At 34.1% G+C, this 57,671-nt stretch carries 54 protein-coding genes, 1 other RNA gene and 1 pseudogene; 9 read left to right on the top strand and 47 right to left on the bottom strand.

What is annotated here, in order from left to right; all coding sequences use genetic code 11:
* Positions 1-63 precede the first annotated feature (63 nt).
* The 4 genes and pseudogenes from AC2UOP_RS06600 to AC2UOP_RS06585 form a co-directional block, all read right to left on the bottom strand.
* A pseudogene (locus tag AC2UOP_RS06600) lies at positions 64-399 on the bottom strand (IS30 family transposase); the annotation flags it as partial.
* The gene (locus AC2UOP_RS06595) at positions 305-538 is read right to left on the bottom strand and encodes a helix-turn-helix domain-containing protein (protein WP_484833073.1); all 234 of its coding nucleotides are present in this window, start codon (positions 536-538) and stop codon (positions 305-307) included. The gene AC2UOP_RS06595 and the pseudogene AC2UOP_RS06600, both read right to left, overlap by 95 nt.
* Positions 539-757: 219 nt before the next feature.
* Complete coding sequence (uvrC, locus tag AC2UOP_RS06590; RefSeq protein WP_484833072.1) at positions 758-2,593, bottom strand: excinuclease ABC subunit UvrC; 1,836 nt, start codon at positions 2,591-2,593, stop codon at positions 758-760.
* Positions 2,593-4,365 carry an aminopeptidase P family protein gene (locus tag AC2UOP_RS06585; protein WP_484833071.1) on the bottom strand — a complete coding sequence of 591 codons (1,773 nt, stop codon included), beginning with the start codon at positions 4,363-4,365 and terminating at the stop codon, positions 2,593-2,595. The genes uvrC and AC2UOP_RS06585 overlap by 1 nt, the downstream gene beginning before the upstream one ends.
* A gap of 152 nt (positions 4,366-4,517) precedes the next feature.
* Between AC2UOP_RS06585 and AC2UOP_RS06580 the strand changes: the two genes are divergently transcribed.
* A complete protein-coding gene (locus AC2UOP_RS06580) occupies positions 4,518-5,390 on the top strand; it encodes a DegV family protein (RefSeq protein ID WP_484833070.1) in 873 nt (290 codons plus the stop codon).
* A gap of 120 nt (positions 5,391-5,510) precedes the next feature.
* Here AC2UOP_RS06580 and AC2UOP_RS06575 read toward each other — a convergent pair whose 3' ends face one another.
* Entirely contained in the window at positions 5,511-6,989 is a 1,479-nt protein-coding gene (locus AC2UOP_RS06575; protein ID WP_484833069.1) for a DUF1846 domain-containing protein, read from the bottom strand.
* A gap of 172 nt (positions 6,990-7,161) precedes the next feature.
* Entirely contained in the window at positions 7,162-9,393 is a 2,232-nt protein-coding gene (locus AC2UOP_RS06570; RefSeq protein WP_484833068.1) for an S-layer homology domain-containing protein, read from the bottom strand.
* Between the two features lie 193 nt (positions 9,394-9,586).
* Between AC2UOP_RS06570 and AC2UOP_RS06565 the strand changes: the two genes are divergently transcribed.
* Entirely contained in the window at positions 9,587-10,189 is a 603-nt protein-coding gene (locus AC2UOP_RS06565) for an S-layer homology domain-containing protein (RefSeq protein ID WP_484833067.1), read from the top strand.
* A 130-nt stretch (positions 10,190-10,319) separates the two neighbouring features.
* Here AC2UOP_RS06565 and AC2UOP_RS06560 read toward each other — a convergent pair whose 3' ends face one another.
* From AC2UOP_RS06560 to nagA, 4 genes are read right to left on the bottom strand one after another with little or no spacing between them, the layout of a single operon-like run.
* Complete coding sequence (locus AC2UOP_RS06560; RefSeq protein ID WP_484833066.1) at positions 10,320-11,081, bottom strand: formate/nitrite transporter family protein; 762 nt, start codon at positions 11,079-11,081, stop codon at positions 10,320-10,322.
* A gap of 52 nt (positions 11,082-11,133) precedes the next feature.
* Positions 11,134-11,391: an HPr family phosphocarrier protein gene (locus AC2UOP_RS06555; protein WP_085839405.1), complete on the bottom strand. Its 258-nt coding sequence runs from the start codon at positions 11,389-11,391 to the stop codon at positions 11,134-11,136.
* A 10-nt stretch (positions 11,392-11,401) separates the two neighbouring features.
* Positions 11,402-13,024, bottom strand: a complete 1,623-nt coding sequence (gene ptsP, locus AC2UOP_RS06550; protein WP_484833065.1) for a phosphoenolpyruvate--protein phosphotransferase — start codon at positions 13,022-13,024, stop codon at positions 11,402-11,404.
* Positions 13,011-14,138 carry an N-acetylglucosamine-6-phosphate deacetylase gene (nagA, locus tag AC2UOP_RS06545; RefSeq protein ID WP_484833064.1) on the bottom strand — a complete coding sequence of 376 codons (1,128 nt, stop codon included), beginning with the start codon at positions 14,136-14,138 and terminating at the stop codon, positions 13,011-13,013. Before nagA ends, ptsP begins: the two co-directional genes overlap by 14 nt.
* 178 nt (positions 14,139-14,316) lie before the next feature.
* Here nagA and nagE point away from each other — a divergent pair, with 178 nt between their 5' ends.
* Positions 14,317-15,792 (top strand): N-acetylglucosamine-specific PTS transporter subunit IIBC, encoded by a 1,476-nt coding sequence (nagE, locus tag AC2UOP_RS06540; RefSeq protein WP_484833063.1) that lies wholly within the window; start codon positions 14,317-14,319, stop codon positions 15,790-15,792.
* A gap of 122 nt (positions 15,793-15,914) precedes the next feature.
* Here the strand turns inward: nagE and AC2UOP_RS06535 are convergent, their stop codons facing one another.
* From AC2UOP_RS06535 to AC2UOP_RS06520, 4 genes are read right to left on the bottom strand one after another with little or no spacing between them, the layout of a single operon-like run.
* Positions 15,915-16,943, bottom strand: coding sequence for a zinc-binding metallopeptidase family protein (locus AC2UOP_RS06535; RefSeq protein WP_484833062.1), 1,029 nt, complete (start codon positions 16,941-16,943; stop codon positions 15,915-15,917).
* Positions 16,927-17,145, bottom strand: coding sequence for a heavy-metal-associated domain-containing protein (locus AC2UOP_RS06530; RefSeq protein ID WP_106018647.1), 219 nt, complete (start codon positions 17,143-17,145; stop codon positions 16,927-16,929). Before AC2UOP_RS06530 ends, AC2UOP_RS06535 begins: the two co-directional genes overlap by 17 nt.
* Positions 17,145-18,032: a fructose bisphosphate aldolase gene (locus tag AC2UOP_RS06525; RefSeq protein WP_484833061.1), complete on the bottom strand. Its 888-nt coding sequence runs from the start codon at positions 18,030-18,032 to the stop codon at positions 17,145-17,147. Before AC2UOP_RS06525 ends, AC2UOP_RS06530 begins: the two co-directional genes overlap by 1 nt.
* A gap of 23 nt (positions 18,033-18,055) precedes the next feature.
* A complete protein-coding gene (locus AC2UOP_RS06520; RefSeq protein ID WP_484833060.1) occupies positions 18,056-20,203 on the bottom strand; it encodes a heavy metal translocating P-type ATPase in 2,148 nt (715 codons plus the stop codon).
* A gap of 64 nt (positions 20,204-20,267) precedes the next feature.
* Between AC2UOP_RS06520 and AC2UOP_RS06515 the strand changes: the two genes are divergently transcribed.
* Together AC2UOP_RS06515 and yfcE are read left to right on the top strand one after the other, a co-directional pair.
* The gene (locus AC2UOP_RS06515) at positions 20,268-20,774 is read left to right on the top strand and encodes a nitroreductase family protein (RefSeq protein ID WP_484833059.1); all 507 of its coding nucleotides are present in this window, start codon (positions 20,268-20,270) and stop codon (positions 20,772-20,774) included.
* Positions 20,774-21,322 (top strand): phosphodiesterase, encoded by a 549-nt coding sequence (gene yfcE / locus AC2UOP_RS06510; protein WP_484833058.1) that lies wholly within the window; start codon positions 20,774-20,776, stop codon positions 21,320-21,322. The genes AC2UOP_RS06515 and yfcE overlap by 1 nt, the downstream gene beginning before the upstream one ends.
* A 25-nt stretch (positions 21,323-21,347) precedes the next feature.
* Here yfcE and AC2UOP_RS06505 read toward each other — a convergent pair whose 3' ends face one another.
* The 10 genes from AC2UOP_RS06505 to AC2UOP_RS06460 form a co-directional block, all read right to left on the bottom strand.
* Positions 21,348-21,731, bottom strand: a complete 384-nt coding sequence (locus AC2UOP_RS06505) for a hypothetical protein (RefSeq protein WP_129587541.1) — start codon at positions 21,729-21,731, stop codon at positions 21,348-21,350.
* Positions 21,732-22,487, bottom strand: coding sequence for a YdjY domain-containing protein (locus tag AC2UOP_RS06500; RefSeq protein WP_484833057.1), 756 nt, complete (start codon positions 22,485-22,487; stop codon positions 21,732-21,734).
* 188 nt (positions 22,488-22,675) lie between these two features.
* A complete protein-coding gene (locus AC2UOP_RS06495; RefSeq protein ID WP_484833056.1) occupies positions 22,676-23,281 on the bottom strand; it encodes a hypothetical protein in 606 nt (201 codons plus the stop codon).
* A gap of 8 nt (positions 23,282-23,289) precedes the next feature.
* On the bottom strand, positions 23,290-23,508 hold the full coding sequence (locus AC2UOP_RS06490) for a YtxH domain-containing protein (RefSeq protein WP_085839394.1): 219 nt from the start codon (positions 23,506-23,508) through the stop codon (positions 23,290-23,292).
* Positions 23,509-23,516: 8 nt separating this feature from the next.
* A complete protein-coding gene (locus AC2UOP_RS06485) occupies positions 23,517-23,966 on the bottom strand; it encodes a YtxH domain-containing protein (RefSeq protein WP_070600319.1) in 450 nt (149 codons plus the stop codon).
* A 102-nt stretch (positions 23,967-24,068) separates the two neighbouring features.
* Positions 24,069-25,592 carry an ABC transporter ATP-binding protein gene (locus AC2UOP_RS06480; RefSeq protein WP_484833055.1) on the bottom strand — a complete coding sequence of 508 codons (1,524 nt, stop codon included), beginning with the start codon at positions 25,590-25,592 and terminating at the stop codon, positions 24,069-24,071.
* A gap of 20 nt (positions 25,593-25,612) precedes the next feature.
* Positions 25,613-26,092: a hypothetical protein gene (locus tag AC2UOP_RS06475; RefSeq protein ID WP_484833054.1), complete on the bottom strand. Its 480-nt coding sequence runs from the start codon at positions 26,090-26,092 to the stop codon at positions 25,613-25,615.
* Positions 26,092-27,852 carry an ABC transporter ATP-binding protein gene (locus tag AC2UOP_RS06470; RefSeq protein ID WP_484833053.1) on the bottom strand — a complete coding sequence of 587 codons (1,761 nt, stop codon included), beginning with the start codon at positions 27,850-27,852 and terminating at the stop codon, positions 26,092-26,094. The genes AC2UOP_RS06475 and AC2UOP_RS06470 overlap by 1 nt, the downstream gene beginning before the upstream one ends.
* Before the next feature lie 120 nt (positions 27,853-27,972).
* Positions 27,973-28,773: a histidinol-phosphatase HisJ family protein gene (locus AC2UOP_RS06465; protein ID WP_480020894.1), complete on the bottom strand. Its 801-nt coding sequence runs from the start codon at positions 28,771-28,773 to the stop codon at positions 27,973-27,975.
* 9 nt (positions 28,774-28,782) lie between these two features.
* On the bottom strand, positions 28,783-29,586 hold the full coding sequence (locus AC2UOP_RS06460; protein WP_070600329.1) for an NAD(+)/NADH kinase: 804 nt from the start codon (positions 29,584-29,586) through the stop codon (positions 28,783-28,785).
* 112 nt (positions 29,587-29,698) lie between these two features.
* Between AC2UOP_RS06460 and AC2UOP_RS06455 the strand changes: the two genes are divergently transcribed.
* Both AC2UOP_RS06455 and ssrS read left to right on the top strand, forming a co-directional pair.
* Entirely contained in the window at positions 29,699-30,595 is an 897-nt protein-coding gene (locus tag AC2UOP_RS06455; RefSeq protein ID WP_484833052.1) for an RluA family pseudouridine synthase, read from the top strand.
* Between the two features lie 42 nt (positions 30,596-30,637).
* Positions 30,638-30,814, top strand: a non-coding RNA gene (ssrS, locus tag AC2UOP_RS06450) — 6S RNA.
* Between the two features lie 87 nt (positions 30,815-30,901).
* Here the strand turns inward: ssrS and AC2UOP_RS06445 are convergent.
* From AC2UOP_RS06445 to AC2UOP_RS06395, 11 genes are all read right to left on the bottom strand, one after another.
* Positions 30,902-32,044 (bottom strand): double-cubane-cluster-containing anaerobic reductase, encoded by a 1,143-nt coding sequence (locus AC2UOP_RS06445; RefSeq protein ID WP_484833076.1) that lies wholly within the window; start codon positions 32,042-32,044, stop codon positions 30,902-30,904.
* A gap of 40 nt (positions 32,045-32,084) precedes the next feature.
* Positions 32,085-33,437 carry a Na+/H+ antiporter NhaC family protein gene (locus AC2UOP_RS06440; protein ID WP_484833051.1) on the bottom strand — a complete coding sequence of 451 codons (1,353 nt, stop codon included), beginning with the start codon at positions 33,435-33,437 and terminating at the stop codon, positions 32,085-32,087.
* A gap of 19 nt (positions 33,438-33,456) precedes the next feature.
* Complete coding sequence (locus AC2UOP_RS06435; protein WP_019213860.1) at positions 33,457-34,104, bottom strand: corrinoid protein; 648 nt, start codon at positions 34,102-34,104, stop codon at positions 33,457-33,459.
* Positions 34,105-34,113: 9 nt separating this feature from the next.
* Positions 34,114-35,832 carry an ASKHA domain-containing protein gene (locus AC2UOP_RS06430; RefSeq protein WP_484833050.1) on the bottom strand — a complete coding sequence of 573 codons (1,719 nt, stop codon included), beginning with the start codon at positions 35,830-35,832 and terminating at the stop codon, positions 34,114-34,116.
* The gene (locus tag AC2UOP_RS06425) at positions 35,825-36,826 is read right to left on the bottom strand and encodes a uroporphyrinogen decarboxylase family protein (protein ID WP_484833049.1); all 1,002 of its coding nucleotides are present in this window, start codon (positions 36,824-36,826) and stop codon (positions 35,825-35,827) included. The genes AC2UOP_RS06430 and AC2UOP_RS06425 overlap by 8 nt, the downstream gene beginning before the upstream one ends.
* Positions 36,819-37,640: a hypothetical protein gene (locus AC2UOP_RS06420; protein ID WP_484833048.1), complete on the bottom strand. Its 822-nt coding sequence runs from the start codon at positions 37,638-37,640 to the stop codon at positions 36,819-36,821. The genes AC2UOP_RS06425 and AC2UOP_RS06420 overlap by 8 nt, the downstream gene beginning before the upstream one ends.
* 162 nt (positions 37,641-37,802) lie before the next feature.
* Complete coding sequence (locus AC2UOP_RS06415; protein ID WP_484833047.1) at positions 37,803-38,870, bottom strand: uroporphyrinogen decarboxylase family protein; 1,068 nt, start codon at positions 38,868-38,870, stop codon at positions 37,803-37,805.
* An 11-nt stretch (positions 38,871-38,881) separates the two neighbouring features.
* Positions 38,882-40,066 (bottom strand): CapA family protein, encoded by a 1,185-nt coding sequence (locus AC2UOP_RS06410; protein ID WP_484833046.1) that lies wholly within the window; start codon positions 40,064-40,066, stop codon positions 38,882-38,884.
* Positions 40,067-40,627 (bottom strand): DUF5317 family protein, encoded by a 561-nt coding sequence (locus tag AC2UOP_RS06405; protein WP_484833045.1) that lies wholly within the window; start codon positions 40,625-40,627, stop codon positions 40,067-40,069.
* A gap of 1 nt (position 40,628) precedes the next feature.
* Positions 40,629-41,153, bottom strand: coding sequence for a hypothetical protein (locus tag AC2UOP_RS06400; protein WP_484833044.1), 525 nt, complete (start codon positions 41,151-41,153; stop codon positions 40,629-40,631).
* A 161-nt stretch (positions 41,154-41,314) separates the two neighbouring features.
* Positions 41,315-42,208 (bottom strand): YitT family protein, encoded by an 894-nt coding sequence (locus tag AC2UOP_RS06395; protein WP_484833043.1) that lies wholly within the window; start codon positions 42,206-42,208, stop codon positions 41,315-41,317.
* Between the two features lie 199 nt (positions 42,209-42,407).
* Between AC2UOP_RS06395 and rbr the strand changes: the two genes are divergently transcribed.
* Positions 42,408-42,989 carry a rubrerythrin gene (rbr, locus tag AC2UOP_RS06390; RefSeq protein ID WP_484833042.1) on the top strand — a complete coding sequence of 194 codons (582 nt, stop codon included), beginning with the start codon at positions 42,408-42,410 and terminating at the stop codon, positions 42,987-42,989.
* A 76-nt stretch (positions 42,990-43,065) separates the two neighbouring features.
* On the opposite strand, the gene AC2UOP_RS06385 is transcribed toward rbr, so the two are convergent.
* The 7 genes from AC2UOP_RS06385 to AC2UOP_RS06355 all read right to left on the bottom strand — a co-directional run bounded on the left by AC2UOP_RS06385 (position 43,066) and on the right by AC2UOP_RS06355 (position 50,375).
* On the bottom strand, positions 43,066-44,406 hold the full coding sequence (locus AC2UOP_RS06385) for an MATE family efflux transporter (protein WP_484833041.1): 1,341 nt from the start codon (positions 44,404-44,406) through the stop codon (positions 43,066-43,068).
* A gap of 199 nt (positions 44,407-44,605) precedes the next feature.
* On the bottom strand, positions 44,606-45,013 hold the full coding sequence (locus AC2UOP_RS06380) for a pyridoxamine 5'-phosphate oxidase family protein (protein WP_249242310.1): 408 nt from the start codon (positions 45,011-45,013) through the stop codon (positions 44,606-44,608).
* Positions 45,014-45,064: 51 nt separating this feature from the next.
* Positions 45,065-45,514 (bottom strand): PPC domain-containing DNA-binding protein, encoded by a 450-nt coding sequence (locus AC2UOP_RS06375; RefSeq protein WP_484833040.1) that lies wholly within the window; start codon positions 45,512-45,514, stop codon positions 45,065-45,067.
* A gap of 18 nt (positions 45,515-45,532) precedes the next feature.
* Positions 45,533-47,734 (bottom strand): DUF3160 domain-containing protein, encoded by a 2,202-nt coding sequence (locus tag AC2UOP_RS06370; RefSeq protein ID WP_484833039.1) that lies wholly within the window; start codon positions 47,732-47,734, stop codon positions 45,533-45,535.
* On the bottom strand, positions 47,731-48,369 hold the full coding sequence (locus AC2UOP_RS06365; RefSeq protein WP_484833038.1) for a hypothetical protein: 639 nt from the start codon (positions 48,367-48,369) through the stop codon (positions 47,731-47,733). The genes AC2UOP_RS06370 and AC2UOP_RS06365 overlap by 4 nt, the downstream gene beginning before the upstream one ends.
* Positions 48,369-48,866, bottom strand: coding sequence for a prolyl-tRNA synthetase associated domain-containing protein (locus AC2UOP_RS06360; protein ID WP_484833037.1), 498 nt, complete (start codon positions 48,864-48,866; stop codon positions 48,369-48,371). The genes AC2UOP_RS06365 and AC2UOP_RS06360 overlap by 1 nt, the downstream gene beginning before the upstream one ends.
* A 123-nt stretch (positions 48,867-48,989) precedes the next feature.
* Positions 48,990-50,375 (bottom strand): DUF438 domain-containing protein, encoded by a 1,386-nt coding sequence (locus tag AC2UOP_RS06355; protein WP_484833036.1) that lies wholly within the window; start codon positions 50,373-50,375, stop codon positions 48,990-48,992.
* Between the two features lie 118 nt (positions 50,376-50,493).
* Between AC2UOP_RS06355 and AC2UOP_RS06350 the strand changes: the two genes are divergently transcribed.
* Positions 50,494-51,816: a DUF2254 domain-containing protein gene (locus AC2UOP_RS06350; protein WP_484833035.1), complete on the top strand. Its 1,323-nt coding sequence runs from the start codon at positions 50,494-50,496 to the stop codon at positions 51,814-51,816.
* A gap of 77 nt (positions 51,817-51,893) precedes the next feature.
* Here the strand turns inward: AC2UOP_RS06350 and AC2UOP_RS06345 are convergent, their stop codons facing one another.
* From AC2UOP_RS06345 to AC2UOP_RS06325, 5 genes are all read right to left on the bottom strand, one after another.
* Positions 51,894-54,422 (bottom strand): InlB B-repeat-containing protein, encoded by a 2,529-nt coding sequence (locus tag AC2UOP_RS06345; RefSeq protein ID WP_484833034.1) that lies wholly within the window; start codon positions 54,420-54,422, stop codon positions 51,894-51,896.
* A 273-nt stretch (positions 54,423-54,695) separates the two neighbouring features.
* Positions 54,696-55,583: a HipA domain-containing protein gene (locus AC2UOP_RS06340; protein ID WP_484833033.1), complete on the bottom strand. Its 888-nt coding sequence runs from the start codon at positions 55,581-55,583 to the stop codon at positions 54,696-54,698.
* Positions 55,580-55,792, bottom strand: coding sequence for a hypothetical protein (locus tag AC2UOP_RS06335; protein ID WP_019213880.1), 213 nt, complete (start codon positions 55,790-55,792; stop codon positions 55,580-55,582). The genes AC2UOP_RS06340 and AC2UOP_RS06335 overlap by 4 nt, the downstream gene beginning before the upstream one ends.
* A gap of 191 nt (positions 55,793-55,983) precedes the next feature.
* Positions 55,984-56,280 carry a DUF3784 domain-containing protein gene (locus tag AC2UOP_RS06330; protein ID WP_106018619.1) on the bottom strand — a complete coding sequence of 99 codons (297 nt, stop codon included), beginning with the start codon at positions 56,278-56,280 and terminating at the stop codon, positions 55,984-55,986.
* A gap of 448 nt (positions 56,281-56,728) precedes the next feature.
* On the bottom strand, positions 56,729-57,671 hold a 943-nt coding region (locus AC2UOP_RS06325), incomplete at its 5' end, for an HAD-IC family P-type ATPase (protein WP_484833032.1).

Here is a 57,671-nt window from a genome sequence, read left to right as displayed (position 1 = left end):
ATTTGTCAAGTGCTTTATATAAACAGTTAAATAGAATTTAAATTTGCATGATAATTTGTCAAATCAAGTGCAACATTCACATAAATACTCATCAAATAACTCTTGAGGCGTTTTGTAGTTAATGCATTTTCTTGGCCTGTTATTAAGAAGTTTAAGGACGTCTTGAACTTCTTTTTCGTTTGTCTTGGATAAATCCATATGTTTAGGATAAAACTCTCTTAATAAACCGTTAGAATTTTCGTTTGTTCCTTTTTGCCAAGCACAATATGGATCTGCAAAGTACATTCTAGTATTTAATTCTTCTTCAATTCGTTTCCAACCAGCAAATTCTTTTCCTCGATCGCAGGTTATTGTTTTTACAGCTCCTTTTGGCAAATCTTTTAGTAATTCTATGATGGCAGCTGTTTCTTTTTAATTCTCTAGAGATAGTTGATACGTTTCTATCCAAAATTTTAGCCATTTCTCTTAGACTCATATTCATTTCTTTAAATTTTGCTATACAAGCGCGCTCTTCTATGGTAAGATGTATATAGTTCATATTTATTACTCCTTAATGTATGATTGGACACCTACATTATATCATGAGTAGTAAATATGAACTCTTTTTATTTATTTTATTAAGTGTTGCACTTGTTATTATAAATTATCGCATAAAAAATAATTACTACAATAAGACTCTTACAAGATTTTTAATTTTTTAACTCTTCATTTTTATTTTAAGCGATACTTCAATAATAAAAAAAGATACTTAAATTAACTAAGTATCTTTTCTAAAAAATTCATATATATCTTTTGCGTTTGTCTTTGATATGCCTTTTATTGATTCTAGTTTTTCAAGGCTAGCTCTTCTTATTGCGTCAATATCGTCGAAGGCTTCGTATAGTATCTTTTTCTTTTTTGGGCCGATGCCAACTATCTCATCAAGTATCGACTGATTGATATTTTTCTCTCTTAAGGACCTATGATATGTGATGGCAAATCTGTGTGCCTCGTCTTGTATCCTTGTGAGTATTTTAAAAAGTTCTGAGCTTTTATCAATTTTTATTATCTCACCCATATAAGCGAGTGAATCGGTTCTGTGATGGTCGTCCTTTTTTAAACCAACGACTGGTATCTCTATACCAAGGCTATCCAGAACCATCTGCGCGCTTGATGCTTGACCAAGGCCGCCGTCTATAAGTATGACGTCTGGCAGCGCGGCGAATGAGCCTTCTTTATCCTTCATACTCCTTAAAAATCTTCTCTCAAGTACTTCTCTTAACGAGCCGTAATCGTCTGGGCCGATTATGGTCTTTATTCTAAAGCGTCTATACTCATTTCTTTGCATATCGCCGTTCTCGTAGACAACCATGGATGCGACTGAATTTTGTCCCATGGTATTGGATATGTCGTAGCACTCAAGCCTATTTGGCACGTTTTCAAGCCACAAAAGGTCCTTAAAGCGCTGCATCGCCATGTCTTTTAAAGCTTTCTTCCTTATATATCTATCTGCATGTTTCTCAACCATGTCGATGGCGTTTTTCTTCGCCATAAGCACCAAGGCTCTCTTCTCGCCTCTTTGCGGCACATGTATCTCAACTTTGTGATTTGCTATTTTTGATAGTGCTTCTATCATTTCGTCCTTGTCAGGAAAATCTATCTCCGAAATGATTTCATTTGGCATATCGATGTTAGCTGAATAATGCTGCGAGATAAAGGCTTTGAATATGTCTTTTATATTGGTTTTCTTTTCATTTTCGAATAAATAATAGTTTCGCTCAACGATTTTACCGTCACGAATGATAAATAATTCTAGTATAACATCTGAAATTCCTTCCGCATAAGCAAGTACGTCTCTATTGATGGCGTCTGGCGAAGTAATTTTTTGCTCCTTATGTATGTCATTAAAAGCATTGACCACGTTTAAGTATTCGGCTGCCTTCTCAAACTCAAGATTTTTAACCGCTTCATCGAGCTTCGATTTATATTTTTCCAGGATAGATTTATCTTTATTTTGTAAAATTTTCATCGCTCTATCAACAAGTTCAGCGTACTCTTCTTCAGTGACATCAGCTTTGCAAGGCGCAATGCACTTGCCGATGAAATAATTTAGACAAGGCCTTATCTTTCCTTTGACTTTTTCAATATTTAAATTGCAATCTCTTAATTTTAACTCTCTATTGATAATATCTATCGCGATGTTGACGCTAGCTGCGTTTGGATACTGACCAAAGTATTTTGCTCCGTCTTTTCTAAGTAAACGAGTTTTTAATATGCGCGGATATTTTTCATTAGTCGTTACCTTTATGTAAGGATAGCTTTTGTCATCACGCAAAACTATATTGTACTTAGGCACGTAACGTTTAATAAGGTTGGACTCTAAAATTAGAGCCTCAACCTCATTATCAACAATTATATATTCAAACTCGGCAATGTTTTTTACCATAGCCTTAACTTTTTCGGAGTGATTAGCGCTGCTTCTAAAGTAGCTTCTCACTCTATTAGATAAATTTTTCGCCTTGCCTACATAAATTATCTCGCCCTTGTCATTTTTCATAATGTAAATGCCAGGGTTTTTAGGCAGCTTTTTTATCTCTTCTTCAAAGTTAAACATTAAATTTCACTTGTTGCCTTTTTTAGCCAAGCTTTTTCATCTTCATTTAAAAGCGGGCTTATTTTTTCATAAACAGCTTTATGATAATCGTTTAGCCATGATATTTCTTCAGCTGTTAACATATTTTTATCTATAGCGTCCTTATCGATAGGAGCGTATGTTAGTGGCTCAAGTCTAAAGAATTCGCCGTATTTACTTGTTCCTGCGTCTTCAACATAAACTAAAACTTCAGTTCTAACACCATATTTACCGTCTTCATAAACGCCTGGCTCAACACTGAAAATCATATTCTTAACTAGATCTATGTCATTGTATCTTGATGAAATATTGTGTGGTCCTTCATGAACATTTAGTAAATATCCAACACCGTGACCAGTTCCATGAAGATAATCCATTTGGTGCTTGTAAAGATCAAGTCTTGCTAAAAGGTCTAAGGATGATCCCTTAGTGCCTCTCTTAAATACAACGCTCATAAGTCTGATGAAGCCTTTTAATACAAGAGTAAAGCCTTTTCTTTCTTCGTCTGTAAGTTCGCCCATAGCCATAGTTCTAGTAACATCTGTTGTACCAAACTTATACTGTCCGCCGCTGTCAACTAGTAAAAGTCCTTTATTATCAAGCTTTTTATTAGTTTCTTCACTTGACATATAGTGAACTATGGCAGCATTATCAGCATAACCGCAGATAGTCTCAAAGCTTTCTTCCAAGAAATCTTCCGACATTGCTCTAAAATCATGAAGTTTATTTTGAACAGTAAGTTCGTCAAGAGTTTTTTTGTCAGATTCTTTAAGCCACTTCATAAATCTCGCAAGTGCCACGCCATCAGTGATGTGCGCCTTCTTTACATTTTTAATTTCAGTATCATTTTTAACTGCTTTAAACTTAGTAGTGATGTTTATATCACCTATAACATAGTTATCATCTTCAATAAGCTTGAACATGTATCTATTAATCTTGTTTTCGTCTAGATAAATAGTTTTGTCTTTAATCTTTCTTAAATCATCTTCAAATGCTTCATATTTTTTAACTTCAACGCCTTGTGCATTAAGCGCCTTGATTATATCATCATCAATCTTGTCAAGATCTGTATAGATGGCTGCCTTATCAAAATCAACGTAAGCGTATGAAATTAATACTGGTGAGTCTTGTATATCATTTGCTCTTATGTTATATAGCCAGCAAATGTCATCAAGTGAAGCTATGATGCTAAGGTCAGCACCTTCTTCTTTTAATTTGGCTCTTACTCTTGATAATTTATCCTTAGTGCTCTCGCCTGCTTCTTCACTAGATAATATAAAGGCTTTGTCCTTTTTAAGTGCAGGTCTATCAGTCCAAATTTCTGAGATTAGATCAACATCGTCAACAAATTTAACATCTCTGCCATCAACAAGGTCCTCTATCCTTTCAAACATTGCTTCAGAGAAAGTTTTTCCGTTAAAACCAATCACTTCCCCTTCTTTAACGTTATCTCTTAAGTATTCCATAAATGTTGGAACACCTGGTTTGCCCCATTTATATAATTCATAGGAAGTGCCCTTTAATTGATTTTCAGCTTGAACGTGATATCTTCCGTCTGCCCAAAGCATTGCCTTATCCATAGTTATGATGACATTGCCTTGTGAGCCAGTAAAACCTGATATAAAGACTCTATCCTTGTAATGATCGGATAAATATTCGTTCATGTGTGGATCCGCAGTAGCAACTATATACATAGTTATACCATTTTTCTTCATTAATTCTCTTAAACTTTTAACTCTAGCGTCAATTGACATAATAAAACCTCCCTTATGAATGTATTATACCACAAAAATATATTTTTTTGTACTCTTTGTATTAGTCTTAGCTAATTATTACGAAAATGATAATATTTTAGCTTGTCTTTAATTATTATATATGATATAATTAACAAATGAGAGAGGTAAAAATGACAAAAATTATAATTGATAGTGCGAGTGATTTCACTCAAGAAGAAATTAAAGAATTTAATCTAGAACCCCTTTATGTAAGTGTTATTGATACTGATGACATAGAAAGTATTTATCGTGACGGACTTGATATAAAAACGTCGGAAATATATAAAAACATGAGAAATGGCAAGATTTACAAAACTAGTCAGATTAATCTTAACCAGTACTTAGAGGGTTTTGAGAAAGTATGCAAAGAAGGCGAAGACTTCATATACATCTGTCTTTCATATGGCTTAACTACTGCTTGGGACTCATCTTGCATGGCTATACAAATGCTAAAAGAAAAGTATCCAAATATTAAGATGGTATCTATAAATTCTAAAGCCATGACTATAGGTGAGCAGCTTATCGTTAGAGAGATTATCAAGATGAATAATGAAGGTAAATCGATTGAAGAGCTTGAAGAGAGAGCAAAGTTCTTAGCTGGCAAAGTTAACCACTTATTTACTGTTGAAAATCTTGAGTATCTATATAGAGGCGGAAGGATTTCAAAAGCAATAAAAGCTGTTGGTCAAGTCTTAAATATCAAGCCTTTACTTGCAAATGATGAGAACGGCGCTTTGATATTAAAAGATAAAGTTCGTGGCGAAGCAAAAGTTTATAAGAAAATACTAAATCTTTATTTTGACGATGTAAGCCGCAATCCTGATATACTTAAGCATACCATCATTGGTCATACAGATAACTTAGCAAACGCTCAAAAACTTTATGAAATGATTAACGAAGAATTTGATGCGAAAGATATTGCTATAAGAGAGATCGGTACTGCCATAGGCGCACACGTTGGACCGGGCTGTTTAGCGATCGCCTACATTGATGAAACAAAATAATATTTTAAGGTCAAGCTATAAAAGTTTGACCTTTTTTATGCAATTCAATACTATTTACATAGAAAAACTCCTAATCAAATGATCAGGAGTTTTTTAAAAAATTATATTAATTAATTTTTATTAAAATTTTGTATCGATATAGTCGCTTGTTAAGTCAATATTTAATTTTCTGAATAATTCTATATCAGTTAAATTTAACATAGCTGTTGAGTGAGCTCTTAAATTTCTTATCTTAGAAAGATTGTCTATACAAAGCTTAGCGCTTGGATTAAACATCTTTGATGTTGCAAGACAAATTAAAACCTCTTCAACATTTAGTAGTGGGCTCTCTTCTTTTTCGATTATGCCCTTAACTTCAATGATTGGCTCAAGTATAGCCTTGTCAATCAAGTGCAATTCATCAGGAAGCTTTGATATATACTTAAGAAGATTAAGTACAGCAGCTGCAGCTGAGTCCATAAGCTCGCCGTCTCTACCAGTTATGATAGTATCTTCATATTCGATAGCAGTTACATTTGAGTTAGTGATGCCTTTTTTAAGAAGCTCTCCCTTTTTATTTCTAGCAGCAACCAAAGATTTTCTGTCCTCTACCTTAAGATTTAATTCTTCCATAAGAGTCTTGATTCTTTGGGCTTCGTCCTTCTTTTGATTTGTCATCTTATAAGTAAGAAGCGCCTTTAGATATCTTCTGATAATTTCTTGTCTTGATGCCTCTTTAACGACTTCTTCGTCAATGATGCCGGACTTAATTCTGTTTACGCCCATATCAGTTGGTGACTTGTAAAACTCTTCGCCCATAATTCTATCAAGAATTTTCTTTAATATAGGAAAGGCTTGTACGTCTCTGTTATAATTTACAGAAATTTCTCCATAAGCTTGCAAATGGTATGGATCGATTTGGTTAACATCACTTAAATCAGCAGTCGCAGCCTCATAAGCAAGATTTAGCTCGTGCTTTAGTGGAAGATTCCAAACTGGGAAAGTTTCGAATTTTGCATAACCAGCTTTAACGCCGCGTTTATATTCATGATAAAGTTGAGATAAACATGTAGTCATCTTGCCGCTGCCTGGACCTGGTCCAGTAACAACTATGATAGGCATAGTAGTCTCAATGTATGGGTGCTTACCAAAGCCATCTTCAGAAAGAATTTTGTCAACATCATTAGGGAAGCCTTCAGTTTTGTCATGAAGATAAACCCTCATGCCTCTTGCTTCCATGTACTCTTTAAATTTATCAACATTTTCATCTTTCTTGTAACGATTGATAACAACGCTGTTAATCTTAATACCCTTTGCCTTTAATCTCTCGATAAGTCTAATTGCTTCTCTCTCGTAAGTCAATCCAGTATTGTTATTAAGCTTATTTGATATGATGTCTTGAGCGTGTATAGTTATGATGACTTCCATCCTGTCTTTTAATTTTTCAAGTAAAACAGTTTTTACGTCTTCATCATAACCTGGCAAAACTCTTTGCGCATGCTTATCGCCAATTAATTTACCGCCAAACTCCATATAAAGCTTCTCAAACTTTCCAACCCTCTTTAAAATATAGTCACTTTGTTCCTTTATATATAGTTCATTTGAAAAACCTAGTTTCATGTTTTCACCTCGTTAAGATTATAACACACGAGAAAAATTATTACAATTATTTTTTTGCTTATAGAGAAAAATTTTTTAATAGATTTGCATTTAATGAAAAATGTTTTAAACGCAAAAAAATCTTAGGACAAATTGCCCTAAGATTTTTTGTATAGCTTGTTTAATTAATTATCTATCTAGTAATAACTAATCTAGTTACACGATTATATTTGTCAACAATAATTGATACATTTAGTCCTATAAAGCTGTCTCTGTTCATGCTTAATATTTGACTTATGCTAAAATCGCCACTAACATCTGTACTTCTATTTATTTCGTAACCAGTACTTCTGCTTGTGCTATCATAAATTATAGTTTTGTCCCTGCTTGAAACGTCGGCATCGGCAATTTTAAACACTCTATCAAATTGTCCATATCTATTATCATAAAGATTTGAATCATTATCACCATATGCGTATAATTTTGGTATTCTAGCATTTTTGTCGTCTACTCTAAAGTAATAACTTTTTCCCTTTAATAAACTGCTAGTTGATACACTATTAGAGTCTATGCCATATCTGTTATTGCTATTATAATAATCAGTTACATAGATAATACCGCCTGTAATATCTGTTACATATCCACGAATTACATCGCCATATCTATATCCATTATTACTTGTTGAATCAATAACCATAATTCTCTTAATAACGTCTTTATCCTTTTCAAGAATAACAACTCTTGATCCTTCGCCTATATCTCTTACTCTTACATCTCTTCTTGAGTCAAAACTATCTGCTCTTAAATCGTAATCGTAGTAATAAGTTTCTCTGTCTCTATAGCTATTTGATGAATTCTTTGGATATAATTCTATTTGATATTGGTCACGGTTTCTGCCTCTATCATTGTTTCTGTATACGATGTATTCGTTATCAAAACCATCGCCAACATCTATAGATACAACTTCATCATATTTTGCATCTGTTTCTATTTCAACATATACTGATCCAAGTCTTGCTAGTTCATCATATGTCAATTTGCGTTCTCTATAAGATCTTCTAGAGTTGTCTCTACTGTCATAAATATCATAGTCTCTTTCGCTTCTTGGAAGCTTATATGTGTTTTCTCTACCATTTAATGAAACTATAGTAATTTCTCTTGAATTTAATCTCTTGATATATCCTTTGTAATCATCTGAAGAAGCTGTTACTTCAAGTGTTTTAACCTTATCATTGTAGATAGTTGCTTTAACTTGAGAACCTCTCTTAACATCAACTAAATCTCTAGTTCTGTTGTTAATTGTGATTGATGAATCAGAATCAACTTTAAATACTTTTGAAACTTTATTCTTTGTGCTGTCTGTATAAGTAATTTTGATTTCTTTGTTTGAGCTGTCAACGTTTGTTACTTCACCTTCAAGGCTGAATTGAACGCCCTTTGCGTTTATTGACTTAGCTTGCATTGCACCTAAAGATGAGTCAGCAGTAACTGTTACATTTTGACCAACTAATAAGCTTGATAGATTACCAATGCTTCCATCTACTGTTATAACTGTTGATGGATTTATAGAGAATACCTTGCCAGTAGCTGTGTTATCGTTAACTAGCATTATAGCTGTAACTCCTGTGATACCAATTTCTTTAATAGTACCTGTAACAACTGTTGGTGTTGGATTAACTGGAGTTACAGGGTTTACTGGATTAACTGGATTAACTGGATTAACTGGGTTAACTGGATTTACATTGCTTGTGTTTTTTGCTTGATACTCAAGTGCTGAATAAACCATTCTAGCAACTTGATCTCTTCTAACCGCTCTCTTTGGATAGAACATGCCTTTTCCAGTACCTTTTTCAGATATAACGCCAGCGTCTATAAGTCCAGCTACAGCTGCTCTAGTTCCTTCTGGGATATCGTTTACGTCCTTAAATGGAAGAGCGATAACTGGATCTGTTGATTTAACTCCCATTGCTCCTGCGAAAAATTCAGCAAGATTAACTCTACTTACAGGTTTATTTGTAGTAAACATTTTATTCTTTTTAGCTGCTTTTAATGTTGTCATATTGACAGCTTGTTTTGCTAAGCACTTAACAACGTTATCTTGTGCCCATTTTGGTACGCCTAGCGCTACTACGTCCTTAAGCCAAACTTGTCTTGCAGCTTGTAATGCTTTTTCATCGTATTGTGTAAGTATAGCTGCAAATCTCATTGCTTCTAAGAAAGTAATGTTCTTGCTTGGTCTAAATGTTCCATTAGGATAACCTTGTATATATCCTTTGTTACTCATCTCATTGATGTAATTGTATGCCCAATGACTCTTAGGCACGTCTTTAAATGTTTTCGCACTTGCTGTGTTCATCGGTATAAATGTGATGCATAGCATAAATACAAGTACTAAACTAAATACTCTTTTTAAGTTATTTTTCATGTTTTTGCTCCTTTCATAACTATTTTACTAGTTCTTATGTAATTATTATACCATATAATATATGTTTTAAATATTACAATCTAGTTAAAAATTAGCTTTTATTATGTATATATCAATCGAATTTAAATTTTGTAACACGAACTTAATATATAAAAAGCAATTTATGTAGTATAATATAAGTGGAGTGGTATGTATGAAGAAAAAATTTATACTCTTCTTATGCCTTTTCTTAATTTTATTTACTAGCACAAATCTATGTGCAAAAAATTTAAACAGTAAATTTAAGAAGAGTGCCGAAGAGCTTAAGTCATACAATATAATACAAGGTGATTCATCAGGTGATCTGATGCTTGATAAGAATCTTAAGAGAGAAGACCTCATAGTTATACTATCGAGGCTTATGAACGATGAGGAAAGGGCTAAAAAGTTTAGCTCTGAAACAAAGTTTACTGATCTTAAGAGTGCGAGCAAAGTCTACTTGCCTTATATCAACTGGGCTGTGTCAAATGGCTACATACACGGCATAACTAAAGATAAGTTTGGTTATGGCACTTTTGTTACTGTTAGGCAGTATCAAGCAATACTACTTAGGATACTTGATTATTCATCTGAGGCAAAAAAGTGGGACATGGTCTCTGACTATGCAGTGACTTATGGTCTTATGGATGGTCTTGATCTAAAGCCTGATGATTATCTAAATCGTGGCGAGATGGCTTTGATGACTACGAACGCACTAAACACTCCAAAAAAGGGTTCGACACTAAATTTGTTAAAAGTTTTAAACTTAAAAAGATAATTTGAAATTTTGGTCAAGCTTAATTGCTTGGCCTTTTTTATTAGCGAAAAATATTTTTAAAATTATCATCAGATAATATTAATAAAAAAAGAAGAACAATTATAAACTGTTCTTCCATATAATAAATATACTATTCTTTATAAGCGTAATAATAAAATGTTATTAGTATCATGCCGCCCACGATATTACCTAGCGTAACTGGAACTAAATTGTGAAGCACGGCTAATATATCACATGTGCCGCTAATCATCATAGCTATCGGTAAATAAAACATATTGGCAACGCAGTGCTCGAAGCCGCATATAATGAATATTGCAACTGGAAAAGCTGATGCAAAAACTTTTGCTGTTATCTCTTTACTTGCTGTAGCAAGCCAAACTGATAAGCAAACTAAGATGTTGCAGCCAATTCCTTTAACGTAAAGCTCTAAAAATCCTTGTGATGTCTTTGCATTATAAATATTTACAAAAAGCTCTTTTGTTCCATCTGATAAAATATTTGAATAAAATACTATAGCTACAATTAAAAGTGCTCCGATAAAATTATATAAATATACTTTTAGCCAATTGTATAATAAATTACCAAGTTTTGTTCTTTTATCAAGTGTTGCGCCAAACATGAGTATATTGCCTGTGAATAATTCTGCTCCACCAACAACTACAGCTACTATGCCGATGGTGAAGGTTAATCCGACAAGTATTTTTGTGATTTGCGGGTTAAATCCTTTACCAAGATTGTTCACTATAGTTGATGAAACGCCACCAAATGCTATATACATACCTGCTAATACACCTAAAAAGAACTGCGCTCTCGTCTTAAGCTTAGTCTTATTGACCCCATTGGCCAAGGTCATGGACAGTACCTCTTTTGGGCTGAAATTTTCTTTTTCCATAATTTTACCCCCTACGCTTATATTATACAAGCATAGAGGGCTTTAGTCAAGATTATAAATTTTCTTTTAAGAAATCTTCTACCTTTTTTATTGCTTCTTCTTCGTCTGCGCCTTCAATTATAAACTTGATTGCCTCGCCTTGTTTTGCTTGTAAGCCCATAAGTCCTAAAATTGATTTAGCATTTACAATTTTTTCTCCTTTAGCTACTTTTACATCGCTTTTTATAGCTGCTAGTAATTTTACAAGTAAACCAGCTGGTCTTGCGTGTATACCTATTGGGTCTGTGATTGTGTATTCGAATTCTTTCATTTTGTCCTCCTTACGAATTTATTATTCTATCCTTTAATTCAAGTATTTGTCCAGGATTAACAGATAATTTATCAAATTTATTTTTTATATAAAACTCAGTTAAGTCTGGGTCGCTGCCAAGCTCGCCGCAAACACTGATCTTGACGCCGTTTTTCTTTGCGTTAGCCGCAGTCATCTCCATAAGTCTTAAAATCGCTTTATGATGAATGTCTCTGTGTCTTGCTATCTTTTCATTTTGTCTATCAACTGCAAGAGTGTATTGAGTTAAATCGTTTGTGCCTATACTGAAAAAGCTTACTTCCTTTGCAAGATCATCACTGATTATGGCTGCTGCCGGCGTCTCAATCATGATGCCTACTTCAATATCTTCATTGAATGGGATATTTTTTTCTTTTAGCTCATTAAATATTTCTTTAATAAGCTCTTTTGCTTTTTTCACTTCCCAAACGTCATTTATCATAGGAAGCATAATCTTGATATTGCCATAATGAGATGCTCTGATTATTGCTCTTAGCTGAGATTTGAATAAATCCGTATCATCAAGGCATATCCTTATCGCTCTATAGCCAAGAGCTGGATTTTCTTCTTCAGGTAGATTTAGGTAATCAACTTTTTTATCCGCACCTATATCAAAGGTCCTCACGATAACTTCTTTGCCTTCCATCGCTTCAGCAACGTATTTATATTCCTTAAATTGCTCTTCTTCAGTCGGAAGCGAGTCTCTGCCAAGATATAAAAATTCTGTTCTAAATAAACCTATGCCCTCTGCGCCATTTTTAATTGCAAGCGGCAAGTCCTTTGAATTGCCAATGTTTGCGTAAACACTTATATGTGTTCCGTCCTTGCTAATGGCTTTGGCAGTTTTTAATTTTTCAAGCTCTAATTTTCTTTTTTCTTCTTTTTCTATTCTATCTTTGACATCTGCGAGTAATTTTTCATCTGGATCAATGATTAGAGCGCCTTCATATGCATCGAGCATGGCAGTTTTGCCATCAATTGATTTATCAAAAGCGCTATCAAGATTCACAAGCGAAGCTATGTTCATGGACTTAGCAAGTATCGCTGTGTGTGATTGTGTTGAACCCTTTACTGTGACTATCGCAAGTAGCTTATCCTTGTCAATGTTTAGCGTTTGACTTGGCAATAAATCTTCTGCGTACAAAATAACTTTTTCTTCAAGTCCCTCGTTAAATGAATTTTTGATGCCTAAGATATTTTTAATAAGTCTTTGAGATATATCTTTTATGTCCTTAGCTCTTTGACTAAAATATTCATCGTCCATACTATTAAAAATTTCATAAAATTTTTCTTCAGCAAGACTCACTGCATAAGCGGCACTATCTTTTTCTTCGTTAATATTTCGTCTAATTTCATCTTGGTACTCAATATCATCGATCATCATCTTATGCACTTCAAATATCTGAGCCTCTTCTTCACCCGCATCTACTTTTGCTTTTTCAAATAATTTATCTAGCTCATCGATTGATTTTTTTACTGCTGCATCTAATTTATTGATTTCACTAGCTGTATCATTAATTTTTTCTTTGCTAATATTTATCTTTTCATCAGAGAAAACTTTTATCTTGCCTAAAACAAGACCTTTATTAGCTATAGTTCCTTTAATTGTTTTCATTAACTCCACCTATTTTTTTGCCTCTTATATATACATCGATTATGTTTAAATCTTTATCAACTACAACAAAGTTAGCGTATTTGCCTACTCTTATGCTGCCATATTTATCATAAATACCAGCTTCTTTGGCTGAGTTAACAGCAGCTGATTTAACAAGCGATTCGAATGGAACGCCGATTGAGTAAGCGTATCTAATGCAGTCAAATAAATTACTTGCGCTGCCAGCTATAGTTCCCGACTCAAGTGTAGCCTTCTTGCCTTTTACATAAACATCTTGACCGCCAAGGCTGTATTTGCCGTCCGAAAGGCCAGTTGCCATCATAGAATCAGATATTAAGATTACTCTGTCGTCGCCAAACATCGCATATATCATCCTTATTACTGATGGATGTATATGAACGCCATCTGTTATGAGCTCAACCATGACCTCAGGGCTGTCAAAGGCTGCTCCGCACACACCAGGGTTTCTGTGCTTGATATCATTAAGCGCGTTAAATAAATGTGTTACCGATCTTGCTCCTAAATCAAAGGCTTCAAGTGCAGTGTCATAGTCACAATCAGTATGGCCAACTGATATAACTACCTCATCAGCTCTTTCTTTGATGAATTCTTTTGCTCCATCAACCTCAGGCGCTATAGTGATCTTTTTTATTCTATTATTAGAAAGTTTTTGATATTTGTCAAAATGCTCAAGACTTGGCATAGCTAAGTACTTAGGGTTTTGCGCACCGATCTTGTCCTTGGATATATATGGTCCTTCCATGTGTACGCCAATAAACTCAGCTCCCTTAGTTCCATCGTATTCGCCAATCGCTTTGAATATTCTTTCTAGCTCTTCATCTGCCAAGGTCATAGTAGCTGGAATGACTTGAGTAACGCCATTTTGCGCTTCGTACTCACATATTGCTTCTATAGACTCTTTTGTACCATCGCAAAGGTCCTTACCCATTGCGCCATGAAAATGTATGTCAGTAAGTCCTGGAATGATGTAAGCGTCTGAATAATCTTTAACGATGTCATCATTACTATAAACAGTGAATATCTCTTCATTCACTGCAATATCCTTTCTAATAAATTTACCGTCGCAGTAAACATTAGCCCCTTTTATAAGCATAGTAACACCTCCCTGATATTTTATACTTAATTATAAGTATGCTTATATTCATTTTACAATAAATATAGTATTTTTGCAAACTATTTTTTAATAAGTATTTTTAATTTCGTAAGAATGTGGTATAATATAAATAATAATAGTAATTATTATTTTAATTTTTATTAAGGAGGTCATTATTATGATGAAAAAACTTCAAAATCTAGGTAAGGCTTTGATGCAACCAGTAGCTATACTTCCAGTTGCTGCTCTACTAATGGGTATTGGTTATTGGATTGACCCAACAGGTTGGGGTTCTAATAGCATTATCGCAGCATTCTTAATCAAGACTGGTGCAGCCATACTTGACAACTTAGGAATTATTTTCGCAGTAGGTGTTGCTTATGGTCTATCTAAGGATAGGAACGGTGCAGCAGGACTTTCTGGTCTAGTAGCATTCTTAATAGCAACTACACTTCTATCAGCAGGAACAGTAGCTATATTCAAGGGTGTTGATGCATCTGAGCTAGCTTTAACTGACGGCTGGCAAAAAATGAACAACGGAAACGTATTCGTTGGTATCATCTCAGGTCTTGTAGCTGCATTTGCATACAACAAGTTCTATCAAGTACAACTACCAGATGCATTTGCATTCTTCAGTGGTAGAAGACTTACTCCTATCATGACATCATTATTCATGATTATAGTATCAGCAATACTTTACTATGTATGGCCAATACTATTTAGCGCTCTAGTAGCTTTTGGTGAAGGTATTGAAAGCTTAGGTGCAATAGGTGCAGGTATTTATGCATTCTTCAACAGATTATTAATACCAACTGGACTTCATCACGCACTAAACTCAGTATTCTGGTTTGATATCGCTGGTATCAATGATATCCCTAACTTCTTAGGCGGAGCAGCTTCTCTAGAAGCAGGAACTGCTGTTAAAGGTGTAACAGGTATGTATCAAGCAGGTTTCTTCCCTGTAATGATGTTTGGTCTACCAGGCGCAGCTCTTGCTATGTATCAAGAAGCTAAACCTGAAAAGAAAAACGTTGCTAAATCATTATTAGTTGCAGCAGCATTCGCATCATTCTTCACAGGCGTTACTGAACCTCTTGAATTTGCATTCATGTTCTTAGCACCAGCTCTATATGTAGTTCATGCATTATTAACTGGTATTTCAGTTGCCATCGCAGCAGCTTTCCATTGGACAGCAGGCTTTGGTTTCTCAGCAGGTTTTGTTGACTACTTCTTATCATTAAGAAACCCAGTTGCTAACAATCCTTGGATGTTAATCCCACTTGGACTAATATTCTTCGTAATCTATTACCTAGTATTTAGATTCTTCATTAGAACATTCAATCTAAAGACTCCTGGTAGAGAAGATGACGACATTGAAGCAACAGTTGATACAGCTTCAGCTAAGAATGACTTTAACGAAGTGGCTGCCATCATCATCGAAGGTCTTGGCGGAAAAGAAAACATCGAAGACATTGACTACTGCTCAACTAGACTAAGAACTAGCCTTGTTGATGGAGCAAAAGTTAACGAAGCAAAGATTAAAGAAGCAAAAGTTTTAGGTCTTATCAAACCTGATAAGGATTCAATCCAAATCATTATTGGGCCACAAGTTCAATTCGTTTATGATAAGATTCACGAAAATATTGGTAAATAATTTAAAATAATTACTATAGGGACTCCGATTAATTTCGGAGTCTTTTTTTATATGAAGATTCTTGTTTAAACGCATAAAAAAGACGGGCACACTCACCCGTCTTCTTACGTTTATAAGTTTATTTATTTTTCTAAATAAGCTTTTAATAATTTTTCAGTATTGTCAATCGCTTTTATATTTGTTCTTTCGATATGATGTGATGCATCTGTGCCAACGCCTATGCAAGCAAAGTTTAGATTAAGTCCAGCGACTGCTCCTAGTGAACCGTCTGAGCCATATCTTTGATGAACATCTATAACGTAGTCAATTTTATTTTTTATCGCTAAATCTTCAAGCCTATCTCTAAAATCGATTGGATAAGGTGTTCTTGAATCTTTTGCAACAATTGTTACCTTGTCTTCAGCTGAATTATTTTCATAACTAACTATACCTATATCAAGAGCAAGTACTTCGTATGCATGCTCTGGCACATAGCTTATGCCATGACCAAGCTCTTCAAAGTTTGTGAAATAGAACATTGTATCGCATGCTAGCTCAATATTTTTCTTAAGAACTTCTTCCATCACATAGATCATGATGGCAGCGTGTATCTTGTTATCGATGAAGCGTGATACTAAAAAGTTTTCTGTTACTCTTGTGCGCGGCTCAAAAGCAACGAAGTCTCCAACATTAATGCCGCTTGCTAAAGTTTCTTCCTTTGAAGAACTTTCAATATCAAATCTTATTTCAGTCGAGTGTCTTTCTCTTGGAAGAGTCTTTTCTCTTTCATCCTCCATAGTGTGAACGCTAGCCTTGTTAGGTAAAACTGTTCCAGTAAATACGCCCTTCTTAGTATAAGTTCTAACTAGTTCTCCCTCAAGCGATGCGTACATAAATCCGCCAATATTTTCAAATTCTGCCCTGCCGTTGTCTTTTACTTTTGAAACGATTCCGCCAAGTGTATCAACGTGAGCAGTTACTATTCTAAGCTTAGATGAATCTTTTCCCTTCAATATAGCATAAAGAGCATTCTTATTTGTTTTTTCTAAGCTTAATTTTCCTTTAAAATGCTCTTCTATATAAGTATTCACCATCTGACACATGCCCGATGGTGAATCTATTTTTAATAATTTTTCTGCTATATCGAGAATTCTTTTATTCGACTCCTTCATAGTCTTCTACTTCGTAGCCAAGGTCTTCGATAGCCTTTTTAGCCTTTGCTAAATCGAATTCTTCTTTGCTTTCAATATCAACATGACCTGATGCAAAATTAGCTGTTACTACATCAATCTCATCAAATTTTTCTAAAGCTTTTTCAATAGCTTCGCTACATCCTTCACATTTCATTCCGTGTACTTTTAAAATTCTTTTCATTACTTAATCGACTCCTTATAAATTGAATTTATGGATTCTTCCATATGTTTATTAAATTCTTCATCTGTCATGCTAGCCTTTGCTCCTTCAGTTAGTGCTCTTGAGAAGGATGCAATGACTCTGTGGTTTCTGCCAAGTCTTTCGTTAGACTCTTCTCTTGAGTATCCGCCTGAAAGTGCAACTATCCTTAGAACGTTTTCATAATCATATAATGGTAAGTATAGATTATCTTCTTCAGGTAGTGTTAGCTTTAACATGATGAAGTCATCTTTAGCTAATTTTTCTATATTTTCTTTTAATTCGTTTAATAATATTTTTTCGATTTCGCCCTTATATTCAGCATGTATGTCAACTTCTGGTTCTATGATAGGAACAAAACCTTTTGCGATGATTTTCTTAGCATAATCAAATTGTTGTTTAACTACTTCTTTTATGCCTACACAGTCAAATTCTTTTATAACTGATCTCATCTTAGTACCAAAGATGCCTCTTTCTTTTGCTCTTTCAAGAAGCGAGTCAAGCTTAGTCATCTCTTTCATCACTTGAACGCCATTTTCAAGATCCGCTAGACCTTGATCAACCTTAACGAATGGAAGTATTTCTAATTTGTTCCATAGGTAATCAGCTGTCTTCATCCCATCGATCTCTCTATCGATAGTTTGTTCAAAAAGTATTGCTCCAAGTATATGGTCCTTGTTAAAGCTTGGTGCCTTGATGATTCTTGTTCTCATTTCATGAACAAGTTTAAACATTTCATCTTCTGATGAATACTTGTCCTCATCAATACCATATAGTCTCAAAGCCTTTGGTGTTGATCCACCACTTTGGTCTAAGGCGGCTATGAAACCCTTTCTGTTTCTAGCGATGTCTAGTTTTTTACTATCCATAAATTTCCTCCTCAATTATATTTCTATTTATATCTTAATCTTAGTGAGTTCGTTACAACGCATACTGATGAGAACGCCATCGCAGTTCCCGCAAGCATCGGTGTTAATAGGCCTAAGATGGCAAATGGTATGCCAACCACATTATAAAAGAAGGCCCAGAATAAATTTTCTTTGATAATTTTCATGGCTGCTCGTGAAAGCTCAAGTGCTCTTTGAACGCCACTAATGGAGTTATTCAAAAGACTTATATCGCTCGCTTCTAAAGCAACATCTGTGCCTGAAGCGATTGAGTAGCCAACATCTGAGCTTGCTAAGCTTGGTGCGTCATTGACACCATCGCCAACCATGGCAAGTTTTGCACACGTTTTTTTAATCTCTTCAATTGCTTTTAATTTATCTTCTGGAAGAAGTTCTGCTCTAAACTCATCTATACCAAGTTTTTGAGCTACGTTCTTAGCTACAATATCATTATCCCCTGTAAGCATATAAGTTTTTATGCCCATGGACTTAATTTTAGCAATGGCTTCTTTACTGTCACTTCTTAAACTATCTTCAATCGCAAAATAGCTTACAGCTTTTCCATCTATTGCCATGACTATGACAGTAGCGCCCTCATCCAAAAGTTCTTTCATCAAAGCTTTGTCATAATTTATGCCAAGCTCATCAAAATATCTTTCGTTTGATAAAATTATTTCTTTGTTATCAAGTTTTGCGCGAACGCCCTTTGAGTGAATCGCTTCAAATTCATCAGCTTCATGATATTCAATGCCCTTATCTTTAGCAAATGATGATATCGCCTCGCTTATTAGGTGCTCTGATTGATTTTCAGCGCTATAAGCATATCTTAAAATATCTTTATCGCTAATATTTGAAGTATTGATAAATTTTGTAAGAGATAATTTTCCCTCAGTTAATGTACCTGTCTTGTCAAAACAAACCGCATCAACTTTTGCATTTGCTTCCAAAACTTCGCCTGACTTGATTAGTACGCCCGATTGAGCTGCTCTGCCTGTCGCAACCATGATGGCTGTAGGCGTTGCAAGACCCAAACTGCATGGGCAAGCGATAACCAAAACGCTTATCGCATTAATGATGCCTGTGTTAGCGTCCTTAAATATAGTATAAATCAAAAATGTCAAAAATGCAATAGCCATTACCGACGGAACAAAGATGTTGGCAATCTTGTCTGCCATCCTTTGTACCGGTGCTTTCGAGCTAGCCGCGTCGTCAACCATCCTTATGATATTGGCAAGCGTTGTATCTTCGCCAACTTTAGTGACCTTAAACTTAAAAGTGCTTGGTCCATTGACAGTTGATCCTATAACTGCCTCGCCAATCGTTTTATTCACAGGAAGACTCTCGCCAGTTATCATCGCTTCGTTGATTGACGCTTCTCCTTCAGTGATTACGCCATCTGAGGCAAGTCTTTCGCCCGGTCTAACTAAGACAATGTCATCTATCTCAAGCTCATCTATGCTAATGGTTTTTTCTTCTCCCTCTCTAATTACAGTCACTTCGTCAACTTTTAAACTTTGTAATTTATCAACAGCTTCATTAGTCTTGGCTTTTGCCTTTGCTTCCATAAGTTTACCTAATAAAACTAAGGTGATAATTACTGCTGATGATTCAAAATATAAATGAGGATTATCTATAAACATATTGTAAATGCTATATAGATACGCAGCTGTCGTTCCCATAGAGACAAGTACGTCCATATTAAAAGTTTTGCTTCTTAATGAACTTATTGCGCCTTTATAAAATCTGTGCCCACCAAAAATTTGAACAAGCGTTGCAAAAGCAAATTGCCATCTGGCATCTGCGTAAAACACTTGTATATGTGCCATGTGTAAAAACATTACTGAAAATAATGGCAGTGCGAAAATTAATGAGATTAAAAAATCGCGTTTAAGTGTTTTTATCTCTTTTTCTCTAAGCTCTCTCTCCTTTTCTATATCGCGGCTTTCTTGATAGTAGCCAGTAAAACCCGCTCTTGAGATGACAGCCAATATATCATCACGAGAAATTACATTTTCGTCATAAATTACTCTCGCTCTATTTGACGATAAATTTACATTGGCTCTTGATACGCCATCTTGCCTTGATAAAACTTTTTCAAGTCTTGCTGAACAAGCAGCACAGCTCATTCCTTGAATTAAAAAATTGTCTTTCATATAATCACCATAATTATTATACCCAATTTTGTGGTATAATATCAATATGAAAGGACGTGATGATATGGACGCAATAGAAATGCTATTGACAAGAAGAAGTATAAGAAAATTTAAAACTGATGAAGTGCCAAAGGATTTGCTTGAAAAAATAATCGAGTGCGCAAAGGCTTCACCAACAGGTATGAATAAACAAGAAAGACTTTTTACTGTTGTGACTAAAGAAGATGATATACAAAGATTGGCTTCCGCCATTGCAAAATCACTTGATAGAGATGATTATCACATATATTATGCAAAGGCCTTGATCATAGTGACTGTGCCTGAAGATTTAAAATTAGGCGACGCAGACACATCAACTGCTATGCAAAATATTTACTTAGCATCTCACGCGCTTGGACTTGCTTCTGTTTGGATCAATCAATTAAGAGGCAATAAAGATGAAGGCGTAAGAAAAGTTTTATCTTCATTTAAAATACCAGAAAATCACATTTCTTATGGTATGATGGCTATAGGCTACGCTGATGAAGTTCCTAAAGCAAAAGAAAGAACAAAAAAGGTAGTTTATCTATAATGAGAAAGAAAATTGGTTTTATTAGCGACACACATGGCGGCATAGACGAGACGCTTAGAGCATTTGAAGTGCTTAAAGACTGTGAAATTATATATCACTTAGGCGACGTTTTATATCACGGACCAAGAAATGCTCTTCCAAGTGATTACAATCCAAAGGATTTAGCAGCGTATTTAAAAGAACGTGATAATATTATTTACGTGCGTGGCAATTGTGACAGCGACGTCGATCAGATGGTTACCGATAAAGATCTCACACAAAAAGCTCGTATTACAGATATCAATGGACTAAAGACGCTTCTTATTCATGGCTACGAAGAAACAGAATTTGCTAGAATAGAATACGCCAAAGAATCTGGAATCAAGATGATAGTTACTGGTCACACACATATAAAAGTTTTAGACGTAAAAGACGGAATAATCTTATTAAATCCTGGCTCAACAACTATACCAAAAGATGGCAAAGCATCTGTTGCCATGATGGACGACAAAAAAATTATGCTCATAGATATTTATACTGGAGAAATATTAAAAGAATTAAAATACTAGATCAAAAAAGAAGTCTACGTTTAAATTACGCAGACTTCTTTTTCTTTATTAAAAATTTTAGAAAAACCATTAAATTAATTACTATAAAAATTATTATTATAATATTTTTAAATAGCTCTATGTTCATATCTATATGCATCGCATCTCTTAGTTCGTACATAGTTCTCATAAACTTGCCAAAAAATAAAATCAATGCTATAGATATAAATTCTATAATTAAAAAGACTTTTTCATTTGCTCTGTCTATAAATAGTGAAGCTATAGCCGCAAGTGCAATAAAAGCGTAGTATATATGCCTTGAATGCACCCTCATATCAAGCCAAAGGCTTAAACTAATAAGGCTTGACACAATCGATGCGGCTAAAATCCCGACTACAATTGCAAGGAGTAAATTAAAGAATTTTTTCAACTATTTTACTGTGTATGTGATTGCTACTGGAGTTCCATCTTCTGGTGCTTTGTCAGCATCTACAGAAAAAGAAACTTCTTTTGTTTCTTCGATAGCACCTAGAGGGTATTCGCCGTTACTTGTGATACCTACGAAGCAAGAGTCAAGACAAGAGATACAGCCAGTATTGTATTCCTTTGATGGATCAATGTTTCCTGAGAATCTCATGTCAATAGCTTTTCCGTTAGAATCTTTAACTACATCATCAATACCTACTGAACCTTCGTGTCCAGCCCAGCATAAAGTTACTTCAAGCTTGGAACCTTCTGATTTAGTAGTAGATGCGTTATCAGCTGTCATGTTATTACCTGCTTCTGCACCTACTTCTACTAATGCGTTGTAAAAGTCTGTTGGTGATACGTATGATGAGAAGATTGATTTGTCGCTTAACTTACCATCTTTACAGATAACTAAGTGTCTTGTAGCTTCTGTTTCAAATTTTCCGTTGTACTTAGTGTAGATTGTTACGCTCTTAGCATCTTTATCCACCTTTAGTGGATTTTCTTCTGTAACGCCATTTAATGTTGCATCGTCGCAGCAATCAGCATCTTTATCATCTGTTTTTTCATCTGTTTTTTCTTCTGTATCAGTTGTATCAGTTGTTTCAGTTGATTCAGCTGTCTTAGTTTCTTCTGGTTTAGTGTCTGTTTTTGGTCCGCAAGCTACTAATAATAATGAAACCATCAATAGCATTGCTAAAAATTTAATTTTTTTCATTTCTTTTTCTCTCCTTTTATATAGGCTTTCTAAAATTAACACATATATTATTATAACACTAATACATGTAATTTATTATTGAAATGTTTTATAGTTTTTTATGCTTTTTTATAAAATTATCAATATTAAATTAAATCTTGCTATTAATGCGCAGAAAAAAGGACTCTTACGAGTCCTTTTAAAATTTATTAAGATCTTTTGAATATGTCCATTACCTTAGATATAACATTTTCAGCAAAGCTTTTTGATTTCATCTTCTTGTCGTAGATAGAATCTTTTACATTGCCTAGTATGCCATTAACGGCTGAATAAGCGTTGTTTGCTGTGTTTGAAACTTGCGATGTAATTCTATTAACAGTACTAATCGCGCTATCGGTAATACCCATAGCTGTATTTGTTAATCTAGAAACATCTGATGTGACACCGTTTATGTTGTTCATGATGCCAGCGATATTTGGTCGTACGTCGTTAACTAATCTACTTACATCATCAGTAACGCTCTTGATGTTTGGTCCAAGATCTCTAACAAGATCCTTTGTTTCAAGTGTTATATCTTTTATATCTGGTCTTATGTCATCAACAAGTCCATTGACATTACAAGTAATGCCGTTTACATTGTTCATCACTTCAGGAAGTTTAGCTACTGTTTGTCCGATGTTAAGTCTGTTTTCTTCCATCATGTTCTTCATAGTGCTAATTGATGAAGCAATTTTAATGAATAGATAAGCTAATGAACCTAGTGCTGCTATGCCAAAAACTATCAGCACACATTTTAATATATACATTGCGTCCATTATATCACCTATTTCACAATATTCTTAAATGCGTTTTCTACATCCTCTTTAATTTCTTTAGCTTTGTCTACTGCTTCATCTTTTACATTTTCAGCAGCATCTTTAGCTTCATCAATCTTTTTATTTGCTTCATCTTTTAGTTCGTCAGCCTTTTTAGCCGCTTCGTTCTTTAATTCTTCAGCTTTCTTAGCTGCTTCATCTTTAATTTTGTCAAAATCTATGCCCATATTATCACCTATTTCTTAGCCTTTTCTACTTCTTTTTCTACGTCCTTTTTAACGTCATTAGCTTTCTTTTCTACTTCTTTCTTAGCATCGATAGCCTTATCTTCAGCTTTGTCTTTTAGTTCTTTTGCTTTGTCAACAGCTTCGTCTTTAAGTTCTTCAGCTCTTTCTGCTGCTTCTTCCTTAAATTCTTTAGCTTTTTCTAAAGCGCTTTGACCTAGTTCTTTTGCTCTTTGAGTAGCATTAGCAATGCCTTCTCTCATGTCATTATAAGTTTCTTTGCTCTTTTTAGCGATCATCTCTCTAGTTTCTTCACCGCTTCTTGGTGCAAATAAATAACTAGCTACAGCACCTGCTGCTAATCCTAATAAAGTTCCCATGGCAATGTTGCCAGCGTTCTTCATTCTTTCTTTTCTTTCTTCTTCTCTTGCTTTTGCTGATATGAAATCAAATAATCCCATAATATCACTCCTTTTTAATATTTTGCTATTATTTATATACCCAATAATATTAAAAGATAAACAAAAAGAGAAACTAATAAAAAATTAGCTTCTCTAAAATTTTTACTTATTATATTGTAGTCTATATAAATCGTAATAAAGTCCCTTCTTGTCAAGAAGCTCTTGATGTGTACCCTCTTCTCTGATTGTGCCGTTCTTGATGACGATTATCTTGTCGACGTGCTGTATAGTCGAAAGTCTATGCGCTATAGCGATGGATGTTCTTCCTTTTATAAGTTTTTTTACTGCGTCTTGAATTAATAGCTCTGTCTCTGTATCGATGTTGGCTGTTGCCTCATCAAGCACAAGTATCTTTGGTTCATAAACCAAGGTTCTCGCAAAACTTAAAAGCTGTCTTTGACCTGACGATAGTGTCGACGCTCTCTCCATAACAGCTTCATCGTATTTACCAGGAAGTTTTTGTATAAATGAATCAGCGTTTACATATTTTGAAATTTTAATAATTTCTTCGTCTGATATATCTTTATTGAGCTTGATATTGTCTCTGATAGTTCCTGAGAACAAGAAAACATCTTGCAAAACGACTCCAATGTTCTTTCTTAAATCTTCTTTTCTTACGTCCTTTATGTTTATGCCATCAATTAATATCTCGCCCTCATCTATATCATAAAATCTTGTTAATAATGATATGATGGACGTTTTACCTGAACCAGTTGGCCCAACAAAAGCAACTGATTCACCTTTTTTGATCTTAAATGAAATATTTTTAAGAACTGGCTCGCCTTTGATGTAACTAAAACTAACATTTTTAAACTCAATCTCGCCTTGAACATTATCAAATGGCACTGGATTTTCAGGATTTTTAATCTCGCTCTCATCATCAAGTATTGCGAAAACTCTTTCAGCTGAAACCATTGCCGATTGAGTGATATTATATTTTTCAGTTAAGTCCATGATAGGCACAAAGAATTTCTTTAAGTAGTCAATAAATAAATATAACATACCAAAATACATTGTCTCGTTCAAAACTTCTTTTGCGCCGAAGTATATAAGGCTTGCTATGGCTATGTTTCTGATGATATCAATCGCCGGTCTATATATTGAGAATATCTTGACCCTTCTAAGCATAGTGTCTCTGTAGTCAGCGTTTGCTTCATCAAACTCTCTATTTATTTTATTTTCTTTACCAAAAATATGGATTAGTCTCATACCAGAAATATTTTCACTTAGTTTTGAATTGATTAGTGATAATTTTTTTCTTGATAAGGCAAGTATCTTTCTAATTTTTCCTCTAAAATATATTGATATTGCAAATATAAATGGCAGCGTGATAAAACTTAGTATACTTAGTTTTAAATCCATCGACATCATAAATACCATGATGCCCGCAAGCATGAATATATCTTTAAACAGTGTTATCATAACATCTGTATACATCTCCGCCACAGCTTCGATGTCATTGGTTAGTCTTGTGGTTAATCTTCCGATTGCGTTTCTATCGAAAAAGCTTAGTGACCTTGATAAAACATGATCAAATACTTCTGTTCTCATGCTATATATCATTTTTTGCGATGCTATGGTAATTGACATCGTTTGCAAATAATCAAGAACAAAAGTTAATATCACTGCTAATAAAAATATTAAGCTTAATTTGTTAATAGCTTTGAAGTCTTTATCTCTATAAGCCTTAAACTCAGCGCTTGATACTTCATATATTGCTTTTTTATTCTCATCACCTGATTTATAAAGATATGCCCTTTATCATCTTGTCTTAGATGAAAAGCTTCTTTGTTTTCATATTGAGCTTTTTCGTCTTTCTTTAAATCTGTCTCTCTAATGAAATAATGAAGATCATTTGACATATTTTCTTTAGTATTTTCAATCCTGATAGTTTTTTCAGTCGCCTCAGGGTACTCATACATCTTAATTTTTTCAATCTGTATGTGCTCATCGATGGCAACTTTGATTAAATATGGGCTTACTAGAGCTAAACCAGTTAGCGCAACTATCATCAAGAATGTTATTACTAACTGAAATGTATATGGCTTTGCGTATGAGAGCATCCTTCTAAAGGTGTGTTTGGAATTTTTGCCTTGATAAGCGATATCGTCTATGTTTCTTTCCATTATTCATCACCTCTATTTATCTTTTGCTCAAGTAATTGATCTTCATATAATTTTTCATATCTGCCGCCAAGCTTAACTAGCTCATCGTGTGTGCCTCTCTCAACTATAGCTCCATCCTCGATAAATAGTATTTCATCAGCATCTTGTATAGTTGAAACCCTATGTGAAATGATGATCTTTGATACATGTCCTTCATCTTTACTTAAATTTTCTAATATTTCTTCTTCAGTTTGTGTGTCAACAGCAGATAAAGAGTCATCCATGATTAAAACATTCTTTTCTTTTGCCAAGGCTCTCGCAATAGAAACCCTTTGTTTTTGACCTCCAGATAAAGTTACTCCTCTTTCGCCTAAGATAGTGTCAAAACCATCTTTAAAGTCCATGACATCGTCGTAAACGCCAGCTATCTTTGCATATTTCTCAATCATTGCCATATCAAGCTCTTCTTCGTAGTGAAACTCAATATTTTCCTTAACAGTTTTTGAGAATAAAAAGTCATCTTGAGGCACATAAGAAATATTTTCCCTTAAAGAATTGAGCGTAAGGTCCTTAATATTGTGACCATCAACAAGAATTTCTCCCTGATCAACATCATATAGCCTTAGTAAAACGTTCACAATACTTGACTTGCCGCTACCAGTTCTTCCGAGTATGGCAAGTGTTTTTCCCGGCTCAATCTTAAAGCTTATATCTTTAAGTGCATAAGGAAGATCTTTAGCGTATTTGAATGAAACATTTTTAAATTCAATCTCGCCTTTGATATTATCAAGTTCAATAGCATCAGCTCCATCAACTATTTCTGGCTGAGTTTTGAAAATATTTGTAAGTCTATCCATGGATGCGGCGCCCTTTTGCATGAAAACTATAACCATGCCAAGAGCTCTAGCTGGCCACATCATTAGTCCTAGATAAGCGTTAAAAGCAATAAATTCGCCTAAAAGCATAGTGCCCGCCATAACTTCTTTTGCTCCGAAGAACAATAAGAAAAGATAGCTTAAATTGCTTAAAACTTGTATAAATGGGTTGAAAAAGCTTTGTAATTTGGCTAGTTCAATGTTTTTGTCATAATACTTTTGATTTTCTTCTCTAAATAATTTTTCATTCTCTTCTTCTTGTCCAAAGGCTTTAATAATTCTAATTCCAGAAAAATTTTCTTGAGCTCTATCAGTTATCTTGCCGTATTGGGCTTGAACTGCTTTGAAGTGTGAGTGAATGACTCCGCCAAATCTTGTTACTAATAATATAATTAATGGTATTGTGAATAAAACTTTTGATGCAAACAAAACATTTGTAGTCACTATCATCATAATAAGGTTTAGTATAAGTAAAAAAGTTGAGTCGATAAACATGATGATACCCTGGCCAAGAGTCATCCTAACAGCGTTGATGTCGTTTGTTGCAAGACTCATTAGGTCACCTGTTTTGTGCGTATTAAAAAAATTTTGAGAAAGACTGGTTAATTTCCAAAAAAAATCTTTTCTCAAATCATAGTCAACTCTCATTGAGTTACCAATAATGAAATTTCTCCAAAAATATCTCGCTACAGCAACCATCAGTCCTGTTACTATGGTTAATATGGCATACTTAGTCGCCGAGGCCATAGTCAAAACTCCCCTTTGATAATCGTTTGCGAAGTACTTAAGTATTTGAGGTATGTACAGCTGAACAACGTCGATGAACAGTAGGAAGAATATCCCTAATATGTAACCCCACTTGTACTTTTTGAAATATTTTAAAAGAGGTTTTAGTGATTTAAACATAGTGCGCCCCCTTTGCAAATGTTTTTTTCATAAATTTTTTAAATATTTCGTGTCCCTAAATATATTATATCACTCCTTGATTCTTTGTCAAGGAGTGATATCAATTTTATTTTATCAATTTTACAAATGTATTGGATAAGGTCTTCTCTTCTTATATATATATAAATATTTAAAACCTTTCTCTTTTAGATACTTTTCCGCATCTTTTATACCATAAGCAAGATCTTCTTTATAATGAGCATCTGAGCCAACTGTGATCAGCTCTCCTCCCAAGGATTTATACATATCAAGTATATCATCTTGTGGATGAAAGCTCTTCATATCAAAGCGAAGCGCAGCCGTATTTATCTCCAAGGCTTTTTCTTTATCAATAAGCACCTTTAATATCTCATAAACAATTTCCTTAGCTGCATCTGTAAACTTATATTCAATGTCTTTGTATTTATAGTATCTATCAATAAAGTCTATGTGAGCAAGTGAGTCGAAGCTATTAAAATTCTTCAAAACCTCTAGCATCTCTGTGTAGTAGCGCACTTGACCAGCTTCATAATCTTTATCAAAGCTCTTTTCCCTAGAGAAAATTCTCTCGCCATCTATGCTGTGAATTGAACATAAAATGAAATCAAATGGATTTTTGCTTAATTCATCATACTTATCAATCAAGCCAAGCTGAAGACCAAACTCAACTCCTTTTAAAACTTCTATCTCATTTATGTATGTGTATTTTAATTTATTTATCTCTTTAATATAGTCCTCAATATTAAAAAGAACGTTTTTACTTTTATCTTGGTCAAGCGATAGGTCTATGTGATCAGTAAAGCAAATCGCTTTCATGCCCATCTTTATAGCCTCTTTGACCATGTCCTCCGGCGGAACCTTGCAGTCAACTGAAAAATTTGAATGCAAATGAAAATCGTACATCTATGCCTCCTATAAAAATTTATCTTTTAAATTATTCCAATAATTATTCTTTGAAAATACTATTCTATATATTTTCTTATAGCTCATATCTATCTCAATAGTCTTAACATCTTTGAAAATGACTTCTTCACCATCGTTAAGAAGTACTATCTCGCCTTCATATCTCTTCTTTGGCTCAAGTCTAACTATAAAATTTGGTGGTATGACTAATGAGTTTTGTAGTGATCTAAAAGCCTTCGAGTTTATCGGCGCAAGTGGCGTCATTTGAAGACACTCAAGCTTCGGATGCACTACGCTTCCACGAACTGAGTAGTTATACGCAGTGCTGCCAGCTGGTGTTGATACAATGAGTCCATCGCCAAAAAATCTTTCTAAATGATCAGAATTTATAAATACATCAAGCTCAACTGCCTTTGAATAATTTGCCTTGACAACCATTTCATTAACAGAAAACAATCTTTCTGAGCCGCCTTCATAAGTAACGTTTGTCTCGATTAAGTGTAATGACTCTTGCTTAAAATCTCCTGCGATATAGCTTTCTACAAATTTATCGACATCGTCAATTGAAAGCTCTTGAAAAAAACCTAAGTGACCAGTATTAAAGCCAAGAAAAGGCACTTCAGGAAAATCATTTTGATGAACATTTCTTAAAAAAGAGCCGTCTCCCCCTATTACGATAGAAAGTTCAGCGTCTTTATTAAAATCTCTTGAACAAATAAAATTATTCGCATGAAGTTTATCTTCAAGCTCTAATAATATTTTTTTGCTAAGTTCATCGTCTTTTGCAAGTATATTTATAATTCTCTCACTCATTTCGTCACCTCTATAATAATTAATTATACAACAAAATTAGTATTTTTTCAATGCATATAGGCCTTTACTTGTAAAACTTGTGAAAATATAATATAATTATTCTGGTGATACAATGATTAACGATGAATACAATATTAGCTTTGTCGCGAACAAATCTTATGATAAGATAAGTGATATGATTGATGAACTTAAAATTTCAAAAAGACTTTTTAGGCGTTGCTACTTAAATAAAGATATATTTGTGAACGAAAAATTTAGGCGCAAGGACCTTCCAATTGCAAAAGGCGAAATTTTAAGAATATACATGCCCGAAGAAGAGACTGAACCTGATAATTTTAAGTGCGATATAGATATAATTGACGAAACAATTGACTACATGGTCATAAATAAAGAGAAAAATATTCTTGTTCACGAAACAAAAAATAATCAAGGCAACACTCTTTATAATGCACTGATAAATTTATTTCAGTCACGCGGCATAAAAAGGCGTGTTCGCCTTGTCAATAGGCTTGACATGAATACAACTGGACTTATGGTGATTGCAAAAAATCCATTTGCCCACTATAGTCTTATGCAAGAGATGGAAGATGGCAGCTTTAAAAAGAAGTATCACGCTGTGGTTGACGGCTCTTTTCCTTATGATGAGATTGCAGTAGAGAAAAATATCAAAACTGATGAAGCTGATCATATAAAAAAGAAGATTTGCGCTGACGATGAAGGTGATTATGCAAAAACCATATTCAAAAAAGTAAAAGTGGGTGAAAAATTTTCTATAGTCGAGGCTGAGCTCATCACAGGAAGGACGCATCAGATAAGATTGCATCTAGCTTACTTAGGGTTTCCAATAGTTGGCGATACGCTTTATAACAGCAAAACTTATGATGGCGTGGATAGGCAGCTGCTTCATTCCTTTGAAATAAGTTTTAATGATCCAAGAACTAATGAGGAAAGACACTATGAAGTAATTGACCACGCTGATATAATAAAATTTTCTAAAAATTTTGTGTAAATCACTTGCATTTTAAAAATATTTGAGATATAATATATTTAAGATATCCTGTAGTGCGCGCTTTTCATATTAATTTAACCGACAATAATAATATGGGACCGTGATTTTTTTGCAATCGATAATATGCCTTAAGTGGACATTAGACGTTGTGAATAACGAACCCACCTCGTATATGCGGGGATAAATTACTTATGAAAAACGGCACATAATGGGATTACATAGTAAAAGGTCAAGCAATTGCTTGACCTTTTTTACGTGTATAAGATTTTTATTCCTAAAATATTTTCTTATCAGAATGTTTTTCATCTATAGCATTTCTATAAACGCTTCGATTCTTGTATTTAATTGGCCCAAGTCTGAATCTGAATAATCAGTTTCTACTTGGATATAAGGAGTTTCTTTTTCTTTTGTGACAAAGTCTCTAATTGTCTTTGTTTCTACTTGAAATGGTGTGCACGCTTGTAAGTGCATATCAATAACACCTTCGACTTTATAATCATCTATCATTCTAGATAATAAATTTAATCTCGGTGTATTAGGGCTAATACATGCGCAGCCAATATTTAGATACTTTTTAGCAAGTGCATCATATATATCCGGATTGTCTAAATCAACGTTTTCGTCAATTGCCTTAGCTCCCCCACAATTTTCATAAGCAACTACAATTCCGCCGTTATTTTCAACAGCTTCGATAACTTTTTCAGTCGCTCCACCTATTGGGCAGCCTGTGATAAGTATTCTTTTTTTGCCTGTGATATGTTTATTCTCACTAAATATCTTTTCTTTAAGTTTTTTAAGCTCATCAGGTACAGCCTTCTTATCAAATTCAAATTGCACTCCATTTAAGACGTGCCACAAATCTAAACCCATGATAGGAAGTTCATCGGCCTTCATTATTCCATAAAAGTCTTTAACTGCACTTCTCTCAGCATTTTTAATTACAGTTGCTTCTCTAAGTTTTTCTTCTGTAATCTCTACGCCAAATTCTTTTGATACAAATTTAGCAAGTTTTTTTATCTCAGCCGTCCACAATTGAAGGCTCTCAGCGGATCTTTTTTGTGGAAGCTCCATAACATAAACATTTTTTATTTCGCCTAAGTACTCATACATCTTCTTCTTGCCGTCGCAAGTAGTTTCTCCGACTATAAGGTCTGAGAAATAGAAGAATGGGCACTTATCTGTTATGGCAAAACCATAGCTTGCTTTTATAAGCGGACAAAGATTTGTCGGTAAATCTCTTTCAGCATCTTTAATTGTTTCATCAGATGTCGAGCATAATGAAACAGATGTTGCTCCTGCTGCAAGAGCTATCTCTTGAGGGAAAAATGTGCAGAATATACCTATGACTGGTATATTTTTATCCTTAATCTCTTTTACTTTTAAAAATGATTCTCTTCTCTTATCTTTAAATTCATCAAAAATCTCGGGTAAATCTTTTCTAATATTAATCACGATTGTCTTCCTCTCTTTAGGTCTTTTGAATATATTACTATGCTTCTTCTACTTTGTCAAGCTCGAAGTTCCATTTAGTCTTAAGATCAGCATATCTAACAAAGATTGATATAACTGCAAATACTAAAAGTATCATTGGATACCAAATATATGGAACTAACTCAACTGGTGATACAGCTCCTTCAGTAAAGCCTGAAGCAATAAGGATTTGTGCACCATAAGGGATAAGTCCTTGTGTTATACAGCTGAACATATCAAGAAGTGATGCTGTTCTTCTTGGGTCAACTTTGAATTTATTAGAAATTCTCTTAGCGATAGGACCGCAGATGATGATTGATACTGTGTTGTTAGCAAGAGCAGCGTTTGAAATCATTGTTAATAGTGCAGTAGATAGTTCTGCTGAGTTTTTGCCCTTAGCCATCTTAGCTATCTTTAATACTAGCCATTCAATACCGCCGTTAGCTCTAACCATGTTAGCAAGACCGCCAGTTAACATTGAAAGTAAAAATATTTCAAATTGTCCTGAGAAGCCTTGGAAAATATTTTGGCAAAGTTCAAGTCCATTGTAAGAACCAGTTCCAATACCAACAGCGCCAGCGAAAACTATACCAAGTGTAAGTACTACGAATACGTTAACACCACATAGAGCAGCTATAAGTACGAATAGATAAGGTAAGATTAAAACAAAATTATATTTTAAATCTCCTAGGTCGACAGGACCTGATGATCTACCTACTATTAATAAGATAATTAGTGTAACTATTGCAGCTGGTAATGCTACTTTAAAGTTTGCTCTAAACTTATCTTTCATATTAACATTTTGTGTTCTAGTCGCAGCGATAGTTGTATCGGAAATAACTGATAAGTTATCACCAAACATGGATCCACCAACTAGTGCTCCTAAAACTAAAGCTATTGGTAGACCTGCTTTTTGCGCGATACCTACAGCGATTGGACCAACTGTAACTATAGTTCCAACTGAAGTACCTGTTGCAATTGATAAGAAGCAAGCGATTACGAATAAACCTGCTGTTATGAATTGAACTGGTATTATGCTTAGACCTAAGTTAACAACTGAGTCAACAGCTCCAGATGCCTTAGATAGTGTTGCGAAAGCACCAGCTAAGATGTAGATTAGACACATGATGATGATGTTGTCATCACCGCATCCCTTAACGAATACGTCAAATTTTGAGTCTATCGATCCCTTAAATAACAAGAAGGCAACGATAGTACCGATAAGTACAGCGATAGGTGATGGTATTTGGTAGAATGCCATTTCTACACCCATCTTGTCTAAAATGATTCCTGATAATAAGAAAAAACCTATAAATACAATGAATGGTATCAGTGCCAATCCATTAGGTTTGATTGATGTTTGTTCGTCCATCAAAAATTCCTCCTACTTTTTAATTTATTTTTAATAACTCCTTAGCAGCTTTAACGGCTTCAATCGCATCGATAGTATATTTATCGGCGCCAATCTTGTCCGCGAACGATTGTGAAATAGGTCCTCCGCCTATCATAACTTTATATTTATCTCTTATGCCTCTTTCTTCAAGAATTTCAACAACTCTTCTCATATTTCTCATAGTTGTTGTCATAAGTGTTGACAAACAGATGATCTCTGCGCCATGCTCTTCAGCAGCATCAACAAATTTATGAACTTCAACATCTCTTCCTAAGTCTATAACTTCAAAACCTTGTGTTTGAAACATTGTTTTAACTAAGTTCTTGCCAATGTCATGCGTATCTCCTTCAACAACACCTATAACTACAGTATGATTATGCTCTAGCTCATTTTTTTCTAAGTGTGGTTTTAATACATCGAGTGCATTGTTCATCGCATCTGAACAAAGTAGTAAATCTGTTACAAAATATTCCTCTTCTTGAAAAGCGTCCCCCGCCCTCTTCATTCCAGGAACTAATCCATGTAAAATCGCATCGAGTGCATCATAACCTTCATCAAGATAGTTCTGAGCGACTTCGGCAATTTTTTCGTCTTCATACTCATAGACATAATCGTCTAGAATTTTGTAATACTCTTCTTTTGTCATATTTACCTCCTATTTAAAATATGAACAGTCAATAAAAGCTTTTTGGTAGTTTTCATCATAACTTAGCTCCAAAAACTTTATCTTCTTGCTTAAACTTAAAAGATTTTCCCTCTTTTTCTTTGATAATGCTACGCTGATCGCGCCATCAAGCGAAGTATTTTTAAGATAAGAAATCTTTTCTTCTGATATCTTCGGTATAAAATAAGTATCTAATAGCATGTCCTTTGATAAGTGATAACCAAATTGACCTGCGATGAATAAATCATCAACTTCATCAGCGCTCATACCAAGCTTATTAAATAATAAAACTATGCCGGACATAATCGCACTTTTTGATAACTGAATATTTCTTATATCTTTCTTAGTCATGTAGATATCGCCTAAATCGATAACAGTTTTTCCATCCACTTCCTTTAAGAATGGTCTTCTCTTGTCATCTTCATCAAGGTCTTCTAGTTTAATTAATCTTCCCCTGTAATCAATTAAACCTATCTTTAAGGCTTCACGTATCGCAGCTAAAACACCTGAACCGCAGATGGATTTAGCTTTTTCTTTGCCAATTACGACGATATTTTTATTTCCGCTATCAAGATCAAAGAAAACATTTTCAATCGCGCCAAGCTCAGCTCTCGAACCGAATTCAATATTCATGCCCTCAAGTGCTGGTCCAGCCGCACAGCTGCTAGCGTAGTAATGATCTTTATACTTAAGTACTAGCTCTGTATTTGTACCTATATCTATAAACATGATGTTTTTATCAATGTGCTCTATATCTATGTGATTAACGCCGCTAAGTATGTCGGCTCCAACATAAGACGAGATCGATGGTATTGTAAATGCTTTTGTGTACTTACCAAGCTTCATGCCAATCTCTTTTGCATCTATCTCAAAATTAAAATAACTTACAATTTTATAAGGTGCTATGCCGAGACTAGTTGGATCGACTCCCATAAGTATATGCATCATAACTGAATTAGCTGAAAAAACAATTTCATATAAACTATCTATATCGAGTTTATATTTTTTAAATATTTTTAATATTGCTTCTTCGATGGCCTTGGTGATTTGCTCTTGCATCTTATAAAGATTTTCTTTTAAATCGATGGCGGCGCTCATTCTTGACAAAACATCTAGTCCGAAACTTATCTGTGGATTGACAAAGGATGCTCTTTCAATAACTTTTCCGTGACTTAGGTCAAGAACAGATATTGCAACGCTTGTAGTTCCTATATCGACTGCAGCCGCATATATCTTGTCATCACTTTTATCACGAATGGCAATCAATTCATCGTTTAGATATATCGCATGCTTCTCGCCTTTTGAAAAATTTGTGTTTTTCAAAACATTAAATGAGATATGTCCAAAAACTTTTTCGTACTCATCTTCCCAAGAGCTGTCAGTGTCTCTATTATCCTCAAAAAAATGAGTCTTCATAGTAAGTACTGAATCACTTGTATCAAAATTATCTATATCGGATGTAAGTAAATTTTCTGCCTTGCCTTCATCGAAAAAAGCTAGGTCTATATCCTTATCTACTTTGTACTCACATGAAAGGACTGTCTCTTCACTTAAACCATCTATTATTTTTACTTTGCATTTTTTACAAGTGCCCATGCCATTGCACGGCGCTTCGATAAAGTAACCATTATCCCTCAATACATCTAATAAAGTTTTTTCTCCATTCGTTGTAATTACATTGTCATCACTTAGTATGTGAATTTTAGGCATCTTCTACTCCCTTTAATATTGCTTTAACATTTTCAAGTGGCGAGCCCATGCCCAGTCCACAGGCTGGTGCAATGATGTCCACGCCATCTTTTACTCTGTTTTTAGCAACTTTTGAAATTTGTTCTGGTTTTTGATTTTCGATTAAATATGTTGACACATTACCCATAACAGGCTTGTGTATATGTTCTTTTGCTTTTTTTAGATTAACAATAGCATCGAAAGAATAAGCATCCGCATGAATTTTTTCAACAATATCTATAACACTCTTCATATCGCCACAGATGTGTATAATTATCGGCACTTCCTTATGTGCTTTGATTTTATCTATGATGTAGTTAACATAATGAATCAAATACTCTTCAAAGTACTTTGGTCCAAGTATCTCAGCTGTTCCGCTTGGATCAGCGATTGCGATTAAATCTGCTCCTGCATCTACTTCTTTTATAGCAAGATCTGCTATCACATCAGAAATATAATTCATAAAGGCTTCAAAAGCTTCTTTATTCTTTTTAAGTCCAACATAAACCTCTCTTGCTTCAACTACGCTAGTTGCGACTGAGAATGGTCCAGTGATATTGCCAATAACAGGGATATCATCATTCTTAAGAAGTTTTATCGCGCCGATTAAAGCATCTTCCCTGCTAAATTCGACCTTAATATTCTTTAATTTATTTATATCTATCTTATCCATGGCATATTCAATGATGTGAGCTTCCTCTTCATTAGTGCCATAGACGCATTTTGCGCCAAGCATCTCTGATTCAACACTCATGCAGAATGGAACAGCATAATTTTCAAAAAGATTCTCTTCAACTACAAATTTGGATAGCTTAGCCATCTCGTCAGCGTTTGAATTTGCTTTTGCAAAATCAATGCCATGCTTTTCAATAAGCTCTGTTACACATGGATTCATCATACCTCCTGGGCAGATAACTGCTGGTCTATCAGCCTTTTCACCATGAAGTATCTTTAATAATCTTTCCTTTTTATTCATAATTTCCCCCTAAAACCGTAATCGCTTTAACTTTTCCTAAAATTTTAAAGCATCTATTAGTAAAAATTCTATAAGATGAGTTTATAAGCGCTTCTTGATAACTCATCTCGTCACATTCTAGCTTCATTTCATTATATAGTCCTAAATCTGACAAGGCAAAGCCTAATTTAGGACAGATATGTAATTTAAAATTTGTAAAATTTAATATATCATTAATAAGAGGGTAATAAAAATCATTCACTAGTTCTTTAACTATCTTTGGTCCGACAGTTTCAACGCTTAGTATAGGATCAGCTAGACAAATGATTTTGACCTTATTTTCATCAAGCTTTAATAATAAATCTAAAACATTTCTTCTATAGTAAGCATAAATTTTTTCTTTATCTAATTTTTTTCTAAATGCAAGAAGAAATTTTGATATATCTATCACTTGAGAAATAAATGACAAAAGACCGTTTAATTTAAAACAAATAGGAGCCTCTTCACCTGCTATGGCTTTTTCCATGGTGATAAAATGCTCCAAATTAAAATCAAAATCTTTTAAATTATATAATTCATCAATGCTGTCAAGCTCCATGAATCTTCTAAGATTAGCGTTTTTATCAAGCATCATGCCAGCTAATTCGCCTTCCATAGTACCTACAATTGGATAAAAAATTACATCAAAACCAAGGCTCATTCTTTGAGCCACATCTTTATAAAGATTTGCATCAGTGAATAAGTCTTCTTCGTTTATATCCAAATTTAAATCAGTATACTCTTTTTCATTTGTTGCAGTGCATGAGTACACTCTAATATCTCCTATCTTTTTCACGCTCTCACCGTTATTTATTATATAACAGCTTGAAAACTTAAGCAAACCCATGTAATTAAGGGGTATTCATGAAATTTATACAATAAAAATGTGCATATAGCTTAGCTACACGCACATTATTATAAAAAAATATTTCCATTTTCGAAAGTCTATAAAAAAATACTATACTAATTTTGATGTATCCATAGGCATTTTACCGTAATACCTGCCCCACTTCATGAATGAATCAATGTTTTCTATAGGACTGTTCTTTGGAATTTGGCAGCCAGTGCACAAAATGTATCCTTTTGGTGAGTCCCAAGCCTTTGCAACGCATTTTTTAACTTCTTCTTTAATAATATCGTCGTTGCCTAGATAAATCGCATCAACCGGCGGAACATTACCTGTGATAACTACTTTGTCACCCATAATTCTTTTTGCTTCGGCAAGGTCTTCGCAGTTATCTATAGAGAAGTTGCCAACACCAGCGCTAACAACATCTTCCCAGATATCTTTTGATTTGCCACAGATATGAATTGTGGGAGCGCCACCGCAATATTTTTTAACATCTTCAACATTTCTCTTAAAATATGGCAGAGAAAATTCTCTGTATTGAGCAGGTCTAATCATAGATGTTGATGATACTGGATCGCAAAAACCTGTTCCGAAGCCAATTTTGCCAAGAGCTTTGATATATTCAGCGTTATTTCTTGTGATTATATCCATAAGTCTGTGAAAAGCTTCTTTTTTCTTAACAATCCATCTAAGCATATTCTCAGTGCCAAGTACTGATGCGGCTACTGTGAACGGTGCAGTCATTGATGCACCTATATCAGCTACATCGCCAAGAGCGTCTCTAATTTTTTCAAGCGCTTCAAGAAGTACATGTAGATGACCATCCTTCCATGGATTGATAAGCTCGAGTTTATCGATGTCTTCTTCTGTTTTAACAACTGGCTCTCTTAAATTAGAGATATTGTCATCAGGATAATTCATTACCGAGCCCATGGCTTCAGCCATGCCCCTAAGTGTTGTTGACACACAGATGTTGTCATGATGAAAGCGATTGAATAAAGCAATTTCAGTCTCTGTGATTACATCAGATGATGTGTAATAATCATTAGTCTTTTTACCTATGTACCATGCCATAGTAACCCCCATATCTGGCACTACAGGTAATCTGTCAATTGCTTCGCCCTTTGAAAAGGCAATCATCCTTTCTTTTGGTGTCATTTCGTCTTCAAAATACATTAAACCATCTCCTATTTATATAATTCATTAAAATCGTTTAGGCTTTCTAATAATTTTGCTTTTATTTGATTAAATCTGTCTACTTTAATCTTCCCATCAAGAGCATCCTTCACAGGAATAACATTGTAGTGGCTCTTACCATTCACACGGTACTTGTCAACCCAAAGTGGATGCGCTTCGAATTTTTCTATGCTTACGCCGTCTTTGTCCTTCTTTACTATCACTTCCATCATAAGCTCACTCTCGCTAAAGCGCTGACCCATGCCCTCTCTTCTCTGATTCGATACAAAATTACCCATAGAGTAGCAAACATAAGTTTTTTTGCCATGCGCTTCGATAATATCTGATTTTTGTATAACATGTGGGTGCGAACCTAAAATCAAATCCACTCCCAAAGCATTTAACTCGTTTGCGACCTTGATCTGACTTTGATGCGGCTTGTGCTGATACTCGTTGCCCCAGTGCATATAAACAAGTTTTACATCAACATCATTCTCATTCATATAAGCAATATCTTTTTTAATCTTATCCATGTCGATGAAATTTATCGCATAAGCCTTGTCAGTTCCTTGAACTTTTTTCTCAAAGCCATTAATTGAATAAGTATAAGCCGATATACCAAATTTAATGCCATTGACCTCTTTTATCAGAGGCATATTATTATTGTCTTTATACGTGCCGATATTGTCCATCTCATATTTTTTAATCGTGTCAATAGTTTTGTTAACACCAGCGAAGCCCTTATCAAAAGCGTGGTTATTAGCAGTACAAATCACGTCGAAGCCTTGATTTTTAAGAGCTTTGATACTATCTTCAGGCGATGAAAACATTGGATAAGTAGTGAGCTTGCCATTGGCCGAGACAGTTGTCTCATAATTAATCATAGCCATGTCAGCATTTTTAAAATTTGGTAAATATTTAAAATATTCATCAAAATTATAAGTGCCATCACTTTGCAATGCACCTGTTAATTGCGGTCTGTGAAGCATAAAATCGCCAGCTGCAAATATTTGCACTTTGCTTGTCTTTATAGGCTCTTCTTTTTTCTGAATTATAATCGGAATTTCTTTTACATCATAAACATAAGTTAAAGACTTGTCCTTGTTAATTTCTTTTGCTTTTTGCTTGCAAGCGACTGGCCCTAAAACTATATTTATGAAACAAAGAAGAAAAATTGTAAATTTTCTAAATAACATCTAAGATCTCCTCTTCATAACATCTTCAACAAGCATAAACAGTCCAAGCGATAGAAATATATCGCCAATGCTAATTATAGTCCTAAAGCTAGTGAACTTACCAAGTGGAATAGTGTCAGCAAGCGCGTTAAAAGTTTTTCCGCTCACAGCTAGTGTATGCGTCATCGATAAAGATTTTTCTAAAAAGCCAAGCTCGCCAGCAGAACCGTTATATACAAGAGCTTCCTTCACCACCGGCATAAAGCCTCCATAGTTAATCATCGCTATCAAATTAAGCGCAAGACCGATCGCCACTATGTTAAAGGCAAAGTACTTGTTATTAGCAATCGCAAAAAATATCATTACAAAAAATGTAAAAATATTTATATAAGGATATATCATGATCAATTCGCGTCTAAAAATAAAATTAAATCTCGTGATATAAACAAGAACAGCGATATTTATAATAGCTGTTAGCAATAAAAACCATGTATACCTTAAATTCATTTTAAATAAATTATTTATCCTTCCGCCATTGATAAGCGAAATAACTATGGCGAAGATAATTACAAATAAAGCCATACTACACCTCTTTCTTCACTTGGATAAGAAGTCTTTCAATCTCGAAATTAATCCTATCCCTTATGTATATAGCATAGAGCTTCTTCTCATTAACCTTTGTATAATAAACACTAAAGAGCATGCCGATGACTATGGCGCTCAAAGCAAAAGCAAAAAATGTTTTTAATGTAACACCAAAAATCTCTTCTATCTTGAAGTACTTTAGTGACTTAGCACTTAAGAAGAACGTCATAAAAGATATGGCAACCGGTAAAAGTATCCTCGACAGAGGCGCAACAAAGCTTCTAAAATCAACCGCCTTGTACTTCGTCTCCAAATAAACACTTATCTTAGCCGCACTTAAATTTAATGACTTAAGCAAATCATCATCATAAACAAAAACATCATTTACAATCTCATTAAGAGCTTCTTCCTTAACCTTGCCATAAATCTTTTTCTTCAAAGCACCATCACTTGTCCAAAAAAGAGATTTTATTTCTTCTTCAAAATCTTTTTTATATTTTTCAATACAATCCTTCGTCTGCATATAACTCTCCTTATACCATCATTAATATTATATCATATAATATCTGTTTTACACTTAAAGATTAATCTATACATAGTGGGTCTTGTATAGATTAAATTTATCTATATTATAGCATAAAAAAACTGAGCTAGTAAATAGCTCAGTCCATATACAATATTAAATTATATAAATCTTCTCCACTTTTCTCCAAGTATCTCGTTTGCGCTGCTTGTTACGACGAAGGCTGTTGGGTCCGCGTCATTAACGAACTCTTTTAGTCTGATGTACTCGCGTGTTGAAACTGCTGTTTGTATCAAAACGTTATCCTTCTTTGAATAAGCGCCCTTATATGGGATAAGGTTTGCGGATCTATCTAGGTCTTCTATGATAAACTTTGATACGAGTTCGACTTCTTTTGTATTGATGTAACAAAGCTTACTTGTGTTAAGACCGCTGATTGTGATGCTAACTACTGCTCCGTTGATTATAACGCCCATAACAGAGTAAAGGAAGATGTTCATACCAAAGGCAGAGCCAGCGAAGATACTAACGACAAGGTCCGCAACAACACAACCTATACCTAAGTCAAGTCCTAAAAACTTTTGCATAATCTTGGCAATGATGTCTGTGCCGCCTGTCGATGTGTATTGATTAAGCACCATGCCCACGCCTATACCTTGAATAATCATGCCTAGTGTTATTACTAAGAACAAGTCATCTGATAGTGGCTTTGGATTTGGAAATATTATTTCAAATAGCCAAACAAGTCCTGATAAAGCAAGTGTAACAACTATGGTTCTTGTACCAAAATCCTTACCGATTAAGATGAATCCCATCATGAATAAAACTATGTTTACTAAGATAAATAAGGGCCCAACGCCAAGTGGTATGTAGTGACTTAAAACTATGGCGATACCTGATGCGCCTCCTGATGTTAGGTTCGATGGCACTAGGAAGAAATGTATCGCTGAGGCAACTAGTATTATGCCTATGATGATGAGTACTATCTCTTTCCAGTTGTATTTGTGTTTGATTTTGTCTTTCTTTAAATTTTGCACTTCATTGACTATGTTCATATTTTTCCTCTTTTCTATAGATATTTCTTATATATGTTTATTAAACATGAACTCAATTATATCACAATATAGGTAGTTCTTCAAGCATTTTTAATTTGATTTTGATAATATTTATTTGGATTTATACATAAACCCCGCTTTACAAAAAATTTTATTTGATATATAATAAATTTATCATAAAAAAAGAGGGGGTATTTTTATGAAATTAAAAGGAACTAAGACATGCGAAAACCTTATGAAGTCATTCGTTAACGAATGTCAAGCTTCTATAAGATATGGTTATTACGCATCTCAAGCAAAAAAAGATGGCTATGTACAAATACAAAACATCTTTTTAGAAACATCTCAAAATGAGGAACAACACGCTAAAAGATTCTACAAGTTCTTAAAGGACGAGCTAGATGGCGAAACTATCGAAGTATCTGGTACTTATCCAGTAGCGCTTCAAGATACTTTAGCTAACTTGAAGGCTGCTGCTGAAGGCGAAAATGAAGAGTGGACAAGTATCTACCCTGAATTTGCCAAAATTGCAAAAGAAGAAGGCTTTAATGAAATAGCCGCTGTATTTACACACATAGGTGAGGTTGAAGAAGCTCACTACAACAGATACAAAAAGCTTATCGAAAATATCGAAGCTGGCAAGGTATTCAAAAGAGGCGACGTTTACATATGGAAGTGCTTAAACTGCGGCTTCTTGTATGAAGGCAAGGAAGCTCCTAAGAAGTGCCCTGCATGTGATCACCCACAAGCTCACTTCGAAATATTTGTAGAAAATTACTAAAATTAATTTTGAGTAAAAATAATGATGTAGATTTTTTGTCTACATCATTATTTTTATATAAATTCTTAAATTTTAATTAAATCTTCTTCTCAACCCATTTACCTTGTTTAAATCTTGTGCTCATAAAGATGTATCTTGAGAATTGATCTGATAAAACGCCCATCCATATACCCATTAATCCTAAGTGGAATACATTTACAAGTATATATGTTGACACGCTACGAATTATACTTACGCTGATGATGGATGCGATAAGTGTGTATTTTACATCGCCTGCCGCTCTTAAGCAGCCGCCATAAATTATTTGCGATATTTGGCAAATAACTATGACTGTTATGAAGCGGCCAATCATTACTCCGTAATTAATAACTGCTTCATCTTGGAAGAATGCTCCGAAGATGTATTTACCGAACAATAATAAAACTGCCGATAAAACGAGCGATATAACGAAACCAACTTTTTGACAAGTTTTGCCATAAGTTACTGCGTCGTCATATTTTTTCGCTCCAAGTGCTTCACCTGATAAGGCAACGGCTGCGACCTGCATTCCATCTGCAAAGGCAAAGCCGATGCTTAGTACGTTCATGCCTACATTGTGTGCTGCGAACTGATCTGTACCAAGTGATGCTGCCATAAGAGCTGTTGATAAGAATCCGACTCTCATCGCAAGATTTTCAGCAAACATATTTAGTCCAAGTTTAATTATTTTTATAAGTGCTTCAAATGCTGGTTTTATTTTATAATTAATTATAAATGGCAAACTTACATAAGAACCCGATTTGAATAAAGATCTGATACTCATGATACTCGCAACAAAAGTGCCTAAGATGGTTGCTATCGCTGCGCCTCTTACGCCCATGGCTGGAAAACCAAATTTACCATTGATTAGTATGTAGTTAAAAGAAATATTTACTACGCTTGAAACTAAATTTGTAGTGAAGGCAATTTTAGTGTTGCCACTACCTCTTTGAGCTGCGTTTATAACTATGCTAATAATATTAAATACGCTAAATCCCATGATGATGTCGAAGTATTCTATCGCATACTTGTGTGTATCTGTCTTGCTTCCGGCTAATTTTAGTATTGGGTCAGATAAGGTTACCATGACAGTCGTTATTATTAAACAAAGCAGCATAGCAAGTATAAATGCTGTTACTAAAACTTCATTCGCAGATCTTCTGTCCTCTTCGCCTTTTCTTCTCGCAACGAGTGCTGAGACAGCTATGCTTATCGAGAAGAATATCGCAAGCCCAATAAATTTTGGCTGCGTTGTGAGTCCAACCGCTGAGATGGCGTATGTACCTAAACTTGATACCATGTAAGTGTCGATGATGCCTGCTAGTGCTATAAATACACTCTCAAGTACCGATGGCCACGCTACTTTAAAAACTCTTTTCAAAAATTCATTATCTATCAATTAATCACTTCCATATCTCATATATATATCTTTTTATAAAACATTTAATTTATTATAACATATATTTTTAACTCATACAAGGAAATAGCTGTTTTTATTTAGAAAAGCGAAATATTTTATTAATTCTATAACAATATCTAGGTCTAGATAAATAAAAAAAGAAGCTCACAATCGTGAACTTCTTTGCATAAATATTTAATTAAAACTTAATTACTTCTGGATCTTTGCCATGACTCATAAGGTTCATCACGGCATCTTTTAAATAGAAAACAGCTGTATCATCATCGTCTGCGGCGTACTTGCCCTTACATGCATCTACATTGTCATTCACAAGTTTTTCTCTTGCTTCACGTCTATCATCTTCAACAAGCTCTGCAAATACTCTGTAGTAGTCCTTGCCAATAGATCTTGCTATAGCTACATGTGGATTAGCTTTGATCTCCTTATATACATTCTTGTGCTTCTTAGTAACAATGTATATCTTGTCCTCAAACTCGCAGTGCACGTCAAATGGTCTTACATTTGCCTTGCCTTCAGCAGCTGTTGCTAAATAAAATTCATCTTCACTTCCTAGTATCTCTAGTACTCTCTTAATATTTTCTTTCATATAAATACCTCCTCTATAGGTTTATTTTACCCAAAGAGGAGGTATCTCTAACTAGATATCTAAAATTTTAATTCCTGTCTCGTCATCAATTTTTCTTTGATAAGCGTTTTCACACTCATCGATGCGTATCTCGCATGTGCCGCTTATGATGCACTTATTAAGGTGACCACCAACAGTGATACCCATACCAAAAGTTAAGCCGCCAGCAAGCACCATGCCGTCTGAAATCATGATGTGTAGGTGTATATATGACTTATCGCCGTCTCTAGTGATATTGCCATTCAAAGAAAGAATTTCAAATTCGCCATCGTATTTGTATTTGATATACTCTCTCTTTTTTACGCTATAAACACCTAGCTCTACTTCCGAGCAAGCGCCTATACCACTTATAGTAGCTGCCTTTAAATCTGTTTCTTTAACAAATTCGTTTAATTTGTCTAGAATTTCTTCGCCTCTATCGATCCTAACGATATATGATTTGCCGTCTTTGATGTACTTCATAATTTTGCTCCTTTTATATTAATATAAACTTCCTACTTTATTTGTAAATAATTCTTTCTTAAAGAATGGTTCTATCTTGTCTTTTTCGCCTTCATCATAAATTGGAAGCATTTCCTTAAACTCGTTGTTATCAAGTCTATTGTCAGAATAAAATTCATAATAGTTCATTACAGAGCCGCTGCCTAGATAATACTTGCCATTAAGTCTATAAACTACATATATAGTCGAGAATCTTCCTGAACCTACTTCTAAGAATGATCCTTCTGGCTTATCAACCACGTTTGAGCCAATTCTTTGAATGTCAGCAACATTGGCTGTGTCTCTATCAACTGGAGGAATTTCAAATTCCTCTCCGCTTTCATCTTTGTTAAACGCTATAAAGATGTTTTCCATCTCTCCGCCAATCACTTTAAGTCTTTCATTATCTTCATCGCTAGTAGTTTCGTCCTTTAGCTCTTCTATACTTACCTTGATTAAAAATTCAAGCATATCATCAAAATCTTTTAATCTTGCTTTTTGCTCATCATTTAATAAAGAATATTTTTCATCCGCATCCATAGTTAAGCCCACTAAGTACTTAACTCTTCTATATAGATTAACATTTGGTTCAACATAGTGTCTCATGTCCATAGGTTCGTCGCCGCCACACTCAGCGCCAAATTGTTTTGCATACAAAATTGTATCATGCTTTAATTGTGCCCAAGATGCAAGTGCTGTGTTTAGGTCTTTGTATTGCCATTTTTCACTTCTCATGAAATCTGGATAACCTTCACCATATTCGTTATTAAATGCTTTTAAAACCCATAGCCATGTTCTATAAATATTTGCTTTTTCTTCTTTATCTGTTCTCGCATCAACCATAGCCTTTGTTTCTTCGTATTTTTCCTTAAACTTATCCCACTTCAAATTGTCTTCGTTAGTAAGAGTAAGTCTCTCAGCAAGACTATTGCCAAGAAGTGCCATAAGGTCTACGCCCGAAACAACTGGTCTCTTGCTTTGCGAATCAGTGTCAACTAAGTTTTGTAGCCAAGTGTTGTCAACAACAGCTCTTTGTGGCAAGAAGGCAAAAACTTTTCCTGAGTCTGGCTTTATCTTTGGAGCTTCTTTATTAGCGATATCATCAGCAACAGCATTTACAACATTTTTCTCAAGTATTGCCTCTACTGAATTATCTTTAGTAACTTTACTTATGCTCTTGTATATATCTATAGGAGTAGTGTCTTCAGTATTTTCAACTAAAAAACTAATTGGCTTATATATGTCTTGCCATAATTTAAAACTAGCTTCATCCTTAAGCATAGCTCTTGAGATAAGTATAGCTTGCTTAACTGCTTCTAGATTTATGGACTTATCAGGATTTTCTAAATGAACTAGCTCTTGTGAATAAAGCATATTTACTCTAAAATATTTCTTTAAGTTTTCGTTCTTAGTATAGTTGCCGCGAACCTTAAATTGAGAGTAATCAATTTCATTTCCTGTTATGTTTGATACAGCATTTCCTTCTGCCTTGATATTGTCAAGCTCTTTGTCAGCTAAGTCTCTTACTTCGCTTGGTACTTCGCCATCATATTTAGCTTCAAGTAAATCAAGCGCACATAAGAATAATGCTGCGTTTCTCATAAGTATTTCTTTTTCTTCGCCCTTTGCTTCTTTGTAATCACTTAAAGCATTGTCCAAGCAATTTTTTGATAGAGCCATAAGCTTTTGCTTTAATGAATTCTGCTCCATATCCTCCATCATGCCAAGATAGATGATGTGGTACAAGTGAACAATGGAGTCAGTAGTTACAAAATTGTTACTACCCATATATTGATTAGTTTCATAAATGCTAAATGGCTGTTGTATTTTTTCGTAATCAATAAAAAATCCATTATCCTCAAGATTTTTCATCATTCTATCATTATATTCTTTAGTGTATTCAGTGTATTCATAAACAAAGCCATTAATCATCTTAGACTCTTTTGGAACGTCATAAGGCTTAACATTTGCTTCGATATCAATGTCTTCAAAGTCCTTTACTTCTTCAGTGTTCAATAATTTTTCCGCATCGTAGCCAAGCAAAGCATTTAAATCTGCTTCACCTACTTCATTTTTTTCATTATTACCATTCTCTTTACTGTTCTCATTATTCTTGTCTTTGTTTGTTTTGTTAAATGGCAAAGCGCATGCGCTTAAGCTCATCACCAAGATTAAAATTATTGCTAATAATCTTTTTTTCATTTTAATTCAATACCCTCCTTTGAAAATTTAATTTCCCTTTTTATATTTATACCCTCTATATATAATTTTTTATCTTTCACTAATTTTGTTGGACGAAAATCTATCTTTCTAGTCGCAATTCGCTCTATAAGCATATTGTACTGCTTGTAAATTCCGATTGAGTAAACGCCTTTATATTTTTCTATAGAGACGACTTCATCAAATCCATCGCCATCAACATCAAACAGTATAAAATCATACATGGGGTTGATTAGCCTTGAGCAGCGAAACTTTGGCTTCAAATCCAAGTCCACTACTTTGTATAAAAAGACTCGCTTTGATGGCGTTCTATGCCAAGGAGCTATCGAGTAAACGCCAAAAGCGATATCAAATTTGTTCTCGTCATTGACTCTGCCTAGGTCAACCTTGTATATATTTAGCTTGTACTTGCCCTCAAAAGTTTTTGTCTTAGATAAATTATCTTTTGTAAAAGTAACTTTATTATAAAACCTCGCAAATATTGGTTTGGCTAAAGTCATCTCTACTTCGCCAAGTTTTTCATCTATAACTTTGTATTTTTCAGTAGTCTCTATGCGTGAAAGAGCTAGAAGTGCTAGCAATATTACAATCGCTAGAGCAAATATTTTCTTCTTCATTATTTATTTAAATCTACAAAATGAACTTCGTAACCCATATTCTTAAGCATTTTAAATAAATCTTCAGTCTTGAAGAATAATGTCTGTGTGTTAATATTTGGATGAAAAGTCATTATCTCTTCATTTAATATAGCCTTGTCAAAATAGAATTGAACTTCTTTTTCTTCATCATTAATTAGTCCAAATGGTGAGACGCATCCCGCTTCATTGCCAAGTTTATTGAATAAAGTCTCTTCCGAAGCCATCTTTATTCTTTTTTCACCTACAATTTCAGCGAACTCCTTCATATCAAGCCTATCCTTGTCATCCATAACAAGCATGTAAAAGCGTCTCTTCTTTTGATCAGTCATAAACATAGTTTTTGTTCTGCATCCGATTTTACCCTCGATATACTTGTCAGCGTCTTCAGTCGTAAATGCTGGTGGATGCTTAACTGATTCATATTTAATACCGTTGTCCTCAAGAACTTTGATAGCGTCCTCGTATTTGTTCTTCATATCATCCCCTCCATTATGTATACATTTTATCACAATCAAGCGCAAAAATCAATTATCAAAGAAACATTATGTACAAAAAAGGACTTAGTGCAATTGCCTCAAGTCCTTTAATCAAAATATTTTTTATTTATTATCTTTAAAATGTTCTTTAGCAAAATCCATTTCTTGAACTAACTCCATAGTGCCAAGATATTTACCAGCCTCATCTCTTACTGCCATGTATAAAACGTAACAGTCATGTCCTTCCTTATTCATCCATATACCAAGCTGATCCTTTGCCCCGCTCTTAAACATAGCTATTATTTCTCTAACCATGGCTTCAATCTTTGGTGGATGACAGCTGTATACATCACGTCCAATGGCTGTCATTGGTCTTTTGAATAATTTTTCTCTTCCATTGTCATTAAAGAAAGCGTTTATATCGTTCGCATCAACAAAGGTAATCTCGTAAGGCATCGTATTTAAAAGCGCTTCAAGCTCATCAAGTCTAAAGTGTCCACCTTTTAGTTCAATCATAGAACTTTGATAAGATGACTTCACTTCGTCAGTATCTAAAGTCTCTCTCTTCCACTCATCATCAGCTCTAAGGCCTCCGCTGTATGCTTTAAAATCTTCATATATATTGTGCCACTCTTCATCAGTAAATTTATCTTCAATAGTAGGAAACAATATGTTTTCTTCCTTATAAATCATTTCTTTCGCTCTTTGAAGATTTTTCTTAAGAGCTTCAGCCCAAGCCTCATCCCTATTATTTGTATCAAGTTTTTTAAATGCATCCCTAATTTCGTCATCAACAGACCACATAACATCTGATGGCCCAGGAATATTGTATTTAACCTTAAGTAGTGGATAAATTAAATCGCCCTTCTTTGTGTAATGCACACGAATTTTTCTAAGATTTTCAATATCAACACTTTTATAATCATTTTTTTCTAATAGTGAAAGCGTTTTATCGATTAAATCAGCGATTACATCATTCTCTTTATGCAAATTATATATAGGATGTCCCACTTCGTCAATAGCTTTAAGTTTTTTTCCTTGTTCCGTCTCAGTCGCTCCATGAAATAGAGCGCTGTGCACATCACAAAGCTTTTGCACTTCTTTTATTGGTACACCAGAGGCGATAATTTCTTCTTCTGCCTTCATTATCTCTTTACTGTCAACGTCAGAAAATTCTTTAGCAAAATCTGCCCTAACGCTGTCAATATCTTCTCCTTGACTAAGCCTTTCGATAAACGTCTTAAGCTTATCAAGTCTAGCTTTGTCATCATTACTTATTTCGCTCTCTTTAATAGTATATCCATGTTCAATAAGTTTTTCTTTTATATGATCCATGCTAATGTTTTTAACAACAGAACCTCTCTTTAAAGTCATAAACTTACCAACGCTGTTAAGCATAAGTTTATTTTGTAACTCTTTAAAACCAATTTCTATTAGTACATCTTTAATTTCTGGATACTTACTTACTAAATCAGCAACAGTCATATTCAAATCAATTATTTTTTCCATAATACACCTCTTTCACTAATAATAAATTTTTACTTAGCGTTCGCTAACTATTTATACCCCATTATATATTTTTTATTAACATAATATGTGATATAATAAATATAAGGATGGTGATGAGATGAAAAACAAAATTAAATTATTTTTCTATAATAACAGAAGGTGGATTTATTGCCTTGAATATATTTTTTATTCAATAATTCTGCTTGCAATTGTAACCTATATTGACAGCAGCTACTCGGGACTTACTAAGTATGTGCCGCACATCATGCTATCAAGTGTCGAGCTTGCAATGACAGTTCTTTCGTCACTTGTATCGGCCCTACTAACTATAACTACTTTTACATTCTCAACAATATTAACAGTTTTTACACTTTATCATAACTCCTTCACGCCGAGAAGCGTTGAGAATTTTTTAGATAAAAAAATAACTATGAAAGTCTTAGGCATATTTATAGGCGGCTTCGTTTATTGTCTAGTGAGCTTAAACTTTATGAAGTCTGGTCAGGATCAAAGACTTGTTATCGCCGGAACCATAGGTGTTATCTACGCTATATGGGGTGCGATATACTTTGTAATCTTCGTGCAAAATGTTTTATCAGGAGTTAATTATAGCAAGCTTTTGGAAAATATTGCAGATAAAACTGATAAGATGATAGACAAAGAGCTTGAAGACCGTGATTTTGAACTGCTAGAAAAGGCTGAGTGGACTAAGAAAGAAAAAAGAATTTCTGCGCCCGAATCAGGCTACCTTGAAATTATTGATATAGAAAAAATTAAAAAAATAATTCAAGATGAAGACATAGTATTTACCATAGAAGTTTCTAAGGGCGACTTCATCACTCAAAAGCAAACGCTTGGCTACTTGAGCAAAGATTCACTTGACGATGAGACAATTGAAAAAATTCAAAAACAATTTCTTTTCACCGAAACAAGAATTTCTGATGAAGATTATAAGGTCGGCTTAAGAAAGATAGCCGAGATCGCTGCTCGTGCTTTATCACCTGGCATTAACGACCCAAACACAGCTATACACTGCACAAGAAAGCTTTCTATACTTCTTTCGCATCTTGCTAAAGTCGACTCGAACCATCACTATATCAAAACTGATGGCAAGGCAAGAATTTATTATACAAGCAAATCTTTTAAAGATGTCTTAATTGAGTTTATGCACCCACTATTCACTTATGGCAGTAGCGACGCAAGCGTTGTAAGAGCAAACTTCCAAGGACTTTTAATAATTAAACTTACTGCGAGTGATAAAAATAAAGAAGTCGTTATGAATTTAGCAGAAGATTTTTATCAATCAGTTGCAGATAATTTCAAGAGAGAGGCAGACCTAAGTCTCTTCATGGAGATATATCAAGAGATAATGACCGGATCAAAAGAAGAAAAAGAGATAGAAAAAGAAGAAAAAGAGGAAGAGAAAGAAGAAGAAAAATAATTTATAGATAAAAATAAATATATAGAAAAAATATAAGGCTGCTCAAATTGATGAGTAGCCTTAGTTTTTTATTTGTTTTATTTTTTATTTATAGTCACTTGCCTATTGACCTCGTCCCAAAGAATGTCTTCGCCGTCCTTAAGTCCAAGTGCTCTTGCAATGTTCGCTATAGGAAGCATGGTTCTATGGTGAACGATTTCTGACTTAAGATCGCTTGTGTATTTTATGCCATTAACAATAATTAGATTAGTATCTATAGGTATTTCAACCCTTAATCCTAAGTCAACAATGACAACAGTTTTTGTCTCATTTAGCCAAAATACTTTGTAACCAAGAGCTTCGGCTAAATATCTTAGAGGAAGCATAGTTCTGCCGCGCTTGATATATGGAGCTGAGTCCATGTTTTTAACTGTGCGTACGCCATTCATGACTTTTTCAAGCGTTTGTGAACCAATCGTGATAATGGTTTTTGATTCATCAGATTTTATTTCTTTTTCAGACTTAGATTTTTCCTCTTCATTTGTATTTTTATCTTCATCATATCTATCATAACGCCAATCTCTTCTATGTCTTTTATTTTCAATAGGTTTTTCTTCTTCTATCTCAGGATAAATGGCAGGAGCTAGCTCTCTAAACTTAGCATATATGCTCACACCGCCCTTTGGCATTTTGAATTGATTTGCAATCATTGGCACTAAGTTTTGATTTTTGTCAAGAATAAGTATGCTTTCAAGCTCATAGCCATAGTCTGGCACAGCTTGCACTGTGACAAGCTCGCCCTCCTTTGCCTCAGGCGGATTAATAATAATTGTTCCGTTTGATGCTTGAGTCAATTTTATTTCATAATTTTTGTTTTCATCTTCTGGATTTGGGACTGTTAGCTTAGCTTGCCAAATTGCTTTTACTTCTGTTTCTTTATTTATTTTTATTTTTGTCTTAGCTGGATATTCTTCACCATCTACTTCCCAAGCTTTAAACTCTTGTCCCTCTGGTGCTGTGAATGTACATTTAGGTAATTCGAACTCTTCTCCTTTTTTAATTTCTTCTGTTTTTGATTCGTTTTTACCATTATTATTTGGATCTATTGTAACTGTGAATTTTTCTGTTGTCTTGTCTTTCCAAATCGCTTTTATTGTTGTTTCTTTATTTATTTTGATTTTTGCCTTAGCTGGATATTCTTGACCTTCTACCGACCAAGCTTTAAACTCTTGTCCATCTGGTGCTGTGAATGTGCAATCAGGTAGCTCAAAGTCTGTTCCCTTTTTAACTGTTTTTTCAGGCATTTCTCCTGTGCCTTCATTATTGTTAAAAGTAACTTTATATTCAATATCTTTCCAAATCGCTGTTACTTCTGTATTTCCGTTAACTGTAATTTCGTCGCCAACTAATTTTGTTTCGTTACCAATTTTCCAGCCAACAAATTTTTTATTTTCAGGTGGAGTGAATCCATTTTCAGGAAGAGTGCATTTTTCCCCTTTTTTAATTTTTTGCGCTTGCATAGTTCCTTCAGCGCCATTTGAATTAAATGTTACTGTATATTTTACTTCGCCATTGTTTATTTTTAAAGTGTACTCGCTAGTATTTTTTGAGTTTTTTGAAATAATTTTAAAGTTTAAAACATTTTCTCCCTTATTTAAGCTAGATTTTTCAGTTCTAAATCCATATTGACAGTCAGCAATTTTTAATTCTGAACTATTTGCTTGTATTTTTATATGCTTATTAGAATTTTTTAAAAGATCTCCTGGTTCTCGATGATTTTCATTTTCATAATATGGCACATAATCTTCTGTCTGCAATGTTAAATAAAAATCAGTATATCCTTCCTTAAGATCAAGTTCGTATTCTTTAGTATCATCTTTAATTTTTACTGCATCGTAAAAAGTTTCCCAAACATTATCCTTCATAGCATGGACTATGATATATCTTAATTTGCTACCATCATCCGAACCATCTTTAAATTGTGCCTTAATTTCTGCTTCGCTATTAGGCATAGTAAACTCACCCATAATTCTATATGGATCATCTAACACAACATTATTACCATTAACAAGCCAATGATCAAAAATCATACTACTTGTACCTATTTCTGCGTAGTATTTTACAATATCTCCATCAAAAGCCTTAGGCAGATCTCTATTTCCTCCAGTAGCAGATACATTATGGGCATTATCTCCTATTCCTTTTTTAACTTTAAAGACATAGTCACGAACTTTTAATCCATTGGATGATTTTACATAAAACCAAAAAGTATTATCTTGTGGTCTTAAACTGTATTCTTCAGTATAATTACTATCTCTTACAGGACACATGTTCTTGTCTTTTGCTTCTATTACTTGATCATCACTTGCTTTTTCGAAGAAAAACTGTACTAACTTGTATTTTATATCCAATTTTATAATGTAAGTTCTATTGCTAGGGTCAAATTCTGAAGTATATTTTTCATTTGTCCATTTTTCACCATCATATACCCTTAAAATAATATTTTTCAGTTTAGTGCTATCGTCAAGCTGTGCTGCGGCTTTAAGTAAATTTTGATTCATCGGTAATAAACTCACACATAAAATTAAAAGCATTGCAAGCGAAATTATTCTTTTAAATTCCTTCATTTCCCGTCCCCTCCAAAAAATAAAATATATTAAATTCATAAAAAAAGCGCTAAGCAAATTAATCGCACTAGCACTAAAATAAATCCACTTTTGAGTGGATCGATATATCATTGATTTTAAAACTATATATTGACATAATAAAGCCTCTCATCAATTATATTTATACATCAATAATATAACAAAGTATTGATTCCGTCAATATATTTTATTTAATTTGTGAATATTTTCCATAAAATATTTAAAATACATTATTCAAGTAAAAGTGTTTCAATGTTAAAAACTTTTATTTATATTAATATTGTTCTCTAAAGAAAATATAATTATTTTCTTATATCTACTATCTAACATCTTATATACAAACTCTTTATGAATATCAGAAATTTGAGGTGTATCATTAATCACTTGCAACACCTTATCTTTGTCATATCTTTCTACAAACTTTTTTAAAGCATTATGACAATCTACATTGTCTGTATTTTTTAAGTAATTGTAATAATTTAATTTAGCTCCACCTATTTTTAATGCAGAGTTAGGAAAGACATATACTCTTTCGTCTATCTGTTTTTCATCTTCTAATACAATCTTCATTTGATCTTCTGCTAATTGTGGATATAAACAAGAGCCACAATCAAATATAGGTGCAGGTTTGCACAGTCCCGTTTCATTATTATAGAGATATCCCCAGTTACCGTTATGCCTATCAAAGTTGCCGAGAAAAGCATCTATAATAAACTGATCCCAGAAAAAAGTTTTAAGCTTAACTACTTGAATTAAGTTTTGTTCTTCAATAGTTGTTAGAACTTCTGATAGCTCTGCATCTGTTCCGTTTGTTGAGCTAAAAACAATATTATTTTTTAGTGAGGCAAAATCATAAAATGTGTATTTACCGTTTTCTCTAAAGTCTTTACAAGCTACCACCATTTTGCCATTGAATTCTCCTAAGATAGTTTTTTGAACTTCATATCCAAACTCATCAATTATATTACAGCTAAGATATTCGCTTATACAACTATTTGAATATTTTATATTAGGATTGTCTTTGGCTAAACCCGCGGTCTTTATCATATATCTTTCATTATTATATATTATACAAGCTTTCTTACCATTGGCTCCATTATAGTTTACTGATAAATCTATATCACAATTACTAAAGTCAATCATTGTTCTTTCACCATTCCTAAATATTCTTCTCTCAAAATCCAAGCAAGTTCGCTGGATATTTCTCTATCAATCTCCGCAGAATTTATCGAGCCATAAATTTCTCCCCAATACATTGCTTCTAATATATCATCTTTGTCTTCTTTAGCTTTTAAAAAGCCATTGATTGATACTTGTAAATGCATAGGTAAAGTTTTTATTTCTATATCCATACTTACCACCTCTTTTTTATATTATATCATATTTTAATTTTTTATTCACACAAAATATATAATTTGATAATCGCCTTCGTTAATCAAATATCCTTCGCTCTTTTAAATAAATTAAAAGGCCCACAAGCAAATAAATAAGGAGAAACACCTGTGAACCTAATAAACTAATTTTTTAAAATTATAAATATATTTTATTTTGAATAATGAGAACAAATTAAAGCATTTAACATAGTTCCTAGAATAATGGTTCCCAAAACAATGATTATAGCTGCATCTTGTTTTATTAAGCCTTTAAATATCAATACCGATTCAGCTAAGAGTAAAAGGCCTAGCAATAATATCGATAATCCAGTTACTTTAGCTAAAAGGTCTTTATCAACATTTGAATTTTCTTTATATCCAGCTAATAGCTCCACCAACTTAAACTTCCATAGCATTGCGCCAATAATTATTAGTGTAAGCCCAGCTAATAACGATGCATAAGCCATAATAAACCTCCAAGTCAAAATTGAAATTTGTTTATCCAAATTTGCGAAAATACTTTCCTTCTGTATCGTTCAATACCGTGAGTCACGAGATAGAACGGTTTATTTAAAACTCTATCAACGCCAAAACCCATTTATAAAATTTGTGAGATAAAACGGAATTATTTCGCGAAGTGCAAAATGTTTAGGAGTGAGGCGTAGTAAATCTACGCCGCAGCGACTAAATCATTCGAACAAGCGAAAGAAACCGTTTTAGCCATAAATTTTATTCCCACTCTTCTTTTCCAAACGTCCAATATATCTCAAACCATTCAAAATACAAGATTCTATTTTTTCTAATACCACTAAATCCATCTAATTATAGGACGTTTTCAAATTTTTAGTCCCGTCCCAGTCCCAGTACCGGAGAAATATTGTTTTAATATAATATCTATTTTTGTCTTCTAAGCTATTAACCGTTATTTTTTGGATCTAAACTTAATAAAATAGCATTAATGGCGACGATGACTGTTGACACAGACATTAGGATTGCTCCAAATGCAGGGCTTAATGTGATGCCAATAGGAGCCAAAATTCCTGCAGCTAGAGGGATAGCTATAAAGTTATAACCAGCTCCCCAAAATAGGTTTTGTTTCATTTTACGAGTTGTTTTGTGTGCTAATTCAATGAATGATTCAATATCACCTGGATCAGATTGAGTCAAGATGACATCAGCTGAATCTAAAGCCACTTGGGTTCCAGCGCCTACAGCTATACCAACGTCTGCTAAAGCAAGAGAAGGGGCATCATTAACACCGTCACCTACCATGATAACTTTTTTTCCTTCTTCTTTAAGTGTTTTTACTAACTCATATTTGTCTTGTGGAGATTGATTTGATCTATATTCAATCTCTAAATCTTCTGCCGCGCCTTGAGCTGCTTTTTCATTATCACCTGTTGCCATAATTGGCTCTATATTGTTCTTTTTAAGAACTTTAATTAACTCTTTGCTCGTTGGTTTTAATTCATCCCCTAAAGCTACAGCACCAATAGCATCATCGTTTTCTACTAAGACACTGAGAGTTGCTCCTTTTGGAATATCAATATCCAGATTACGTCCGTATGCTTTTTGGCTGATTAATTGATAACTATGGCCCTTGGCTTTGCCTTCTACGCCAGCACCGGAAATCACATCAATCGAATCAAAATATGCTGGACGTATATCTTGTTGCTCGGCGAAACTTATAATTGATTGAGCAATTGGGTGGCTAGATCCTCCTTCAATACCAGCCAGTAAGGCAATGATTTCCTCTTTTGTATATTTATCATTAAGAAGTTTTACATCTAATACTTTAAACTCACCAGTTGTTAAAGTACCCGTTTTATCTAAAATCATCACATCTGCATCTTGAGCT

This window comes from Fenollaria sp., assembly GCF_057222035.1.
The sequence above is the reverse complement of the archived record's forward strand: the minus strand, read 5'-3'. Positions and strand labels throughout refer to the sequence as shown.

What these genes read in the sequence shown, in the direction of transcription:
- AC2UOP_RS06380 (WP_249242310.1), bottom strand. Translation starts at nt 45,013, where the DNA reads ATGAAAGAAAATATTAAGAGAGTACTAGAGATACTAGGAAGTGAAGAT.
- AC2UOP_RS06485 (WP_070600319.1), bottom strand. Translation starts at nt 23,966, where the DNA reads ATGGGATTATTTGATTTCATATCAGCAAAAGCAAGAGAAGAAGAAAGA.
- AC2UOP_RS06560 (WP_484833066.1), bottom strand. Translation starts at nt 11,081, where the DNA reads ATGGAAAAAGAAAATTTCAGCCCAAAAGAGGTACTGTCCATGACCTTG.
- AC2UOP_RS06575 (WP_484833069.1), bottom strand. Translation starts at nt 6,989, where the DNA reads ATGAAACTAGGTTTTTCAAATGAACTATATATAAAGGAACAAAGTGAC.
- AC2UOP_RS06330 (WP_106018619.1), bottom strand. Translation starts at nt 56,280, where the DNA reads ATGGCTTATGCATCGTTATTAGCTGGGCTTACACTAATAATTATTGGC.
- ptsP (WP_484833065.1), bottom strand. Translation starts at nt 13,024, where the DNA reads ATGAAAACAATTAAAGGAACTATAGCTAATAAAGGTCTTGTTTTAGGC.
- AC2UOP_RS06580 (WP_484833070.1), top strand. Translation starts at nt 4,518, where the DNA reads ATGACAAAAATTATAATTGATAGTGCGAGTGATTTCACTCAAGAAGAA.
- AC2UOP_RS06410 (WP_484833046.1), bottom strand. Translation starts at nt 40,066, where the DNA reads ATGTTATTTAGAAAATTTACAATTTTTCTTCTTTGTTTCATAAATATA.
- AC2UOP_RS06425 (WP_484833049.1), bottom strand. Translation starts at nt 36,826, where the DNA reads ATGAATAAAAAGGAAAGATTATTAAAGATACTTCATGGTGAAAAGGCT.
- AC2UOP_RS06585 (WP_484833071.1), bottom strand. Translation starts at nt 4,365, where the DNA reads ATGTCAATTGACGCTAGAGTTAAAAGTTTAAGAGAATTAATGAAGAAA.
- AC2UOP_RS06350 (WP_484833035.1), top strand. Translation starts at nt 50,494, where the DNA reads ATGAAAAACAAAATTAAATTATTTTTCTATAATAACAGAAGGTGGATT.
- AC2UOP_RS06440 (WP_484833051.1), bottom strand. Translation starts at nt 33,437, where the DNA reads ATGGACGAACAAACATCAATCAAACCTAATGGATTGGCACTGATACCA.
- AC2UOP_RS06495 (WP_484833056.1), bottom strand. Translation starts at nt 23,281, where the DNA reads ATGGACGCAATGTATATATTAAAATGTGTGCTGATAGTTTTTGGCATA.
- AC2UOP_RS06515 (WP_484833059.1), top strand. Translation starts at nt 20,268, where the DNA reads ATGGACGCAATAGAAATGCTATTGACAAGAAGAAGTATAAGAAAATTT.
- AC2UOP_RS06530 (WP_106018647.1), bottom strand. Translation starts at nt 17,145, where the DNA reads ATGAAAAGAATTTTAAAAGTACACGGAATGAAATGTGAAGGATGTAGC.
- AC2UOP_RS06490 (WP_085839394.1), bottom strand. Translation starts at nt 23,508, where the DNA reads ATGGGCATAGATTTTGACAAAATTAAAGATGAAGCAGCTAAGAAAGCT.
- AC2UOP_RS06570 (WP_484833068.1), bottom strand. Translation starts at nt 9,393, where the DNA reads ATGAAAAATAACTTAAAAAGAGTATTTAGTTTAGTACTTGTATTTATG.
- AC2UOP_RS06345 (WP_484833034.1), bottom strand. Translation starts at nt 54,422, where the DNA reads ATGAAGGAATTTAAAAGAATAATTTCGCTTGCAATGCTTTTAATTTTA.
- AC2UOP_RS06470 (WP_484833053.1), bottom strand. Translation starts at nt 27,852, where the DNA reads ATGTTTAAATCACTAAAACCTCTTTTAAAATATTTCAAAAAGTACAAG.
- uvrC (WP_484833072.1), bottom strand. Translation starts at nt 2,593, where the DNA reads ATGTTTAACTTTGAAGAAGAGATAAAAAAGCTGCCTAAAAACCCTGGC.
- AC2UOP_RS06460 (WP_070600329.1), bottom strand. Translation starts at nt 29,586, where the DNA reads ATGAGTGAGAGAATTATAAATATACTTGCAAAAGACGATGAACTTAGC.
- AC2UOP_RS06405 (WP_484833045.1), bottom strand. Translation starts at nt 40,627, where the DNA reads ATGGCTTTATTTGTAATTATCTTCGCCATAGTTATTTCGCTTATCAAT.
- AC2UOP_RS06370 (WP_484833039.1), bottom strand. Translation starts at nt 47,734, where the DNA reads ATGAAAAAAAGATTATTAGCAATAATTTTAATCTTGGTGATGAGCTTA.
- AC2UOP_RS06555 (WP_085839405.1), bottom strand. Translation starts at nt 11,391, where the DNA reads ATGAAAGAATTCGAATACACAATCACAGACCCAATAGGTATACACGCA.
- AC2UOP_RS06355 (WP_484833036.1), bottom strand. Translation starts at nt 50,375, where the DNA reads ATGGAAAAAATAATTGATTTGAATATGACTGTTGCTGATTTAGTAAGT.
- AC2UOP_RS06535 (WP_484833062.1), bottom strand. Translation starts at nt 16,943, where the DNA reads ATGAAGGAGTCGAATAAAAGAATTCTCGATATAGCAGAAAAATTATTA.
- rbr (WP_484833042.1), top strand. Translation starts at nt 42,408, where the DNA reads ATGAAATTAAAAGGAACTAAGACATGCGAAAACCTTATGAAGTCATTC.
- AC2UOP_RS06360 (WP_484833037.1), bottom strand. Translation starts at nt 48,866, where the DNA reads ATGAAGAACAAATACGAGGACGCTATCAAAGTTCTTGAGGACAACGGT.
- AC2UOP_RS06395 (WP_484833043.1), bottom strand. Translation starts at nt 42,208, where the DNA reads ATGAACATAGTCAATGAAGTGCAAAATTTAAAGAAAGACAAAATCAAA.
- AC2UOP_RS06520 (WP_484833060.1), bottom strand. Translation starts at nt 20,203, where the DNA reads ATGAAAGACAATTTTTTAATTCAAGGAATGAGCTGTGCTGCTTGTTCA.
- AC2UOP_RS06335 (WP_019213880.1), bottom strand. Translation starts at nt 55,792, where the DNA reads ATGGATATAGAAATAAAAACTTTACCTATGCATTTACAAGTATCAATC.
- AC2UOP_RS06430 (WP_484833050.1), bottom strand. Translation starts at nt 35,832, where the DNA reads ATGCCTAAAATTCACATACTAAGTGATGACAATGTAATTACAACGAAT.
- AC2UOP_RS06400 (WP_484833044.1), bottom strand. Translation starts at nt 41,153, where the DNA reads ATGCAGACGAAGGATTGTATTGAAAAATATAAAAAAGATTTTGAAGAA.
- AC2UOP_RS06595 (WP_484833073.1), bottom strand. Translation starts at nt 538, where the DNA reads ATGAACTATATACATCTTACCATAGAAGAGCGCGCTTGTATAGCAAAA.
- AC2UOP_RS06435 (WP_019213860.1), bottom strand. Translation starts at nt 34,104, where the DNA reads ATGACAAAAGAAGAGTATTACAAAATTCTAGACGATTATGTCTATGAG.
- AC2UOP_RS06475 (WP_484833054.1), bottom strand. Translation starts at nt 26,092, where the DNA reads ATGGAAAGAAACATAGACGATATCGCTTATCAAGGCAAAAATTCCAAA.
- AC2UOP_RS06340 (WP_484833033.1), bottom strand. Translation starts at nt 55,583, where the DNA reads ATGATTGACTTTAGTAATTGTGATATAGATTTATCAGTAAACTATAAT.
- AC2UOP_RS06415 (WP_484833047.1), bottom strand. Translation starts at nt 38,870, where the DNA reads ATGTATTTTGAAGACGAAATGACACCAAAAGAAAGGATGATTGCCTTT.
- AC2UOP_RS06565 (WP_484833067.1), top strand. Translation starts at nt 9,587, where the DNA reads ATGAAGAAAAAATTTATACTCTTCTTATGCCTTTTCTTAATTTTATTT.
- yfcE (WP_484833058.1), top strand. Translation starts at nt 20,774, where the DNA reads ATGAGAAAGAAAATTGGTTTTATTAGCGACACACATGGCGGCATAGAC.
- nagA (WP_484833064.1), bottom strand. Translation starts at nt 14,138, where the DNA reads ATGCTTATAAAAGGGGCTAATGTTTACTGCGACGGTAAATTTATTAGA.
- AC2UOP_RS06525 (WP_484833061.1), bottom strand. Translation starts at nt 18,032, where the DNA reads ATGGATAGTAAAAAACTAGACATCGCTAGAAACAGAAAGGGTTTCATA.
- AC2UOP_RS06375 (WP_484833040.1), bottom strand. Translation starts at nt 45,514, where the DNA reads ATGAAGTACATCAAAGACGGCAAATCATATATCGTTAGGATCGATAGA.
- AC2UOP_RS06365 (WP_484833038.1), bottom strand. Translation starts at nt 48,369, where the DNA reads ATGAAGAAGAAAATATTTGCTCTAGCGATTGTAATATTGCTAGCACTT.
- AC2UOP_RS06465 (WP_480020894.1), bottom strand. Translation starts at nt 28,773, where the DNA reads ATGTACGATTTTCATTTGCATTCAAATTTTTCAGTTGACTGCAAGGTT.
- AC2UOP_RS06455 (WP_484833052.1), top strand. Translation starts at nt 29,699, where the DNA reads ATGATTAACGATGAATACAATATTAGCTTTGTCGCGAACAAATCTTAT.
- nagE (WP_484833063.1), top strand. Translation starts at nt 14,317, where the DNA reads ATGATGAAAAAACTTCAAAATCTAGGTAAGGCTTTGATGCAACCAGTA.
- AC2UOP_RS06500 (WP_484833057.1), bottom strand. Translation starts at nt 22,487, where the DNA reads ATGAAAAAAATTAAATTTTTAGCAATGCTATTGATGGTTTCATTATTA.